This window comes from Halobacillus sp. ABR2_026 (assembly GCF_056158545.1).
Map to the genome: position 1 here is coordinate 288358 of NZ_JBSWTM010000001.1, position 57133 is coordinate 345490.

Sequence of the window (57133 nt, forward strand, 5' to 3'; positions counted from 1 at the left end):
TTTGAAAGCCAGTGTGGATCAGGGTGCTGAGATTCTGACAGGCGGGGAGGCTGACGGCAGTGTGATGCAGCCGACGGTGCTGACAGGCGTCCGTAGCGAGATGCCGATTGCAAATAATGAGGTGTTTGGACCTGTAGCTTCAGTCATCAAGGTTACCTCAGAACAAGAAGCGATCGAAACAGCGAACAACTCTCCTTATGGATTGAGTGGTTCTGTCTTTACCCGTGATGTCCATCGTGGGGTCGAAGTGGCCAAGCGTGTAGACACGGGGATGATTCATATCAATGATCAGTCGGTCAATGATGAAGCCCACGTCGCGTTCGGCGGTGAAAAGGAATCCGGTCTCGGTCGTTTCGGCGGAGAGTGGGCCATTGATAAGTTCACGACCGTTAAGTGGATCGGGGTCATGAATGGTTATCGCGAATACCCATTTTAACTCTAGCATCTTAAAAATATAAGGCTCTGTTAAAGTTTAGTGTTGATATTACTGCAAAAATGAGGAACTTCCAATTTTATGGGAGTTCCTCATTTTTATAGTTGGCTTATTCAACGAAAGCTCCCGTTTGTGGAAGACTCAGCTTCGAGATGTTTGTGGGGGAGTTAGGGGCTGCGGGGGATGACTCGCTTTCCGCGGAAGCGCGGTGGGCCTCCTCAGGCTTACGCCTTGCGGGGTCTCACCCAGCACTCTTTTCCCGCAGGAGTCTCGCCATCCCCCTCCGCCCGTTGGCTATATCAGGGTCTCGAAGCCCCTTCATGAATCATCAGCTATTCTAGTTGGTGAGAGGATAAGGTTCATACGCCCAAACCGAGGGGCTCGAACCCGGAAAGCTTGATACATAGCGTTTTATGCTTACAACAACCGGGGTAATGGAAGACCATCCAACGTTGGTAAAGGGGTTCGTTTCTCGCATGATCGAATGGGGTGGTTGGGAAGCTGCGAGACTCCCGTGGGAGAAAGGAGATCGGCGAGATCCCGCAGGGCGATAAGCCCGAGGAAGCTCGGCACTCCCCCACAGGAAAGCGAGTAGCTTCCCAGCCACCCCTGGCACTCAACACAATAACGAACCCCGAACCCTCTCGAAATCAAGTCTTCAACAATCCTGCCATTTAGTGAAAGACTCCGTTTCGAAATAATAATCCAACAAGATTCAATGGTTACATCGTGAAAGTAGATCATCTAGAGGTTTCGATACTTAGAAATAAATTCTCTTTTACCCTCCTATCATTTATGGTCACTTCCATCCGTTGATGCAAATATCAATACTGAACTTTAACAGAGCCAAATATAAAAAGCAGAAGCTCACATGTGCTTCTGCTTTTTATATGGGAAAAATTTCCATCAATATTTCTCCACTTCCCATTTAGGACCGGTCTGTATGAAGAGATTTAATTTGTCCGCGTATTTCAATGCTTCTTTTTTTTCAAGAAAGACCCTGTCCCGACGATCAATCGGGTCTTTAAGTATTTCTACCAGGCGGTCATCTTTTCTTACAAGCGCATACACCTTAACCCCTCCCGAGTAGTTCATGTAGAATATTTGTATAAGATAATTAAAATACATTTCTATGGCGGATTCAATATTTATTTTTTAAAAAAATCTCCAACAAGCAGACACTATTCGACAATTAAACCACATGATTTAAAAACTCTTCATTTAAATAGGACAAACCTTCCGAGGTGGCAGGTTTGTCCTTCTGATTACAATTGCTGTTTGAAGTCTTTGAAACGTTTTACAGCTTCACGCAGTTTTTCTTCAGAATTATTCAGTCCTATCCGGACGTACCCTTCTCCGGATTGACCGAAGCCAATGCCAGGTGCTACGAACAGCCCTGTAGACTCTAGCAAGTCATCGGCGAACCCTTGGGAAGTATAGCCTTCCGGCACTTGGAGCCAGGCGAAGAAAGAACCTTGGCAGGGCGCTACATGGTAACCAGCTTCTTCTAAGCCATTTACGAGGAGATCGCGTCTTTGTTCATAGGTTTCAGATAGCTCAGCAACACATTCCTGCGAACTCAACAAGGCTGTGGCTGAAGCTTTCTGAAGTCCGCCAAACAGGCTGCAGAAGTAGTGGTCCTGGATGACCTCGATGGCTTGAATGACGCTTGGGTTGCCGACGACGAATGCTACGCGCCAGCCGGCCATGTTGTAAGTCTTGGACATGGTATACACTTCCACACCGACGTTTTTAGCTCCTTCAAACTGCATGAAGCTTAGCGGTTTGTTCCCATCAAAGCCTATAGCTCCGTAGGCGAAATCGTGGACGACACAGACATCGTTTTGTTCTGCTTCTTTAATTGTTTCCTCGAAAAAGTCAGCATCAGCCATCGCGCCTGTCGGGTTATTCGGATAGTTTAGGAACATGAGCTTTGCTTTTTCCCAACTTTCGGTATCAATTTCACGGTAGTCAGGCAGGAACCCGTTCTTTTCCCTTAATGGCATCGACTTCATTTCTGCACCGACCATCTCGATCCCAGACCAGTAATCCGGGTAGCCAGGGTCAGGCACCAGCGCGACGTCCCCGGGATCAAGGAAGCATTGACACAGCTCGACAAGACCGGTTTTGCTTCCAGGCATGATGGCCACTTCTGTTTCCGGATCGATGTCTACATCATATTCCCGTTTATAAAATTCAGCGATTGCTTCTTTGAAGAATTCGTACCCATGGAAGGGGGGGTACTTATGGTATGCGGGATTCTCGGCCGCTTCTTGAAGCGATTGTACAATATGGGATGGCGTAGGTTGATCAGGGTTGCCCTGGCCAAGGTTCAGGGTATCATACCCTCTTTCTATATACAGATTCAACTTATCGATCATCGTTGCGAAAAATTGGTCCGGCAAACGCTGGACAGCTTTTGATGTTGGAAATTGCTTCATGCTCTTCACCTCGGAATAATTTTGTGAAAACTCGTACAAATGGATAATATCGTTAGTTTAACACGAGATAAGTTTGAGGGGGAACCATTTAGGCAAAGAATAAGAGAATAGATTGAACGTTAAAGGAGAGATTGGGATGGATTTCGTTATTATTGGAGGAGACGCAGCCGGAATGAGCGCAGCGATGCAGATCATCAGGAATAGTGAAGGTCATACTGTTACGGTTTTCGAACAAGGAGGAATCACTTCCTATGGACAATGCGGGCTCCCGTATGTGTTAAGTGGTGATGTCCAGTCTACAGAAGACCTGATCGCCCGGAACCCTGAAACCTTCCGGGAAAAGTACGGCATTGATGTCCGGACGTTTCACAAAGTAACGGAAGTGGATTGCGATCATAAAGTCGTGTACGGAAAAGATGATCAGGGAAACGCTTTTGAAAAGAATTATGATCGATTGCTTGTGGCATCAGGGGCCTCTCCTGTCATACCCCCTTGGAAAGGGAGCGACCTTAAAGGAATCTACACGCTAAAGACCATTCCTGATATTGAAGAAATAATGGATGCTGCTACGGAGAAAACGGAACACGTCACCATTATCGGGGGCGGCTATATCGGCCTTGAGATGGCGGAAAGCTTCGTTTCGACAGGCAGGAAGGTCCGATTAATCGACCGGGGAAGTCAATTAGCGAAGATCTTTGACGAAGATATGGGAGAGCTCGTCCATAGGGAAGCGGAACAGAATGGTTTAGAGCTCCACCTTGGCGAATCCGTGGAAGGTTTCAAAGGGGAAGGTCATGTGCAGTCAGTCGTTACCGATAAAGGAGAATACCCGACAGATATAGTACTTGCGGCGGTAGGTGTGTCTCCAAACACAAACTTTATGAAAGGTACCGGGGTGTACAAAGGGGTGAAAGATGCTATCGCCGTCAATGCGTACATGGAAACAAGCATCCTCGACATCTATGCGGCCGGGGATTGTTCGACTCAGTATCATCGCATCAAAAAGAAAGATGATTACATTCCACTCGGAACACATGCGAATAAGCAGGGACAAATTGCCGGGTTGAATATGATTGATCACCGAAGGGCATTCCGAGGGGTCGTAGGGACGTCCATTCTGAAATTCTTTGAATTGACACTTGCCCGTACCGGACTATCGGAGCGGGAAGCACAAAATGAAAAGCTGCCGTACAAAAAGATTACGATTGAATCCACTCACGCCGCCGGTTACTATTCCAAAGAAGATCCATTAACATTGAAAATCATCTATCATGAAGAAACGAGGAAGCTGCTTGGGGCACAAATCATCGGTGGGCAGGGAGCTGACAAAAGGATCGACGTTTTAGCGACTGCACTTTTTCATGACATGACCATCGATGAGCTGGAAGACTTGGATCTTGCGTATGCACCTCCTTACAATAGTGTTTGGGACCCCGTTCAGCAAGCAGGACGCAAAGCAGACTGATTCGTGTAGGTCTGTCTCCATGTATGGTAGGATAGGAATGAAGCACCATACAGGAGGATTCATGCTGTGAACACAGATTTATATAAAAAGGCGGAATCATTCATCCGTCAATACTACCAGGAGAAGGGTCTTTCCGGAATCGATGACCGACTCGATCTTATGAAAGAGGAAATTCATCGCACCGGCACTTATACCCACACGTACGAGGAACTTGAATTTGGCGCTAAAGTCGCTTGGCGGAACAGCAACCGTTGCATCGGGCGTCTTTTTTGGAACAGCCTGAAAGTGTTTGATGCCAGGGATGTTGAATCAGAAGAGGGTATGCGTGATGCACTTTTCAACCACTTGGAATACGCAACGAATGAAGGACGTATTCGTTCCACGATCACCATTTTTAAACCCGAAACTTCGGATCAAGGCGTCAGGGTATGGAATCATCAATTGATCCGATACGCCGGCTACGAAGAGCACGGGGGGATTACGGGAGATCCAGCTTCGGTTTCGTTTACGAAAGAGTGTGAAAAGCTGGGATGGGAAGGAGAAGGGACGGCATTTGATCTCCTTCCTCTCGTGGTCGAGATGGACGGACGCGAGCCTCAATGGTTTGATCTGCCTTCAGATAAGGTTATGGAAGTCGCCCTTCGTCATCCCGACTACGATTGGTTTAAGGATTTACGTTTGAGGTGGTATGCTGTTCCGATCATTTCGGATATGCGTCTTGAAATAGGCGGGGTGAATTATACGGCAGCTCCGTTCAATGGCTTTTATATGGAGACAGAAATCGGGGCACGAAATCTTGCTGATGAATTCCGGTATGACCTTCTTCCCGTTGTGGCAGAAGCGATGGGACTTGATACAAAGCGGAACTCATCCTTGTGGAAGGACCGCGCCTTAATCGAATTGAATCAGGCGGTGCTCCATTCTTACCAAACAGATGGAGTCACTCTCGTCGACCATCATACGGCTGCTCAACAGTTCCGCCAGTTCGAGAAAAAAGAACATTCATGCGGACGTGAGGTGACAGGAGATTGGACGTGGCTGATTCCGCCTGTATCGCCTGCAACCACCCATATCTTCCATTCCGCTTACGAAAACCGAATGGACACGCCCAATTATTTTTATCAGACTGCTGCCTATGAAAAAAATCCTTCCGACTGAATCGGAAGGATTTTTTTGATATTTATTCGTACAAGTCGGGTCTCCGGTCCTGAAAAATAGGGATTTGCTCTCGGATGGATTCTACAGCCGTGAAGTCGACTTCCGCATAGATGATTTCTTCATCAAAGCCGCCTTCTGCCAGGATATTCCCCCAAGGATCAACGACAATGGAATGGCCTCCGAATACATTGTTTTCATCCGCACCTACTCGGTTACAAGCGATGACGAAGCACTGATTCTCAATTGCCCGGCTGATCAATAGATTCCGCCAATGCTCGACTCTCGGTTTCGGCCACTCCGCCACGACGAATAATCCGCGTGAGCCATCCAGCATATGGGTTCGCATCCACTCAGGGAAGCGGATGTCATAACAGATGACACCGGCCGCCGGAACGTCTCTGAGCATGAAATTCCCTTTTTGATTGCCAGAGTTCAAGAACTTTTCTTCATTCATTAAGCGGAACAAGTGTGCTTTCCGGTAGTGGAGGAGTCGCTCACCATCTGAATTATAAGCGACAAAGGTGTTATAATAATTGCCGTTTTCTTCTTCAGCGATGGAACCAGCGATGGTGACCCCGTGTTTTTTTGATAATGAAAGTAACAGTTGATGGGTGGGTCCATCGATAGGTTCTGCAATTTCATCGAAACGGGAGAGGTCATAGCCTGTCGTCCATAATTCAGGAAGCAGGATGACTTCACTTCCTTTCGAAGCGGCTTCTTCTATTTTTACTTTTGCCTGTTTGCGGTTTTCTTCAGGATTTCCGAAGATAATGTCCATCTGAATGATGGCTACGTTTGTTGTCATCCTATCACCTCTTTTTTTATTAGTGTATCAAACAATTCTGACGTTTCCCTAGTGTTTTTATAATTTAGGGGTGGTAAAGGTAGACTTTGACTGGAATACACCGTTTGAATGAGAACGAACCACCCATGCTACAATATACTTAATGTCAAATGAGATCGTGCTGGATCAGGGAAGAGAATACCTTTTGCTTCATTGCATTGAGAAACACGGATAAGGAAGTGGATATATGTTTGAATTGTTCCTCCCGATGCTTGAGAGGCTCGGAATCATTGTTACGGTAGCGTTCATCATTACACGTTTCCGTTTCTTCAGGGAATTGATCGATCAAAAAGCTTTGGACCAGAAACAACGGTATATGGCTATCGTTTTTTTCGGATTGTTCGGGATCATTGGTACATATACTGGCATCACTTATGATACGAGTTCCCTTGATTATGGGCGTTGGGCTTATAATCTTGTGGAATCAGAAGCGCTCGCGAATTCCAGAGTCATCGGAATCGTAGCCGCAGGTCTATTCGGGGGATATAGAATTGGAATAGGAGCTGGCATCATTGCGGGGGTCCACCGTTTTTCTCTCGGAGGATTCACGGGACTTGCCTGTGGGATATCTGCTGTAGTGGCCGGTGTCATCGCCGGTTATTTTCATAAAAAAGAAGAACCATTGAAACTGAAGACCGCTCTATTGGTCGGAGGGCTTGCAGAGACGGTACAGATGGGAATCATCCTGCTCATCTCTGAACCCTTTAGTCGAGCCTGGTCCCTAGTTCAGGAAATAGGGGCACCGATGATTGTCGCCAATGGACTGGGGTCGGCGTTGTTTCTACTGATTATCCGGAATGTTCTTCATGAAGAAGAAAAGGTCGGTGCTCTTCAGGCTCAAAAGGCTTTGAAATTGGCTGAATCCACGGTTGCCCACTTGCGGAAAGGGCTGACAAGACATTCAGCCGAAAAAGCCTGCCACATTATTTTTAATGAAGTGCAGGTGAGTGCTATTTCTATGACGGATAAAGAAATCATACTCGCCCATGTGGGACAGGCTGATGATCATCATAAAGCTGGGGAGCCGATTCAGACAGATGCTACTCGAGAAGTCATCGAAACGGGGGAGCGGGTCGTGGTCCGTTATGAAGAAATCCAATGCCAGCATCCTGATTGTCCGCTGGGGGCAGCCGTCATAGTTCCTTTGAAGAAACGGGACGAAGTGGTAGGTACATTAAAGTTTTATGTAAGATCCCAAAAAGAAATTTCGAATGTCCTGCTGGAGTTGATTCAGGGACTGAGTGCCCTTCTTAGTCAGCAGCTGGAACTGGCCGATGCGGAAAAGGCAGAGGAACTGGCTCGTGAAGCAGAAGTGAAAGCCCTTCAGGCTCAGGTCAATCCACATTTTTTATTCAATTCGTTAAATGTCATTGTGTCATTAACCCGCTCTGAACCGGATCGTGCGAGAAAATTACTGATCGCTCTTTCGAGGTTTTTCAGGCAGAACCTTAACTCCACAACAAAGACATGGACTTCTTTGAAAGAAGAACTGAAGCACGTAAGATCTTATCTCCTCATTGAAGAAACGAGGTTCGTTGACCGACTGCATGTCCGCTATGATATCGAGGAAGAGGCTTTGTCGGCTAAAGTCGCTCCTTTGACCCTTCAGCCTCTCGTTGAGAACAGCATTAAGCATGGGATTAAAGACCAGGAAGGCGGGGCGGAAATTACGATTCGTATCCAGAAAGATAATTCCACCGTCATAGTAAGCATCCTGGACAACGGAAGAGGGATTGAACCGGAAAGGTTGCGCACGCTAGGAGAACAAACGGTATCATCGGAAAAAGGCACGGGTTTTGCTTTATATAACGTCAACAAACGTTTGGAATTCATGTATGGAAAGAATGCAAAGCTTCAAATTGAAAGTGAACAAGAGAAAGGGACATCCATATCTTTTGCGGTCCCTTTTGATGAAAAGGAGACAGAATCATGAACGGAAAAATCACGGTGCTCATCGTTGACGATGAACGCTTCAGTCGGGAAGAGCTGCGGTTTTTATTGGAATCTTACCCCCTGATTGAAATCGTAGGAGAAGCAGGTTCCGGCGATGAAGCTGTCATGCAGACGCTAAAGCTTCAGCCGGATGTGCTCTTTCTTGATGTGGAAATGCCGAAAATGGATGGGATGGCCGTTGCTAAGGCCGTACAGGAGCTGAAGAAAGTTCCGGAAATTGTGTTCGCGACAGCCTATCCAGATTTCGCTGTTGAAGCTTTCCGCCAAAAAGCGGTCGATTATCTTCTCAAACCATTTGATGAAGAGCAATTGAGTGAAACGGTGGAGAGGATTGAGAAAATCATGGAGCCTTCTCAGGAAAAGACGGGGCAGCCTCCTTCCAAATTTGCCGTCGAAGTGGAAGACGTGATTGAATACCTGGATCCTTCAGAAATTATGTATGTACACAGGGAGGACCGGGTCACGAAGATTGTCGGAAAGCAAAGAGTTTATGAAACGAAAGATGCGCTGAAAGATGTCGAGCAGCGGTTGCATGGGTTCTCCTTTTTCAGAATTCATAAAAGTTATCTTGTCAACCTGGATTACGTGCACCGGCTCAGCCCTTGGTTCAATGGTGCTTATCAACTGGAGCTGAAGGGGACAGAGGAAAAACTTTCGGTGAGCAGGAACTATGTGAAAGAATTACGCAGGAAATTGGAATTGTAAGGAGACATTGTCTTTCAGTGGTCATTTTCGACATTTTGATCATTGTTTTTGACATGTTGAACAGCAATCCCTCCTTTGAAAGCGTTCTCTTGTTATCTTATATGTAAGCGATTACAGATAGCGTGAAAAGGAGGAAACCATATGATTACTTTTTTAGTGAGTATTGCACTTTTAATTGTCGGTTATTTTACTTATGGTAAATATGTTGAGAAAACATTCGGAGTTAATACAGGACGCGAGACTCCTGCGTACTCTCATGGGGATGGTGTCGATTATCTGCCGATGGGAGAAAAAAAGAATGCCTTGATTCAGCTTTTGAACATCGCAGGTGTAGGGCCGATCTTTGGTCCAATCCTCGGGGCTTTATATGGACCTGTCGCTTTTCTATGGATTGTGTTAGGAGCCATCTTTGCTGGTGCCGTCCATGATTATCTGACAGGGATGATTTCCATTAGGAACAGAGGCGCCCATCTGCCGGAACTTGCAGGTAAGTTTTTAGGGAAAGTCATGAAGCACGTTGTTAATGCGTTTGCTATACTTCTGCTCATTCTCGTCGGGACGGTGTTCGTGACAGCACCCGCGGATTTGCTGCACAATATGACAAGCAGCTGGCTTTCACTTCCTATCATCTTGCTGGTGATTTTCGCTTATTACCTTTTAGCGACCATGCTCCCGATTGATAAAATCATTGGACGCTTTTATCCAATCTTCGGTGCTCTTCTTCTGATTAGTGCTCTAGGAGTCGGGGTATCACTCGTTGTAACCGGGGCACCTATTCCTGAGTTGTCCTTTACGAACATGCATCCTGATAACGCACCGATCTTTCCGTTGTTGTTCCTGACAATCTCGTGTGGGGCACTGTCCGGTTTTCATGCCACTCAGACACCGATCATTTCAAGAACGACACAAAGAGAAAAGCAAGGTCGTCGTATTTTCTACGGAATGATGATTGCAGAAGGGGTCATCGCCATGATTTGGGCAGCTGCTGCTATGAGTTTGTTCAACGGCTCAGCCGGGTTGAATGAAGTTCTGGCAAGTGGTGGTCCAGCAGCTGTTGTTAGTGAAGTGTCCGTTGCTATGCTCGGCGCAGTCGGGGGAACACTTGCTGTTCTTGGTGTCATTATCCTTCCGATCACTTCCGGAGATACAGCTTTCCGAAGTGCACGTATGATTATCGCCGATTATATTAAGATTCCTCAAAAGAAAATCATGAGCCGTGTATGGATTGCTCTACCTATGTTCGTCATTTCCTTCGCTTTGACACGAATTGATTTCACCTTATTATGGAGATATTTCTCCTGGGCGAATCAGTCAACAGCCGTCATTGCGCTTTGGGTCGGGGCCATGTACTTGTTCCTTTCCCGTAAGAATTATTTCATTGCAGCTATTCCGGCTACTTTCATGACGATGGCGACATTCACCTATATCCTGAACGCACCGATCGGCTTAGGGTTGAGTCTGAATGTTTCGTACATCGTGGCTGGAATCGGGACAGTAATTGTCGTCACTGCCTTCTTCATCGCCGCCCGCCGTGGATTGCAGAAGAACATCCCTTTAGAAGAAGATTTAAAACAAATTGCTTAAAAAATGGATCGGTTAACCGTTTAGTGTTGATATGTGTAAAAAAGAGGAACTTCCAATTTCAGGGGAGTTCCTCTTTATCTATTGGTCTTCTTTAACGGATGTCTTAAATGAAGGAAGCTTCGTTAGGAATGAAGGTCGAGTGTCTGGACGATGGAGCAAGACGATTTTTTTCCAGCGCCAACGTAAGTGGTCTCCGGTTTTTGGTTCTAATCCTTACCTGTAGGAGTTTCCGGAATGTTTTTATTGGAGTTGTAAGGGTATCCTTTATAGGGAAAGGAGAGATAATTTTGGAACAGGAAATTCAAGAGAAAAAAGGAACATTTTATATAGGAGAAGAAGAATCACCGGATGCCCATCTTCTATTTGAAGAAAACGGAAATACAATGGTCATTACCAGTACTTTCGTTGCCCCTGCTGAACGTGAGAAGGGACTTGGCGGAGAATTGATCGATTACGCCGTAAATTACGCGAGAAAACATAAATTGAAAATCGACCCTGTCTGCTCTTTCGCAAGGAAAGTGATGGAAGATACACCGGAATACCAAGTGGTGTTGAAAGCTTAGGGGGTGTAGTTTTTAATGGTGAAGGTAAGGGAACCCGAGGAACAAGACTTGATGCATTTTACTAGATACAGCATCGATTTTTTGCACGCCACAGCTTCTGAACGTAAAAACAGTGAAGAATTGAAGGAACGGAAATACTGGGCGGCGGATCAGTTCCTGGCAAAAAATCCGAAGCAGAAGCTTCTGGTCGCGGATATGGATGGAAGAATGATCGGTTATGTTTTAGGAGTCATAGAGGCCCATGGGGAAGAAGATAGATATGGAATTGTAAGTGAGGTATTCGTGGATGAGTTTTATCGACGGGAAGGGGTAGGCGCTGCACTCTGCCGCGCATTAGTAGGCTGGATGCATGAACAGGAAGCGGATAAAGTTCAGCTAAGTCTACGTCCTCATCTGAATGGAGGGAGTGAATTCTTTCGTAAGATCGGGTTCCTTCCCGTTAGTACCCTCTTTGAATACCATCAGAGAAGAGATGAACGTTTGTAGAGAGGAGAACAGGTATGAAAAAGGCGATGCTGATCGTGAACCCTTCTTCAGGGAAAGAGGAAGCGGTCGATCACGTAGAGAAGATTGAAGGAATTCTTAAAGAAAAAGGATATGAAGTGAATGTTGCTCAAACCGAAAAAGAGCTCGATGCCACGAAGTATTGCCGTGATGCTTGCCGGGATGAGTTCGAGGTCGTCGTTTCTATGGGCGGAGATGGAACTCTGCATGAGACGATCAATGGAATGGTGGATGAAAGTCACCGTCCATTGCTGGGGATCATCCCGCTTGGAACGGTCAATGACTTTGCAAGAGCCTTGGATATTCCTTTGAAAGTGGAGGAAGCCATCGACGTTCTCCGTTCAGACCAGACCAAACCTGTGGATATAGGAAAATATAACGACGAGTACTTCGTCAATATTGTAGCTGCTGGAGCTCTTGCTGAGGCGACTTACGATGTGACGCCCGAACAAAAAACTAAATTCGGGCCACTGGCTTATATGATGGAGGGCATGAAAACCCTCACTCAGAACAGCAGTTACCCCATTCGTATCGAATACGACGATAAAGCATGGGAAGGGGAATCGTTCTTATTCCTCGCAGCCTTGACCAATTCAGCTGGAGGATTTGAGAAACTTTCCCCCGAAGCGAAAGTGAATGACGGGAAAATTCATGGATACATCGTACCTAAAGTAAATATGATTCGTCTTGCTTCCATCGTCACTGCTATTCTCAGAGGCGGTTTGAAAGAGGAGAAGGATGTAGAATACTTTAAAGCGGACCACATCCGGATTTCATCCAAGGAAAACTTGGTGACGAATGTCGATGGAGAAGAAGGGGATGCTTTACCTGTAGAATTGTCTGTTCTTCCCTCCCACATATCTGTCATTGTAAAATAGGGAAAAGCTGTTTAGGAGCAGCTTTTTTAGTTCTTTTTAGAAATGAATGAGGTGCAGCTATGAAAAAGCCGGATATTGAAGATTACCTTCAGGAGGGGGTTTACGGAAGCAGAGAGACGAAACCTGGAGAGAGAAAGCTTTACCTCGGAACGTTGAGGGAGCGGATCGTCATCGCTTTGACTAAGGGCGAATTGATGCAGCAGCATGGAACGGGTGATTTAGCAGAACATATGAAGCAGCATGAAGATGCCACCCTGCTCTTGAATGGAGAAGTGAGCTATCGTTTTTTATCTCCTTATATGGATATAGCTGAAGAAAACGGAATCCATCATTCCATCATCTCCAATCAGGAGAGTGAGTCACAGTACGGAGCAGTACTTACCTTGGATTATGCAATTGAAAAAGAGCATATAAGGATTGAAAACGAAGAAAAAGAAGAAGTACAGGTTTCGGGAGGATTCAAAAGTTTTTTTAAATCACTCTTTGGGGCCAAAAAATAAAAAGGCTGCGGCATATCCGCAGCCTTTTTTACACGTCCTTTGAAAAAATATCCATTTTTTATTTGTATTGATTCAAAAATCTTGCCAGTCCGACGATAATAATAGCAAAAGAAAAAAGAATCATTGCAATATAACCGGCGTAGAACAAGAATTGATCGAAAAAGTTCCCAGCGGTGTCACCGATACTGTAAAGCGCATACCCCGCAAGAAGGGCAGCTAGGAATTGAAACACACGGTTGTTGAAATCCATCTTTATTCCACCTCCTTTGTACTTCCAATATATGATGTACAAACGTGGAATATTTAGATTTTTAAATATTATTTTGGCAGCCTGTCCATAGAAAGAGCGGGGTTTGTCTGATTTTCCTTCTTTTTCTCGCAATATGAGGAGCATGAAGGGGAAGAACGGATGTCGCATCTTCCGTGAAACCCGCGAATTTGTCTGTTTTCCGAGCTAAAGCAAATGTGTTTTCTTGTTAATGAATGCCTAACATTTGGGTGAGAGATGAAAAGCTTAAAAAACTCTTCCGAAAATAGGAGTTTTATATTTATCGAGGGCTATGTGAAGGCGGGGTAAAAAAAGAACCTCCTTTTGAATGGGCAAAAGGAGGTGGATGGTACTTGCCTTTTCATTGAAGGGAGACAGACCATGAAATCTACAGTTTATTTTTCCTGGCGGGGAAAAATAATAGGGTGATTCGAGAGAAACAAAAGAGAGTACATCAAGAAAGAAATGATTACAAATATAAAGAAACATATGCTTAGCCGTGGACAACCAGCACGGCAGCACGTGCACGATTTAGTATCTCTTTTGCTAATTCTTATTGTACCACCTTTTCATGGGGTGCTGCTTTGGGAAAAAAATGTCCGAAAATCATCACTCAATGGTGGTTTTAAGAAAAGTTTTTCTCAAGTTTTTACTACTATTGGTAAAATGTAAAATATATTCAAAGGGTTGATTGTCCAAAAACCTCGAATCTTGTACACTTGATTTATCAAACATATGGAGTGGAGTATATGGATGTGAGTAGAATCCAACTAATGATTCAAATGCAGGCCATGTCTATGTTAGGAAATCGACAGTCGAATAGTTACTCTGGCGGTATGCAGGATATGACGTTTCAACGTTTCTTAAGTGCTGCGATGGAGCAGTCTTTCTCTGAACAGGTGTCAGTTCCAGAGAATACGGCCTTTTACACAGGAAGCAGCTTCATGCCTCAGTCAACTCCCGTTGCTGTGCCACAGGTCAGAAAAACGGTAGCTGTTCCGGAGGTTACTGGAGGGGATTCAGATTTGGATCCGCTGATCCAGAAAGCTGCAGAACGCTACGGAGTCGACGAAGCGTTGATTCGGTCTGTCGTCAAGGCAGAGTCAAACTTTGATGCCGGGGTGGTGAGTCACGCTGGAGCTCAAGGATTGATGCAGCTCATGCCGTCTACCGCAAAAGGACTCGGTGTATCTGATCCTTTTGATCCTGAACAGAACTTGATGGGCGGGACCAAATATTTAAGGCAGATGCTCGATCGCTACGATGGGGATAAACAATTAGCGCTGGCTGCTTATAATGCCGGGCCTGGGAATGTAGATCGGTACAATGGCGTTCCCCCTTTCAGGGAAACCCAGAATTACATAACCAAAATACTTGGTTGAATAGAAAAAAACGGAGGTCATTCCTGACCTCCGTTTTTTGGATGAGGAAGCACGTTCGTTTCCCCTGGTTCTTATTTATCAGGCTCAAGTTCCCTGCTCATCTGCATGTACTGGTTGAATACGATGGTCATTTCCTTTAGACGGTTGCGGACATCTTCATCGATTAGCTCACCCTGCGTGGAAAAATGATTGGTATGAGTGTATACGTAATTTGGAGTGACCATACACCGGAAATAATTCAAAATCGGTTTCAGCTGGTTTTCTACAACTAGATGGTGCTGAAGAGTTCCTCCGTTTGCGACGATGGAAACCGGTTTATAACGCATGGAAAGTGGAGAAACAGCATCAAAGACGTTCTTCAATGTTCCTGGAATCGACCCCTGAAACACAGGGGTCGCAATGACATACGCATCGGCTTCTTCGATTTCATTGATTAATCGCTTCATATCGTCATTATATTCTTCAGCGGGGCGACCATCTACGAATTGCAGCTCGTAATTTTCAAGATCCACAATTTTCGTTGTATGATCGGTCGGCAGCTGTTGTATATATTTTTCAATTTCACTAAGGAGCGTCCGGGTCTTTCTCCCGACAATCGTTCCGTTCAATAGTAGGATCTTCATGACAACTTTCTCCCCTTCACTTTTCTTGAGCTATGTTATCGTATGCAGAATTTCGTAAAATGGGCTATGTATGCAGCTGATGGTAGTATATGTCGATATCGTCGAGTTATCGTCAGGAATTTCTGCGGGTTTGGATATGCTCAAAGTTTCGCCCGTCCTTACGGTCAGGTGTGACGGTGTCCGGGACGACCGCACATGTACCGCTTGCTGTCTTTTCTTTTTATGGTAAAGTATACGTCTTATTTAAGCAATTGTGAGCATTCACTCTGCTTGATGTCGAAGAAAGATGGGTATAGTATGAAGAGGAGGGAAGAGGATGGTCCGTTTATGGCGAAGGATTAAGTTTCTTTTCAATGTTAGAAAATCGGTACCTTTTCTGGTGCAGTTTTTTAAATCAAACCATGTAAGCGCAAAGAAAAAATGGTTTTCGGTCGCGCTTTTACTGGCTTACCTTATGTTTCCATGGGACATCATCCCGGATTTCCTCGTATTTCTCGGTCTTGTCGATGATTTAGCTGTTTTCACTTACATTATGCAATGGATGGTGAAGATGGCTCCTGCAGAATTGAAGCAGGAGTTTCGTGTCTATGATGAATAGAGAGGTTTAAACAACGGCAGGATGAGGAATGAGAACGTTGTGGATTCTATTATTAGTCAAGGAGTGATGAATAATGAGTAATGTTATGTTTACAGCACATGCAACAGCACAAGGTGGACGTAATGGTCACGTTAAATCAGATGATGGTTTGATTGATTTGAACCTTTCCATGCCTGGTGAAGGTGATGAAAAAGGATCGAATCCGGAACAACTATTTGCTGCTGGTTATTCCGCCTGCTACGATGGGGCTCTGAACCTGGTTGCAAGTAAACAGAAAAAAGATATCGAATCTGAAATCACTGCTGACGTCAGTCTTTTAAAAGATGAATCAGATAATGGGTTTAAAGTAGGCGTTGTTCTGAATGTGAAAGTGAAAGGTGTTTCACAGGAAGAAGCGGAATCCCTAGCGGAAGAAGCACACAAAGTATGTCCATACTCTAAAGCGACCAGCGGGAACATTGACGTTGAAATCAACGCAAGCGCTGTATAAAAAAGATCGTTATCATCCCTGGTGGAGTTTCCACCAGGGATTTTTATTTTGCAGTAGGAGAAAATAGGGGCGGATGATCGTAGATGGATTCATTTCGTTACCAGCAAGCCTGGCAACTATGGTATTTTATAGTCGGAGGGGTGAAAAAGATGAAGATCACCGACCAAGCAAGAGATTTGTTGAATCAAATTTTAGAAGATGAAGACGCGGGATGTCTGCGCTTGTTTTTTGCAGGATACGGATGCGGGGAACCGGATATCGGGATGACCATTGGAGAACCGGAGGGCGATGATGAACTTCACCAAATCAATTCTATTCCCGTAGCCATAGACGCAAGAATTGTTCATATGACGGAGAATTTGACCATTCAAGGCAAGCAGACGATGGAAGGTCCGAAATTCCAGTTGACCGGACTTCCGGCAAGGGATTGTTAAGTTCGATCACCCACGTTTCTGTGGGTTTATTTTTATTGGAAATTATTAAAAGAAATGATGAAGAAAACTATTCAAGAGCTACTTAGAAAAGAGAGGATTGCTGTACACCATGATGGCATCAGGACACCAGGTTGTTGGATTCACTTTCGGTGTAGGGGCTATGACGTTGCTTCCCACCTTTGAATGGATGCCTGCTCAACCACTTCAAACGATATTGTTTTTTGTATTTGTATTATTCGGTTCCCTTCTCCCGGATATCGATACGCCTACTTCTACTCTCGGAAATAAATTCTGGCGGGGGCTTATGACATTATTCACCTTAGCCTTCCTCTGTTACCTGTTTGTTCCGGAGTATCTCGATACCTACAGGGACCAACTTAAAATATTCGTCATGCTTCTACTTCCCATTTTGATTATGATCCGCGGACATAGAAAGATGACTCATTCTGTTTTATTCGTGGGAGTCCTTATCGGGTATGGCATCGTTCTTGAGCAAGCATTGGCTATTCCGCGCATGTATATCGGGGGCTTAATCATCGGGGTCATCTCCCATCTGTTCGGTGACTACATAACAAAACAAGGGATTCCGCTGGCTTATCCCTTTTCGAAGAAATACTTACAGTTTATCTTTACCTTCCGCACAGGCTCCAACAGTGAGCGACTGATCGTGTACAGTCTGCTCCTATGGAACGTATGGTATCTCACCTCAAACATTTTCTGACACTACATTCATGTAGTGTCTTTTTTTGGATAGGCTCTGTTAACGTTTAGTGTTGAAATTACTGCAAAAAAGGAACTTACAATTTATATTTGGCTTATTCAGCTAAAGCTCCCGTTTGTGGAAGACTCAGTTTCGAGATGTTTGTGTGATTCTAGGGGGCTCCGGGAAAAGGTTCGCTTTCCATGGGGCGGGCGGTGAGCCTCCTCAGGCTACGCCTTCCGGGGTCTCACCTGTCCCACACGTCCCATAGGAGTCTCACCGTTTCCCTCCGCCCCCTTTACCTTATAAGTGTCTCGAAACCACTTTGAAAAGGGTGAGCTTGAATGGTTGAGGTTCGAACATCTGTATGGATTCGTAAGATTCCAATTCTTCTCCCCTAGGCGGGCAGATCGTGCGTAGTATCAAGCATTTGCGTATGCTAAACGTTAATAGGGTAGAGATGATATCATTCCCTTCTCTTACCCATACAAGCTGATTTTTCAAGTAGTGGTTTCGAGAGACTTATATGGCAAAGGGGCGGAGGGGAATGGCGAGACTCCTATCTTAAGTGTGCAGGCGCCTCGTTCAGCGGCGTATGGACTGGACTGAGCTGGAGGAGATAAAGGAAACACGAAGAACGAAGAGATTCGATGTTGACTTATCGTACAGAAGCGAGGGAAGTCTCACTTGCCGCTAGGCGCAGAAACCGGATATCTACGAGGAAGAGAGTGCTTGGTGAGACCCCGCAGGACGTAGTCCGAGGAGGCTCACCGCGCTCCCGCGGAAAGCGAGCTATTCCACGCAGCCCCATCCACTCAAAAAACATCTCGAAATCAAGTCTTCAACAATCCTGCCATTTAGCGAAAGGCTCCGTTTCGAAATCATAATCCAACAAGATTCAATGGTTACATCGTGAAAGGAGATCATCTAGAGGTTTCGATACTTAGAAATAAATTCTCTTTTACCATCCTATCATTTATGGTCACTTCCATCTGTTGATGCAAATATCAACACTGACCTTTAACAGATCCTTTGGATAATTTCAGGTGGAGAATGATTTCTCCCGAAAGTACGGAAAGATTAACCGGTTTATGTAATAGAGGTTTTCTATGAAAACTAAAGGTAAAAATATCCAGTTGTATTTCAAATTCTTTAAATAGTGTATAGACATATTTTCGAAAATTCAATAAACTAAAAATAAAGACCGATTTGGGAGGGAAAGTGTCATGACAGACTACCAACTGATTGAACCGAGCCCATTGCGGAAATTACAAATGAGCCGCACTTCCTCTTTATATCTCGTATACTTGGAATTTCTGAAAAAGTATCCGAGAAGAGATGCTGTCCTACATACGAAGGATCATATTCTCTCCCATTTCCCAACCTCCATAGACGAGCAGATTGTAAGTATGGAATTTTTCTATATGAACGATTTTTTTGAAGAGCTTACTGTGATTATTTCTTCTCCATACATCCATGAAGAGGCGAAGTACCTCTATCGAATCATCCTTGCTCAAACCACTAGTGAAAAGGTTACGAGCCATTTGGACGTTTTGAAAGAGCTTCAATTTTCACACCCATCTCTGCAATGCCTGCATTTATTCACCCTCATATACTCCTATCAGGATTTGAAGATATTTACGGCTTTAGATAAGTATCTGGATGAATGCGACCGGGCCTTGCAGAAGGTTGATGAACCTTTGATGTATTATTATTTGAATCAGCGCTATCAAGAGCTGCTATTCTATCACTATTGGAAAACAAACAACTCCATCCTTGCCAGTCGCTATGCTTACAAGATGATCAACACAGAAATTTCTCCAAGAAGAAAGAGCCGGATGCATCATGACCTGGCCCTCTGTCAGCTTTTTAATGGTTATGAATCTTCTATAGAATCGTTGCAAAAGTCGATGGAAATCGCTGAGAAGCATGGGCAGATACGATTTTTGGACATGGCCAGAAACCATACGCTTCCGTTCATATCCGCTTTCCACCTTCAAACCGAAGGAGTTTCGACCACAGACCCAGTAGAACAAGCCCACCTTGCGTTAGCAAGAGGGGAGTATGAAACCACTCAGCAGCTTCTGGGTCCTCTTCCATCCTTAACTCCCTTTCAAGAGAGTTATTTAGGACTTGCGACTGGCGACAGAGAGATGTTGAGGAACTCTTATCTGCGTTTCATCCATGAACAAGGGGACTACTTTTTTGCTCAAGTTCCTTTGACTTATTTAAAGAGAATAGATAAATAACAGGAGGTCTATTTGTATGAGAAGGTTCATGATCACTTTATTCGCTTTTCTAGTTCTACTCGTCGCTGGAACATGGGAATTGGAAGGGACGGCACTCACTTATGATGACCCTGGGGATGGAGGGTACTGGAGTATTGAAGACCCAGAGGTTTAAAAACTCTGTGAACGTTTAGTGTGGATATATTCAGTAAAAAGAGGAACTTCAAAGATTTGAAGTTCCTCTTTTTAATTGGGTTTTTCAGTTCCGTATTTTTGTTATTCTTTCTTCTTAGTAGATCTCTGTGGCAGGGGCTCTTTTCGAATCATCTTCGTAAAGGCATAAACGAACAAGATGATGATGACTGTAAATGGCAGAGCAGAAACGAGAGAAGCCGTCTGCAGTGCGTCCAGCCCTCCAGCTACAAGGAGTACACCAGCAATCGCTGCCATCAGGACTCCCCAGATAACTTTAATGGCGAGAGCAGGGGTTAAACTGCCGTTCGTCGTCATACTGGCCAAGATATAAGTGGCAGAATCTGCAGAGGTAATCAGGAATGTCGCAATCAGCAGAATAGACAGGAATGAAAGAATTCCGGTGAGCGGCAGGTATTCATAGGCTTCAAATAAGGCTACTGTCACGTCGTTATTCACGGCTTCAGCAATTTGTGTCCCATTGTTCAAATCACTGTTTAACGCCGTTCCTCCGAATACAGCAATCCATAAACAAGCAATCAGCGGGGGTACCACAAGGACGCCGAATATGAATTCTCTAATGGTTCGGCCGCGGGAAACACGGGCCACGAAAGCTCCGACAAAGGGCGACCATGCAATAACCCACGCCCAGTAGAAAATCGTCCATTCACGGAGCCAAGTTCCTCCCTCATATGGAGTCAACCTGAGACTGTACCCGACGAAGTTGGTAATATAATCACCCAGACCTAAGGTGAAGCTGTTTAGGATGAAAACAGTAGGTCCTGCAAAAAAGACGAACAAAAGCAAAAGCAGGCATAAGGCCAGATTCAGGTTACTCAGCCACTTGATGCCTTTTTCCAGTCCTGTACTGGAGGAAGTTAAGTATAAGATAAGAAGGACACCGGTGATGACAAGCTGGAACGTTGTGCTATTCGGTATCCCGAAAACAGCATTCAATCCTCCATTCATCTGAAGGATGCCAAGTCCCAGGGAAGTCGCGATTCCCATTACAGTCGCTATAACCGCCAAGGAGTCAATGGTGTATTTTACAGGTTTTGACTTTCCGAGCACGGGTTCAAGTGCAGTTGATACAAGACCGTTTTTATCTTTCCTGAACTGTAGAAAACCGATAAGCAGTCCCACAATGGCGAAAACGGACCATTGGTTAATTCCCCAGTGGAAGAAAGAATATCCCATAGCGACTCGTGCAGCATCTTCGGTCTGAGCTTCCATGTCCGGGAACGGCGTTTCAAAATAGTGACTCATCGGTTCAGCCACTCCCCAGAAAACAAGTCCCACTCCGAATCCAGCGGAGAAAAGCATTCCAATCCATGTGAAAAATGGGAATTCAGGCTTGGAATCCGGGGGACCGATTTTAATTTTTCCATATTTGCTTAATCCCAAGGCCGCTAGAAAAATAACGAAGCCGAAAACGGATATAAGATAAAACCAGCCGAAATTGATCGTGGTGAATTCGAATAAGGATCCGGCGACTGTACCGAAACCTTCAGGGTTGACCGCTCCTACGATGACAAGGACCGTGATGACTGTAGCGGAGATGATGAGTACAGGGTTTTTGAGTTGATCTTTCATCGTGGACTCCTTTCATGAATCATGAGATGAACATGAATTTTATAATCGATTAGATTATTCCCTATAATTTCCTATGAAAAACATATCTCTTTTACTCATATGATACACATCCTGTTATGGAAAGCCTGAGCGTATGAAAAAATTCTAGATTCGGGTGGTCGATCCGGCGGAGGTTTTCTTTTTGCAGGCGATCTCCGTACGAGATTGGCTATACTTAACGTATATGGATCGTCCCTTCGTGTTAAGGACGAAGAAAGGTAACGACTGATCATAAAGGATGAATGTCTATGTTTGAAAAGTGTGAGGAAATCTCCCGGTGGTTGAGTGCTTTTGATCGTCCGTGGATGTTTGCTGGAGGCTGGGCCTTGGATCTTCATATAGGAGAAGAGACAAGGCACCATGACGATGTGGAGGTGGTCATCTTTCGGGAAGACCAACGAAAGCTCTATCGATTCTTGTACGCCTGGGATCTGCAAATTGTTGAAAGAGGAAGTGACCGGCGATGGGAGGGAGAGAGGCTTGAACAGCCGATTCATGAAATTCATGCTTTTTCTCAGGAAGGTGATCTCCTGGAAATTTTTCTTCATGATAAAAAAGGAGAGCACTGGCATTACAGGAGAGACCCGGGCATTACTTATGATAGTAATCATATGCAACTGCGATCGGAACAAGGGTATCCGTACTTAAATCCTGAGATTGTTCTTCTTTATAAATCTGAAGACACGAGAAAGAAGGATGACCAAGACTTTCTTCATGTATTCCCTTATTTGAACGAACACCGAAAAGAGTGGTTAAAGCAAGGACTAATGCACCATCAGCCAAACCATCCTTGGCTGGAGCGTTTGCTTTATTAAGGTTCATCGTCTTAAATTCACGTGAAAATATAGCCTTGGAAGCAGCTGTTTTCAAGGCTGTATTCATGTAGAAAAAACTCGAGACCTTGTTTATTTTTTCTCCTTTTGGGTATTCGATATACATACATCGAATGACCTATCCCCTGAACATCTCCCCGTATCGAAAATACGCACAGTTTCGGAAAGGAGTTAAACATGAAGAAAGTTACATCCGTTTTTTGGGTTACATTAGCCATTGCATTATTTTCAGTCGTTTGGGGCGCTGTTGCTCCGAAGAACCTAGAAAGCATCACCGGTAGTATCCAGTCTTATATCTCTGTCCATTTCGGGTGGTATTACCTGCTGATTGTCACCGGGTTTGTCATTTTCTGTCTTTATATGATCTTCAGTCCATATGGGAAAATGAAGCTTGGAAAGGCCGACGATACCCCTGATTATAATTACGCTACGTGGTTCGCCATGCTCTTCAGCGCAGGGATGGGGATCGGTCTCGTTTTCTGGGGGGCAGCTGAACCGATTTATTTCTATGCGAACAATGCCCCTACAGCCGAAACGGGAACCGCAGCCGCTTTGAATGAGTCCATGCGTTTTGTATATTTCCACTGGGGTGTACACGCCTGGGGAATTTATGCAATCGTTGCTTTGGTACTTGCCTATTTCAAGTTCCGGCGAGGGGCCCCGGCATTGATCAGTTCGACACTTGAGCCTTTGTTTGGTGACGCTATGAAAGGTCCTTGGGGGAAGTTCGTTGACATTATCGCTGTGTTCGCAACGATTGTCGGTGTAGCAACTACCCTCGGTTTCGGTGCAGCACAGATTAATGGTGGGTTGACATTCTTAACACCATTAGAGGATTCATTTCTCATTCAACTCGTCATTATTGGAATCGTGACGGTATTGTTCATGATTTCCGCTTATACGGGTTTGAGCAAAGGAATCCGTTATTTGAGTAATACGAATATGATTTTAGCAATCGCCCTGCTTGCCATTATGTTGGTCGTAGGCCCCACATTATTCATTATGAACATGTTTACGGATACGATTGGAGCTTACTTACAGAACCTCCCATCCATGAGTTTCCGTCTTGCCCCGAATAGTGAGGAAAACCGGACGTGGATCAATAACTGGACGGTTTTCTATTGGGCCTGGTGGATCGCCTGGTCCCCATTTGTCGGTATATTCATTGCCCGTGTATCCAAAGGGCGTACGGTCCGCGAGTTCTTATCAGGCGTCCTGCTCGTTCCGTCTGCCGTAGGATTCCTTTGGTTTTCCACCTTTGGATCTTCAGCCATTCAGGTCCAGCAGGACGAAGGAGGACTTTCTGACTTAGCGACAGAGCAGGTCATGTTTGGTACTTTTGACAATTACCCGATGGGACTGATTCTGTCCATCATTGCTATGGTATTGATCGGAACGTTCTTTATTACATCTGCAGACTCTGCAACTTTCGTCCTTGGGATGCAGACGACGAACGGGTCATTAACGCCACCGACGATGGTCAAGTTCGTCTGGGGGATTATCCAGTCTTCCATGGCGGCTGTCCTCTTGTATTCCGGAGGTTTACAGGCCTTGCAGAATGCCCTCATATCAGCCGCCTTTCCGTTCTCTTTCATTATGATTCTGATGGTCGTATCTTTATATAAAGCCATCCGAGCAGATAAAATCGCGCTAGATCGAGGGAAGAATAAAGAGGAGAAGAACTCAGCTTAATGATCATGAAAGGACTTTCGCTAAGGAAGCGGAAGTTCTTTCTTTATGCATCTTAAAACTAAGAGAAGGCGGGTTCCCTCTTGCCTTTTACTCTAAAGGATCAATCCAATGGGGGTTTTCCACTCTTTGTATTTTCTTTTAAGAAAATGTATCATAAATTCTTAGAGGAATCTGATAGAATAAAAAGGAAATAGGGTTAGATAGATAAAGGAGCCAGAGATATGTGGGAATGGAGAAATATTTATCGTGGTATGTTGATGGGGGCGAGTGACGTCGTTCCAGGTGTGAGTGGAGGGACGATCGCTGTCGTTCTCGGTATTTATGATCGCCTGATTGAAGCCATCAACGGCTTTTTTAGTAAGGAGTGGAAGAGGCACTTGAAGTTTCTGCTGCCGCTGGGCATCGGAGTCGTCATTGCTATCGGTTTGATGGCCAATTTGATTGAATGGTTATTCGAACACTATCCGGGACCGACGCAGTTTTTCTTCCTTGGACTTATTATCGGGGTGCTTCCATATTTAACGCATAAAGCTGATGTGAAACACAACTTTAAAGCGAAGCATTACCTGTTATTATTGATTGGCACCGCATTGGTCGCTTCGATGGCCTTTTTCCAGACGACAGAGTCTGATCCGATGCAGAATTTAACGTTTGCCGGATATGTCCTATTGTTTTTCTCCGGTTGGATCGCAAGCAGTGCTATGATCCTTCCTGGCATTAGTGGTTCATTCATCCTGTTGATTATCGGTGTATATACAACGGTGACATCAGGAATTTCCGACTTTCGGATTGATATTATCGCTGTCGTGGGGGCTGGCATCGTATGCGGCATAGTAGTCATGAGTAAGATTGTGAAGTTCTTCCTTGAGAACTATACGTCTGGAACTTTCGGGGTCATTATAGGCCTTGTCATCGGTTCTGTATTTGTCATTTTTCCAGGGGTGCCTGGATCCGCAATCATGATGATCGTCAGTATCGCTGCCTTCCTTGGAGGATTGCTTGCAGCATGGTTGTTGGGAAGAGTGGAATATAAGTGAGCCTGATGAAAGACAAATCCACCCATTTTGGGTATGATAGGAAGTAGCTATTGATAAAGGAGATTGAGTTTGATGGAAACCATTCATACAACGGATAAATTCAATGAAACGATCGCAAGCGACCGGCCGGTCATTGTGAAATTCGAAGCGGACTGGTGCCCGGATTGCCGTCGCATGGATATGTTTATTGGAGACATTCTTGAGGAGTATAACGGGTACGATTGGTATAATGTCAATCGTGATGAACTGCCGGCGATCGCTGAGAAGTATGAAGTGATGGGGATTCCAAGTATTCTGATTTTCAAAGATGGAAATAAGAAGGCCCACCTTCATAGTGCGAATGCGAAAACTCCTGAAGAAGTAGAGGAGTTTCTACAGGCAAGTCTTTAAGAACCACGTCCACATGGTCCTGCCATGTGGGCGTTTTCTGTAAGGAGGTGCTCTTTTGTCGAAAAGGTTATTACTTGTTGGGGCCGGTCATGCTCACCTTGAGGTTCTGAACCAGTTGAGTAAGGAGTCCTGGAGGCAGATCGATGTCTGCATGATTACACCTTCCCCGTACCAGTATTATTCCGGAATGTTTTCCGGATACACAGAGGGTCTTTATTCAGAAGAGGATATCAGGGTGGACATCCGCAAATTAGCGCAATCTGCCAACGTCCATTGGATTCCGAAAAAAGCAGCATACATACGACCACAACAGAAAAAGGTCGTCTGTGATGATGGATCTGTCTATCCTTTTGATGTTGTCAGTTTTGACATTGGATCGAAAAGTCTTCCTTCCTCTTTTGAAGACACCCCTGCCCGAACCATCAAGCCTAATTATGAGTTCACGGAACAGATCAGGACGTTGAGGGAAACCACGAAGCCGTTGATTGTTGGAGGCGGGGCAGCAGGGACTGAGCTTGCGATGTCCATTCAGTCGTATAAAGATAAATATGAAATCCCTGGACAGGTACGATTGATCACGTCTGAAGGGATCCTGGCAGAAGAACCGAAATGGATCTCGGCCAGGCTAGAGAAGCTGTTAGAGAAAAAAGGGGTGCGCATGTGGCAGAATGAGCGGGTGGAAGAGGTTTTCGACGAATTTGTAAAGACGGATCATGGCAACCGTGTCCGCCATACAGGTGTCTTATGGCTCGGAGGTGCGCTGGGTGATCCAATCTTCGAAAAGTCTTCGCTTGCTATTGATGAGCGTGCTTTCGCTCTTGTCCGGTCGACGCTCCAGTTCCGTGATTATGATTTCATGTTTGGTGCAGGAGACTGCGTTACCATGGTCGATCATCCTCACCTGCCAAAGAGCGGGGTGTATGCCGTGAAACAGGGTCCGGTCCTTTGGGAAAACCTGAGAAACTATCTTTCCGGTCAACCTTTGGAAAGCTATACTCCACAGAAGAACGCACTCTATATTTTATCAACAGGTGGGAAGAAAGGGTTTCTCGTTTATGGACCACTCAGTTCACATAATAAAAAGGCGTGGCAGTTGAAGAACAAGATCGATCGGGAGTTCATGGAAAAGTATCAATAAAAAGAGTCTTTGAAAGTGTCTGAAAGGGACACTTCAAAGACTCTTTTTTGTTCCTGTCTAACGGTTGATTGGGGCTGCAATTAAATATTCAGCCAATTTCTTACTTTATTACGGAAGAAATAAGTAGTGACGAGCAGAAGGGTGAACACACTGAAAGCGACAAAAATCAATGTGCGATCTCCGCTTGCCAGACTAGTTCCAACAAGGCTGTAGGCAAACGTTCCTGGTAACATGCCGATCACCGTCGCCAGGACGAAGGGAAGAAATTTCACTCTGGTCACCCCGGCGAGGTAGCTGAGGATGTCGAATCCGACGAGGGGGATGAGTCTCAGGATGAAGACATATAGAAATCCCTGGCCCTGCATCCGTTCGTAAATGTTTTCTGCCCACTTTGACTGGTGGAATTTGACCACGGAATCCCCGAAGAATCTTCCCATGATATACCCCGTCACCCCAGCCCCTGTGGCACCGATGACAATGTAAAGCATTCCCGGCCAAATTCCATAGGCGAAAGCTGCAGCAAGGGATAAGACAGAAGTAGGGAATACAACGATGGGGCCGATGGCATACAATCCCATAAAGATAAGGGGGCCGATCGCACCGAATGATAAGATATAGGTCCGGATATTATCAGCGTTTACGTCAAAGCGGGAGCGGATATACCAGGCGATTGTAATGAAAACAGCCAGGAAAAGAATCGTACGTACAATATCTTTCTTCATAAACGCCCCTCGCGATCCCGGAAGTTCTGAATGGATCCGGATGGGATCATCAGTCGTACGTCACTTGAATCCGGCGTGGTTTGAATAGGCAGGGAAATCTTCTTATTCAGTGTTTTTACGTAGAGATGGGCAATCGGTCTTCCATGTTGATATGTGATGTGCTCTACTACCGCATCAAAGCAGACAGCATCTTCCGGTACATCCGGCTCGTCCATTCGGATGTCTTTCAGCGGAGCGAACTCGTCATCGTTCAGAATAAGGTGTCCTCCTAAAAAGGAAGCGACTTTTAAATTAGCTGGATTGGCGTGAAGTGCTTCTGCCGTTCCGATTTGTTGAAACGTCCCGGACTCGAAAACGGCGATTCGATCCCCCATGATCATCGCTTCTTCCATATCATGCGTAACGAAAACGGCCGTAGTTTCCCGGGCGACGAGAAAATCCCTCACCCAATATCTTAGGTCCTGCCTTAAGGATGGGTCGAGGCTGCTGAACGGCTCGTCGAATAAAATGACTTCCGGTTCAGTCGCCATCGCGCGGGCAAGGGCAGCCCGCTGCTGCTGTCCTCCTGATATTTCAGAAGGGAAATGATTTTGATAACGACTCATTCCGATCGCATCCAGTAATGTGTCGATCTTTTCCTTTGAATACTTTTTCGAGACCTTTGCTCCGTATGCGATATTTTCTTTAACCGTCATATGGGGAAACAAAAGCGGTTGCTGGAAAACCAGACTGATGTTACGTCGGTTCGCTTTCTGGGTGGTGATGTCTTTGCCATTCATGATCATTTCACCCCCAGACGGCTTCTCAAGACCTGCGAGAGATGCGAAGCAATGTTGTTTTTCCACTGCCTGAAGGACCGACGATGCTGAGGATTTCTCCTTTTTCCAAATGGAAAGAAAGGTCATCCAAAACGGTATCTTGGTCAAAGGTTTTTGTCATTCGTTTTAATTCCAACTTAGTTTGTTTCATCGATGATTCCTCCATGGCAATCGAGAATAAGGGAGAAACATCATCAGAGCTTCAATGATGATGTACATAAGTACAGGTACCAGAGCAAACCAGAGAGAGAAAACGGCCATGGTGGACGTATTAGCATTTTCGAGAAAAGGAAAAAAGACAAGTGGTAAAGTCAAGACTCTTCCGCCTCCGATAATGGCCGTGATCGCATATTGGCTGAGGCTGATAACCATCGTTAAAAAAGTGAGACTCCGAATCGCGGGCCTCAATAATGGCAGCTCAATGGTGAAAATCTGCGTCCAAAAACCTGCACCCAGAATATGGGGTTGTTCCATCATCGCTTTTCCGATTTGCTGGTAGCTGTTATGAAAAATTTTAATGCTGTACGGTACTGTAGGGACTAGATGGATAATCATGACCCCCCAGATCGTATCAGCAAGCCCGATTCTGATCATAAAAAGATGCAGCCCCATTGCGATGGCGAGGGAAGGGATCAGAATCGGAGTCAGAAGCAAGGCTTCCAACCAGGCTTTTCCGCTGGAAGTATGAGAAGTTAATGCTTTTCCTGTAAACAAACCGACCATAACATTGATGCCCCAGACGACAAATCCAATGCCAAGGGAAGTGATCGTCGCTTCCCATAGTTGTGGGTTCTGAAAAAGGGCCGCATACCCCTGCCATCCCCAAGCAATGGCTTTCCCGGACGCAATACGCCACGGACTACTCAAGCTTTGTAGAATGAAGAGGGTGAGGGGAGTGACGAATAAGGTCAGGGTGAAGAAATAAAAGAATACTTTTCTGCCTATCATTGCCGGTCCCCCCTCATCGCTCTCCATCTGGGTCTGTTCAAGCTGTAATAGCCGATCAAGGTCAAGGCCAATAAAAAGATGCTCATCAGAACCATCGTGGCAAAGGCCAAAGGCCGATCATCCCATGAGCTTCCATAGAACCATTCATAGCTTAGAACAGAAACCATCTCAGGAAACGTAGTACCGATAAGAGCAGGCACCTCATATGCTCCCAGTGTGAAAGAGAAGATGATTAAAAATGATTCCACTAGAACAGGAAAGAGGTGTGGCAGATCGACCGCGGTGAAACGGTGCCACGCATTTCCTCCCAAGTTGTCGACGAGCGAATAATACTCAGGACGTATGGTTGCGTACACAGGAAAAAGCAGCAAAATAACCAAGGGGATCTCTTTCCATACATAGGTGATGATGATGCCGATCCCATGTAAGTCCCTCGTCCATACCGGAAATCCTGACGTCTCTTCCAGCCAGCCCCAGGAAGTCAAAACCTGAGCGATCCATCCTGTTTCAGAAAGGAGGAGAATGACCAAGTACCCCCAGACGAAGTGTGGAAACAGCATGGGAATCCAAACCGTTAACCTGGGAGGTAGGGAATGAAGCAATGGGTGGAAAGCCTTTGTTAGGGCAAGTCCGCCAAGTATGGATAAAATGGTCGCGATTCCAGCTGTCCGTATACTGAAGAGGAAGGATGATAAGAACCGCTCCTTTTCTAATACTTCTTTGTAATAGAGGAGGCTTCCATCCCCAAGGCTTTGGCGTACGGCATCGATGAATCCATAAAAAGGAATCAACAGGAAAACGAGGGCTGGTAGAAAGAGAAGGATTGCTTTATGGTTGAACAACTTCATTGAACCACTGTTCCTTCATCCAATCGACATAAGCAGCTTCTGATTCTGGAAGGAAACTTTCTTCAAGTTGTGAAGGTGGTAGAACACTCTCTCCGCGTTCAACCGCTTCAAAGGCTTGCTTCATGTCCTCTGGTAATTTTTCCAGGCTGATCGTTGTGTTCTCTCCCCAATATCCCGGCTTATACTTTTCAAGCTGAGCTTCCGGGGATAAAAGGAAGTTGATGGCTGCTAGGGCGCCGGGTTGATTCGGACTGTTGTAAGGAATAGAGAGAAAATGAGTGTTCCCAATAGATCCGGGTTCCATGACGAAAGACCGTGTAGAATCAGGAAACACTCCTTCTTCGATGAGCGATTCAGCACGTGATTCGTTATAACCCATCGTCATCCAAACTTCCCCTTCGCTGTATAAACGGTCAAGTTCTGTCAGACTGTTAGGGTAATGTTCTCCTGAGCGCCATAGATCGCCCTTTATATCGTTCAGATAGTCCCATGTACGTCCAGCCACCGAACGGATCTGCTCTTCATCAAATGCTTCTTCATAAATTTCAGAAGGTTGATCGGCCTTTGCATAGAGCACATGCCTCAAAAAGGCGTTCCCTGTAAAGTCTTCTGCCCGTGGATAGGTGAACTTCCCGGGGTTCTCACTCACCCATGATTTCAGCTCTTCAAAAGTGGAAGGAGGCTTATTCACTTTTTCACGATCGTAATGAAAGACAAATTGGACTTTACCCCATGGGGCTTCCATACCTTCTACCTTTGTTCCGAAATCTGTTTGGAAGGCGGGGGCATCTGTTTCGTAATACTTCTTGAAATTCGGCAGGACATCTGTAAAAGAGCCCATCAACAGTTCATTCTCTTTCGCATTTTTGAAGTTTTCACCATTGATCCAGATGAGATCAATCGAACCGTCTCTTTTGCCCGCTTGTTTTTCTGTTTGTAACTTTTGTAAGATTTCCTGCGTGTTGAGGGGGACGCGTTTTAGCGTCATATCATATTGGTCTTTCAGTTTAGGAGTAACGTATTCATCAATATAAGCATTGATGCCTTCATCGCCCCCCCACATGTATAGGCGAACTTCTGTACCGTCCGCTTCTGTTTCAATTTCTTCCCAGGAAGCTTCCGTCCAGTCCTTCTTATCGGCGGACTCCCCGCAGGCCGTGAGGAACAGAAGTGTGAGAAGTAAGATTGCAACAACTTTTTTCAAATAGGATCCCCCCTGTGGTGATCATTGTATAGGTTTAGCATAAATCCCTCTGTCACTTATCATACAAACAATCCAGACAGAAAAAAACTAATACTTCTTTTGTAATGCGTAAAGGCGTCAATGTTCGGGTATGAGGACGGAAGAGGAGGGGTGAAAGATGATTTATGAACATTTCGCTAAACCTGAGGGATTTGTAGGGAAGCTTGCCGGGTTGTTCATGGAAAAAGAAAATCAGGAATTGAATGACTGGACGTTGTCTTTCCTGAATATTCAAAAGGGAGACCATGTGCTGGAGATCGGCTTCGGGTCAGGAGATGCCTTGAGGAAGGCTGGGGCTATGAAACCACAAGTTTTATATGGGATCGATCCATCAGAAGCAATGGTCGACATGGTATTGAAGAAATTCTCTCAGGAAAAACATCCTGAACAAGTCGGTATCTTTCAGGGGGAAGCGGGTCAACTTCTCCATTTTCACCATTCGCTGGATAAAGTCTACGCAGTCAATAATGTCACCTTTTGGGAAAATCCCATAGAAGTCCTTTCTCACCTTGAGGGGCTGCTAACGGAAAACGGTAGAATCGCCCTGACGATTGTGTCCCACGAAAAAGAAGCGACGGACGACACCACGGAAGTTCTGGGAGGGCAAATGCAGAATCTCCTTATAAAAGCAGGATTCAAACACGTACGCACCCATTTTAAGCCGGAACGACCGAACGCAGCCGTTTGTGTGACGGGCATGAAAAAGGATGTGGTACGATAATGGAAAAGGAGGCATCTGTATGAATTTGAAAAAAGAAGAAAGAGAATACATGGTGGACCAGGTCAAAGAGTATTTCGAAATGGAACGTGGAGAGGTCATCGGTGATCTCGCTGCGGAGCAGTTTGTACATAAATTAGCGGAAGAAATGGGGCCGTTCTTCTATAACAAAGGGGTGGAGGATGCCAGGGGAATGGTGGAGCAGAAGGTGATGAATCTTGATGAAGATCTTCGCTCTCTTGAGCAGCCCGCAGGAAAACCGACACGCCGATAAAAACTTACACCGCTCCCTTAAGCGGAAGCGGTGTAAGTTTCTTCATTATCATCATCTGTTTCCATATAGTTGTCTAACGTTGTTTGTTCTATTTCCTGATTCCATTCAAAGTGCTCCAACTGTTCATTCAAATCAGCGACCATTTCTTCAAGTCGGTCCGTTTCTTTGATCATCTGCTGGAAGGCTTGTTGCTGTTCGACGGTAGAAGCGGAGATTTCTTCCGTACCTGCCGCTGTTTCTTCTACGATACTGCTAACGTTTTCGATGGATACGTTGACAGTGGTGCTTTTTTCTTTGGATTCATCCAGGCCGCTTACGAGTGCTTCCAGTTGTTCATCAATCGATTTAACTTGAGCGCTTATTTTTTCAAAAGCGGTTTTGGAAGTATCCACCGACTGATTCTGCCTGTTGGATATTTGGATGGTCTCCTGCATTTCCCGTTCAATGACTTGTACGCCGTCCCGGATCTGCATCACCATCTCCGTGATGTTTCCGGTAGCTGCCGTAGATTGGTCGGCTAGTTTGCGCACTTCTTCTGCCACGACAGCAAACCCTTTTCCGTGTTCTCCTGCCCTTGCCGCTTCAATCGCTGCATTTAAAGCGAGCAAATTTGTCTGTTCGGCAATATCATTTACCAGTTTGACCGTTGACTCAATTTGATCGGTATATTGGATGAAATGATTGACGGATGTTTCTACATTCGTAATCGATGCAGCACTCCGGTCCATGAGGGCCCGCTGCTCGGTGATGCTTGTCTGTCCTTCATCCACATAGGTAAGGGCGAGCTGACTGGCTTCTCTCGAGGACTGTCCTTGTTCACGGTTCAATTCAAACCCTTGATGAAGGTCGTCCATGAGATTGGCTACGTCCTGAACATCTTCTGAGATGGATTGACTTCCTTGCGCGAGTTCATCTGTGGAATTCGCTACCTGGCTTGATATTTCAGAAAGACCTCCCATTTCGTTATGAAGGCGGGAGCTGAAATCCTGGACATTCTTACCGATGTGATGAACAGAATGGACGGTACCCTCTAAGTTATCGACCATGGTTCGGAATGAGCGCTTCAATTGTCCAATCTCATCCTTTTCTCTATCCTTCACTTCAATTGATGTTTTCAAATTCCCATCTGCCACTTCAGAGGCTTTTTTGGCAAGGTCGCGAAGAGGGCGTGCGATATGCTTCGTCAATCTCATCGTCGATAGAATGCTGGATACGACAAGGACGCCGGCAGCGATGATTGTGAACCAAATTAGTTGTTGAATCGTTTGCTTTTGAGCTGTCATTTGACCGTTGTACCATGATTGTGCTTCCTGCTGGAGCATGAAAATATCGTTGACAATGCCTCCGGTGCGGGCTGCCTGACGCTGAACTTCATTGATATCGCTGCTCTCTAATGCAGTGGAAGCAAGTTCTGTCCAATCTGTAAATTTAGATTGAGCCTGGCTGTACCATCTTTCCTGGCTGTCTGTGACAATCTGCGGTTCTATTTCACTGAAGGTACTGTTGGTTTGTTCTATCATAAGTTCCGCTTCACTTCGCGCGGCTTCGGAAGGGTTGTAACCATAAGTGGTCAAGGCTTGTTCCACACTGACGAGCTGCCCGTGCAATTCTTTTCCTTCGAGAAGAATTTGTACATCCTGGTTGGAAGATCGCTGCAGGTCCATCATCTGGAAGACGATGAAACCGATAAGAACCAGACATAAAAGCAATGGAATTAACGTCATTGTGTATAATCTTTTTCCGATCGTCATAACATTTCCTCCTTATTGTGTTGTCGCTTCATCTAAGACTTTCTGTTCTTCCGGCGTTAATTGGATCAAGCGGATCGGAGAAAGCCCGACACCATTTTCCTGGATTCCGAGATTCTGAGTACCTCCATCCAGTTCTTCTCCTTCACTCAATCGTTTCATGACGTCAAAAAGGGCGACATTCACGTTTTTCAACATGGAAGTGACGACCGCTTCTTCTGCGACGAAAAATTGGTCACTATCCACACCAAATGCGTGAATCCCTTGATTCTGCGCTTCTTTAAGCACACCGATTCCTGTGAATCCTGCGGCTGGAAATACGAAATCAGCACCTTCTGCCACCATGCTTTCCGTCATGGTTGCCCCTTGCTCATCATCATCAAAAGTACCTGCGTATTGGGAGAGGACTTCAGCGTCTGGATTAGCAGCTTTCACTCCGGCCTTATATCCTTCCTCAAAACGTTCAACGACAGGGATCTTTTCCCCGCCTATAAATCCAACTTTTCCTGACTCTGTTTTCATCCCGGCAATAAGGCCGATCAAATAACTTCCTTCATCTTCCTTGAAAGTGATGGAGGTGACATTTTCAAGCTCCGAGACAGCATCAATCATCACGAATGCCTGGTCGGGGTTTTCTTTAGCGAGCGCTTCAATGGCTTCCTGTGAATTATAGCCAAGACCGATGATGACATCGTGGTCCTGGTCCAGAAGTTCTTTGGCATTCTTTTCGTAATCTTGATCGAACGGTTCGCGGTAATCGAAAGTGATGCCCAATTCGTCACGGGCTTGTTCGAGTCCTTGAAAAGCAGAATCACTGAAAGAATCATCCCCAAGCCCACTGTCTGTGACGATGAGACCCGCACTGACTGATTCTTCTGTATCCGCTTTCGTTTCATTACTCGCACATCCTACTAATCCTGCAAGAAAGGATAGGAGTACGAGGGGTATGTAGAGACGTTGCACATTAACCACTCCTTGTTATGATGTCTGACATCTATAAATATCGGCATGAAGCAGGACATTTTAAATAGGACGTAAGAATTAAACCAATTATTTCCTTTGTCGTGTTGATAGACTTTGTTAAGTGTTTTCCTATTCGTACAATGTGTCCGTAATGATACACACAAGCCATCACAAAACCTGCGTTAGGAGAAGTTCTTTTTTATTGGCGCTCTGTTAAAGTTTAGTGTCACTATTTCCAACAAAAAACCACGATGACCTTAGGTCATCGTGGTGGTCGTGTAGCTTAGTTGGAATGCATCTGCGAGGAGTTCGTAGGATCGCAAACGATCTTCGAAGGGGGTGACAATCGTGTTGACAATCACTTCTTCAACATGATAACTCTCAGCCAATTGTTCAATTTCTTCTTTGACTTTTCCGATAGATCCAACAATCATCCGATTGCGGTTATCCTGAATTCGTTCTTCTTCGTACATGGTATACGAGTGGTTCAGCGCTTCTTCAGGTGTAGGGAAATGCGTCCGTTTCCCGCCTTTTTCGATTTGTAACAAAGCAAGATCAAGGCTTGCCGCCAAGTATTCGGCATGTTCGTCCGTTTCCGCACAAACGACAAAGACGGATACATTACCCGCCGGTTGATTCTGCTGCAAAGAGGGCGTGAAATAGTCATGGTATCTGTCCATTGCCCGGATGCCTCCCCGTCCATTAATGAAGTGGGCAAAAGAGTACGAAACACCTAAGTCGGCGGCCAGGCGTGCACTGGTACCGCTTGAACCCAGCATCCAAACGGGCGGCGCCGTTTCTCCTTTCGGGGTAGCGTAAATATCCATACCCTGCGGGTCATGCCCATGCAAGTAGGCGATCAGTTCTTCTACCTGAGATGGATAGTCCTCAATGCTCGGCACTTTTCCTTTATTCAAGGCTAAATTCACATTAGGCATACCACCTGGTGCGCGGCCGACTCCCAGATCGATACGATTGGGGTGAAGGGTTTCCAACACCCGAAACGACTCGGCGATTTTATAGGAGCTGTAGTGAGGGAGGAGTACACCGCCGGTTCCGATCCGGATGTTTTTCGTGTGAGCGGCCAGATGGGCAGCGAGTATTTCTGGTGCAGAACCAGCAAGGCTCGTCGTACTGTGATGCTCAGATACCCAGAAGCGGTGGAACCCGAGTTTGTCGGTCCATTTTGCCAGTTCAGTCGTCTGTTGTAAGGCTTCAGTTGGGTCTGTCCCGGTTAAAATAGGGGATTGATCCAATATACTTAATTTCATGTTCACACCCCTTTATGTCCTTCGTAGTTTATGTAACTACTATCGTCCCATTAGAATAAGAGAGATGCAAATATAAAACCGTTCTTTTCCTTCTTTTCTCTTAAGTCATCTGCCCCGTATTCCATTGATAGATAGGAGAGGCTGGATATAAAAAAACAGGCCTTCGTCGGAAGACGGGCCTGTTTTTCTTTTATCTAGAGAGAGATGCCTAATAATCCATAGTTCAAGATGGATCGACGTTCCATCTTGAACATTTCGCGTACCCTTAAATCGTCCATATGAAGAGGGGTGAAAAAGACGGCTCCGTTTCTGAACTCATCTTTCGGCTCCACAGCCAGCCACTCTCCATTTTCAAGTCCAGAGATGATTTCTATGAGTCCTCCATCTTCCAAACCTGTTTCAACCTCTCTGCGCTCAACGATCCCTTCTTCGTTCATCACCCAGGCAAACAGGTTTTCTTCTGTCTCCAAAGCTTCCTCTAGGGCAGTGACTGCACCGAGAGACTCATCGGTGATGATTTTTAAATCAGCATGGTATCCTGCGAGCAGCTCCTCTGAAGGGTTTTCCAGAGAAACGCTGAAGGGATACCGGCTGGATCGATCAACGTCAACTGCTTCAGGGAAATCATCTACAGAAGATAATGTACCTGTCGCTTCATATTCTAATTCGGGTACAAAAATGTCGACGGTCATCTCCTGTTCCACTCTTTTGCGTTCGTTTTCCGGAAGGGTCCCTTCTAATACAAGGTTCGTAGATTCTAATGTAAGGAGAGGTGCTTCAAGATTTTCGGATACTTCTGTAACTGTACCTGAAAAGGCACTCGTGACTGTGATACGGTCGCCTTCACCCTGAAGCTGGTCTAATTGGTCCTCCACCATTTGGAGCTGAGCCTGTTGTTTGGCAAGCTCCGCTTCCTGCTCAGCGATTTTCTCTTCCTTCATATATTCCGTTTCAACATAAGAAGGGGGAGAGGCATCGCTTGAACTGGAATTGTTATTGAAGGGGTTCGAGTCATTATCCGTTTCCGGTGGATCGGGAACGTTGTAGCTTTCAAGCTCATCAATATAGTCTTCAATAGCGTCGACTTCACCCTCGAACCTGCTTATTTCTGACTGAAGGCGGGCTTCCTCCTGGTAGTAATTCATTACATCATATGTATAGAGGTCGTCTCCTTCGTTGACGGAATCTCCTTCCTCTACAAGGAATTCATGGAACGATCCAACGTCTTGATTAAAATAGACAGGTTCCGATTCTTCTGAAGTGAACACGGCTTTCGTGTCTAATTTTTCAAATAAGTCATAAGTGATGGTTTTAGACCATTCATTGACATAAGTTTTGCGATCCACTTGTTCTCCTTCATCAAGAAAGATGAGGAAAGCATTGGTCGCAATGAAGGCGATGATCAATAATCCTAGGATTCGGCCTTTGAGATTGATTTTTTTCATAGAACTTTCCACCTGCTGCTTTCTTATCTGATTAAATAAAGGAGATACAAATCGAATTTAGCCAGGGCGGCTGTACCTGCCCACAGCAACATGTGCCAAAACACCACGCCGACCCAAATCCAGCCGATTTTCGTCTTGGACAGCCAGGAAATACACTTCACCTGGTACCAGATGATGAACAACTGGAAGATGGATATCGCTCCGCACGTGTAGATCACCCAATCTACACTCGTGAAATAGGAGGCGATCACGCCGAAGGAGAAGGGGGAGACGTACCAGTCGATGCCTGCATAGACCATTAAGGGAATCCATGTGATTCTTTCAATGAGCATGACAAGCAGGACATTCATTTGTAGAATAAAAAGCTTTTTATAGGACACATTGTTGAACAACCAGAAAAAGAAAGATGAAATGAAAAGAGTGAACAAAAATAAAAGGACCGCAAAAGCGACACGTCCGAGGATGAACCACGCTTTCCTCATTTCAAATGCCACTCTATTCAATTCAGCCATATTCGCGGAAATGGCGTCTGTGCCGAGACCGACCCAAGCGGCCCAGCCATATGTAACAATCGTCAAACCTAATAAGAAGAATAATAGATTCCAAACGTTTTTAAGCCGTTCTGCTTCATTCAATTTGAACAAATGATCTTCACGGCGTGTGAACAGCTTTATCAAATGAATCGAGTATGTCATGTGTTCCATCCTTTGGTTATAGAAATAAAACTCTCTGTCTTATTCTAACGGAAATTGTCAGTTGTTGCTATAATTACCTTGTAAACTATTTGGTAAAAGTTAGGAGCGGTACGTTATGAACTACCGTCACTGAATCTAAGCAAAAAAAAACGGTGTCCTTAGACACCGTGAAGTAAGAATCAACTTTGAGAAGGAGCCGCTTCATAAGGCGGGTCCTCATTCTTGGATTTGAAAAATAGAGAGCGGTCTTTATAAAGGAAGACCATAGAAAGGATGAAAGCAAATAAGTCGGAAAGCGGAAACGCAAGCCATACCCCTGTCACTCCGAAAAAGTTAGGGAGGATCAGGACAAGTGGAATCAGGAACAAAACCTGGCGGGCCATCGACAGGACCAGAGCCGGTTTAGCCATGCCCAGAGCCTGGTAAAGACCACCACTCACGACTTGTGCGCCGATGAGGATGGAAAGGGCGAACATAATCCGAATGGCGAATGATCCTGTTTCAATCGTCGCTTTATCTCCTGTGAAGATATTCATCAGTCCTTCAGGGAACGCCATCATCAAGATGAATATACCGGCAGATATGAATGTAACAACCTTCAATCCGAGCAGAACGGTTTCTTTCAGACGATCATAGTTTTGGGCGCCATAATTGTACCCAATGATCGGCTGCATCCCTTGAAGAACACCAATCATCGGCATGATGGTGAACATCGCCAGTTTTTGGACAATTCCGAAGACCCCAACTTCAAATTCACCACCGAATTTGATCAGCATCAGGTTGATGGCAATCATCATCCCGCTTCCGGAAACTTGACGGATGAACGCCGGCATTCCGATCGTTAATACTTCACGGATAACGGTCCATTGTGGCATCAAGTAGGAGGCTTTGACCGTGAGGGACGATTTCCCTTTTAAAAAGTAATTCAATACGACGATACTGACGGTTGCTTGAGAGATGACGGTCGCAACAGAAGCTCCCTGAACTCCCATATCCAGCCCGAAAATGAAGATCGGATCAAGGATAATATTCAGGACCGCGGGGATGATCATCGTCATCATCGCAAATTTGGAGTTCCCTTCAGAGCGGATGATGCTGTTCGTCGTAAAAGCGAAGGAAAAGAAAAATGAACCGAGCATAATCGGGAACAAGTAGTCTGTAGCATACGGCATAATATTCTCCGTAGCACCGAACACCTTCAGTAAAGGTTCAAGGAAAGTAAAAGCACCGATAAATCCGAAACTTGAGACGACGACAATGGTAAACAGTATATTTCCGAAAACCTGGTTGGCTTCTTCCGGCTTGTTTTCACCTAGACGTCTGGAAATGACGGAAGCTCCACCGATTCCGACAGCCGCTGCAATCGCCATGATGATCATCATTACCGGAAATCCGATGCTGACACCGGAAACACCTAAAATACCGACTCCGCGGGCTATGAACAGGGTATCCACCACATTGTAAAGCGCCATGACGAACATACCGATCATTGCTGGCACGGATAGGTTCGTTAATAATTTCGGTATCGGCTGTGTACCTAACCGCTGACTTTGTTGTTTCATTATTCTTCGCTCCTTGATGTTTTTGGTTTCAGGTTCTGCTGCATTTTCTTGAGCCAGGAAACCATCACCTGCTGTTCTTCTATCGACAGTCCTTCAGTAGCTTCATCTTCTATATCCTTAATGATGGACTTAATCGTAGCATGCAGCTCTAATCCTTTATCTGTAAGGTTGATCAATTTTGTACGTTTATCTTTCTGACAGGACCTTTTCACGATCCGCTCATGTTTCAAAAGTGTTTCAATCAACCCATTCATAGATGAAGCCTTAATGTGGAGTTGTTTTTGTAAGTCCGTCTGGGATTGTTCCCCTTCTTTGGCAAGAAAATAAATGACCTTTGCTTGAGAGTGGGTCAGCCCGAATTCCCTCAGCCTTTGGTTATATATATTCAATAAAAAGTGTGACACCATATTTATGTTGTAACCTAAATATTGATCAAAATTTCGTTCCATATTTATTTAGCCCCCTAAACAAATTTAAGTATAATACGTCTTTGCTCTGAAGTAAACGAAAGTATCTCATTTGCAGCCTGTTTATGACAAATAGGTGAACAACCTATCATAGCTGCAGGCTTTAGACACTCCTACACGTCCGTATGGGTGGCTTTTATAGTAAAATAAAGGAAAAGGAGGGGGCAGAATGCTGGTCGCAATGAAAGCTTATCCGAAGTCATTTTTTGGAGGCATCTTGTTTACCTTTGTTATCCTCTGTTCGAATATTTTCGTTCAAAAAGTACAAGTCGTGGGAAAGGTAACGCCTGTGCTGGTGTTCGCGACTGTGACCGACATCCTCCTCGTGCTGCCGGCCGTCTTATTCTTATTTGTTCTCCGTAGAAAACCGACTTTGTCATTGCTTGCTCCGTTATGGCTCTTAGGGGCGGGGATAGTCCATTGGCTGGTTCCCCCTTATGCGAAAGAACATTTGATGTTCATGAATATTTCTTTGGTGGTCGTTGAAGGGAGCTTTCTTCTCTTAGAAGCTGTTCTTATCGTAATCTTCATTAAATATATAAAGACGTGGCAGAGGCACTTCACGTCTACTCTCCACACCCATCCGCATCTACTATCGAGAATTTATGAAGCCAATCACCATACATTTAAAGATTATCCTGAAATTGAGAAGGTCATAGGCATTTTATCCACCGATCTCTCGGCCATCCGTTATGCTCTTCTCCCTTCGCTCGACCGGGTGAAGAAGGGGAAGCACACATTCAGTTATCATAAAAAGAGTGAATACTCAGGTGTCTTCTTCATGCTTGTCCACGCGATGCTGATTGAAATCATCGCTGTCCACGTCATGCTTATGCAGTACAGTCACATGGCCGCCTGGATCGCGACCATTCTTGACATTTACGCGCTCGTCTTTCTAATTGCCGATTATCAGGCGATTCGCAAAAGCCCTGTTGTAATACATAACCATCAGCTTCATTTACAAAAAGGCCTCCGTTTTCATATCACCGTGCCCCTGAAGATGGTGAAGGAAATCCGACCATTTGAGGGAGGGGGACTTCCGGAAGATGGCCGGTACTTCAATTTGACGCTTGGTGGACTGGAGAAACACCTGCCTCAGTTTGAAATCAAGCTTAATGAAGAGGTCAAAGGCCGCGGCTTACTCGGCAGGAAACGAACAGTGAGCCGGATTTTTGTGACCGTTGATGAGCCTGAACGGTTTTTACAAGAACTCCATGATGTTGGGATATAAAGGGGTTGGAAAGGATTTGATCGATTCTGTTTTAGTAGAAGACCCCTGAATGGACGAGACATGGCAGGATAAGGGGAAGAATCCTTTTCCCTCCCGACATATGAAGCAAGCGGATGTATGCAGAATGAGACAAACCATCCATCATTTTATCCAAGCTTTTGAAGCTCCATTGGTTTCAAAGGTGAACATTTAGTCAATTATGATAAGTGGAAGGAAGGGATTCTATGCCTCGTTATCAAACTGGAATCTTCATCTATAATGGTAATAAAAATGAAGCAGAAGCAGAGCAGGCACTTCGGCAAGTGCTTCCGGTTTTAAGTAAAGAAGTGAAAGAATTAAAAGTAATTCAAACTTTATCCTTAGACGATTTATATGAGACCTGCCGGTACTACGGCCCAGAGGTAGAGGTCCTTTTCGTGTTTGGTGGTGACGGAACGCTGCACGAGGTTGTCAACTGTCTCGCTCCGTTGGAAAGACGTCCGGTGATCGGAGTGCTTCCAGGAGGAACATGTAACGACTTCAGCCGGGTACTGGATACACCGCAGCGTCTGGACCAGGCGGCTGCATCTGTGGTCGATGGAGAAGAAGTTTCGGTCGATGCAGGGAAGACAGAAGACGACTATTTCATCAATTTCTGGGGAATCGGGCTGGTTACACAGACATCTTTTAACATCGATGAAAATCAAAAAAGCCGATTCGGTGTGCTCAGTTACTTTATGAGTGCTCTGAAAACGATGAATCAAGCTGACCCTTTTCATTTTAAAATGAAGGTCGATGATGAAGAAATTGACGGGGAAGCGGTGATGATCCTCGTCTTGAATGGACAATTTTTAGGAACCCGTCGCATTCCGGTGCCGACGATCGATCTACAGGATGGGAAGTTGGATATTCTCGTCGTTAAAAATTCCAACCTCACTTTGTTCAGAGAGCTTATGACAATGGGGAAAGCGCAATCGGGAGAGAGTGATTTCCAGGAGCTTTCTCACTATCAGGCTGAAAAAGTGACCATTGATGTCGAGCGCCAACAGGATGTTGACATGGATGGGGAGATCAAAGGGAAGACTCCGGAGAAACTGGAAGTGCTGCCGGGCCACTTCACTTTCCTGGCGGCTGGACCTAATGCATTACGGTTTATAGACAGCCCTTAATGTTATTTTGCGTAAAAAGGGTGGTTTGACAGTTAGATTTTGTTAAACTTATACTATCTTTATCTATTGAAAAGGATGGGCGAACGTGATGAACGAACAAGAATTGTACCGCAAGAAAAAACAAGATCCATCGTTGAAGCTGTTTGTCGTATTGACAAAAGCCCAGCGCACGATCGCGGATTTGGTGAAGGACGATATCCAAAGATATGAATTGAACCCGACTGAATTCGGTGTCCTGGAGCTTTTATATCATGAGGGGGATCAGCCCCTCCAGAAAATCGGTGAGAAAATTCTGCTTGCCAGCGGCAGTATCACCTACGTCGTAGACAAGCTGGAAAAGAAAGAATATATCAATCGAGTTCCGTGTCCCAATGACCGGCGCATCACATATGCGTCCATTACAGAAAAAGGGCGGGACTTGCTGCATGGTATTTTCCCTGATCACTGGAAAGAAATCGAATCGATCATGGGTGGTCTGACAGATGAAGAAAAGCAGGAGGCCATCGATCTATTGAAGAAGCTTGGAAAGTACGCGGATACTAAAAAATAGTAGCGAATTTTCTGACGATCCGGTATAATGGGAGTAATTCTAAAGACAAAGGAGGGTATGGAGATGTTACAGATGCACGTGCTTGACTATCAAATCAACTATGTACGCCGTGCGATTATTCACAATTCAGCTGTCAACGGGACACGTATGTCCAAAATGGCATTTGAATAGTGGAGAAGTGTAGCGTCTCATACCTGATTATTTTGCAGATAAAAGTCAGAGGTGACGAGACCTCTGGCTTTTTTTGTGTTTTTTATAAAGTCTTTAGGAGGACGATGATTATGATTATTACATTGAAGAATTTATATAAGATTGTTGGCGGGGAAGTTTTGTTCGAATCTTTAAATATGGAAATCAAGCCGGGACAGCGTGTTGGGTTGGTCGGCCGTAATGGAAGCGGGAAGTCGACCCTTTTCCGGATCATCACTAGAGAAGAACCTTTGGATGGTGGTGATTTATTCATACAGAAAGGTGCGGCTGTCGGCTATTTGAAGCAGATCCCGACGGATTGGGCGGGATCTGGAAGAGAGTACTTGCAAGAAGCCTTTACTGAGCTTGTTGGGCTGGCTGAACAAATGAAAGAATTAGAGATGGAAATGATAGAACCTGAGAAAATGGAAAAAGCCGTTGCTGCTTATGGAGAAATCCAGGAGCGTTTCACCCAGCGAGGCGGATACGAAATGGAGGCTGCCATCAAGCAGGTGGCAAATGGGTTGAAGATTCATCATCTGTTGGATCAACCGTTCCAAAGCCTGAGCGGTGGTGAGAAGACCAAACTCGGACTTGGGAAACTGTTATTGGAAGAGCCCGACGTGCTGCTTCTTGATGAACCAACGAACCACTTGGATCTTCAGGCCATCGAATGGCTCGAGGACTACCTGCAGTCTTATGATGGAACGATCTGTGTCATATCCCATGATCGTTCGTTCCTTGACCATGTCGTTACAGATATCATGGACCTGGAATCAGGAGAAATTGATACGTATAAAGGGAATTACACCGCTTTTGAAAAGCAAAAGGAAGAAAAGCTGCTGGCTGAGTTTCATCAATACGAAGAACAGCAGAAGAAGATTAAGAAAATGAAAGAAGCGATCAGGCGTCTTAGACAATGGGCGAATGAAGCGACTCCACCCAACCCTAAGCTTTTCAAGAAAGCGAAAAGTATGGAAAAGGCGCTTGAACGGATGGAGAAGATGGAACGGCCGGTGATCGATCCGAAAAAAATGAACCTTTCTCTTGAGGCAGATGGACGGACAGGGAAAGATGTGTTCACCGTGGAAGGTCTTGAGAAGACGTATGGCGGAGAGAGGATATTGAAAAGCATCAACCTCCATGTCCGTTACCAGGATCGTCTGGCCATTGTCGGGGCGAACGGGAGTGGGAAATCGACCCTCTTGAAACTATTATTGGAAAAAGAACAGCCGACCGCGGGGACGATTAAACAGGCGCCTTCGATTAAAGTGGGGTACCTTCCTCAAAATCCTCTTCAGGAAGCCGATCGTGATCAAAGGATGATCGATCATTTCAGAGACCATATCCGGGTGACAGAGGGAGAGGCGCGCCACAGGCTGGCAGGGTTCATGTTTTATGGCTATGACGTCTTCCGGAAAATCCGCCACTTGAGCGGTGGGGAACAGATGCGGTTGAAATTGGCGATCTTTATGCACCAGGATATTCAAGTGCTCATTTTGGACGAACCGACGAACCATTTGGATGTAGAGTCCCAGGAAGTGCTGGAGGAGGCCCTTAAACAATTTAAAGGGACGGTCATTGGAGTTTCCCATGACAGGCATTTCCTTGATCAATGCTTTACGCATACCGCCTATCTTGTTGACGGCAGGATCCATCGGTTTATGGGTTCGTATGAAGAAACGAAACGCCATTGGTATGAGAAGCTGGAAGCAGTAGAAGAACACGACAAACAGACATCGAAACGTGCCCAACCGAAAAAGGCAGAGGTTCCTATGGAAGGAGCTCCGGTTAACTGGGAAAAGGAAATCAACCGGGTCGAACAGGAAATCTCCAACATCGACCATCAGATGCAGAACGATGGAGATGTGAAAGAATTAATGGATCTTCAGCAAGAGAAAAATGAGTTGGAGATTGAATTGGAGACGCTTTATGAGAATTGGATGGAAGCTCAGTAATGTTTGAAAAAGCGGGAACCCATAGGAGGGTTCCCGCTTTTTTTATTGTGAACTACAGGATAGATACATGTTTGGACGAGTCCCCTTTATTCTCGCGGTAATAATCGATCAGAACATCGGTATAGGAGAATAAATCGGGACAGAAAATGCCGGAAGCCGCCAAATCTTTTTCGGCCTCCCGGTTGTCGTAGTCCGCAGAGTAATGGAAATAATCCATGGCCTGTCTTTGTATCCCAAGTCCTCTCCGAAGGGAGGGGAGACGTAATGAGTGCCTTGCGATGCTGACAGGCAGGAGGAAGCGGGGTTGTTTATTACAATAAATGCTGCTGAAATGCTCATAAATTTCTTTAGCGGTATAAGGGTCTGAATCTGTGAGATGATACGTCTGCCCCGCACTTTCTTTATGGTGAGCCAGATGAACGGTGGCTTCCATCACGAAATCCTGAGGGACAAGGTTTACCCGTGCGTCCCCTTTTCCGAAATAAGGGAGGACTGGGAGACTTCTCAAGCTTTCTAACAAATTCAATATGAAATACGGGCCATCAAATTTAGCAGTGGCTCCTGACTTCGTATGTCCGACCACGATGCCTGGGCGGATGATGGTTGTTGGGATCCGGCTGGATTGTTGCTGGACGAGGACTTCCGCTTCGTATTTAGTGTATTCATAATGGTTTTTAAACCCCTGGGCGTGGGAAAGCTCTGTTTCGTGAATGTTCCCTTCGCGTTTTCCTGAAACATAGGCGGTGCTGAAGTATACATAACGTTCTAAGTTCGGGCAATCTGAAACCCAGTGGTTCATCTCTCTCGTCCCTTTCACATTCACTTTCCACGCAGGGGAAAGCGGCACAGCCAGGTCGTAAAGAGCAGCCAGGTGAAAGGCGTGTGTGACTTCTGTTGTCACTTGTCTGCTACGTTCGATGGAAAGGCCCAATCGTTCTTTCGTAATATCGCCTGGTATAAGTTCGATCTTTTCTGTATCCACATTTGTATCAGTTATCCAGGAGTCCACTTGCTTTTGAGCGTCCCTCTCAAGCCCCGGAAGGTGAAGGAGGTAGACCTTTTTTATGGGGTGTTCTTTGTTGAAGAGCTCTTTGACTAGTGAGGATGCCAAATATCCAGGAAACCCTGTAAAAAAATAAGTATTAAGCATATCCATATCGCCTCCGTGGTTACTGTTTTTCTTTTATTTTTCGTTATGGGCCGGTTAGTTTCCTTCTTTTACCTTTTTCCTGTTTATGGTCATTATTGAGGGGGAAAGAGTGTCTTATCACCTTCTTTATAATCGCCTAGTAATAATAAATGAACAGAATTGGTACAAAAAATAGGTGTATTTTAATGAGAAAATCGTTTTAGGTGAGGGGAAAGCGGGTAAAGAGTTTTAGACAGAATTGGAAAAGACACAAGGAGGGGGAGCTTTGGGTAACCCGGAAGTTGTCGTGTACACGAGTCGGAACTGTCACTATTGTGAGAAAGTGCTTGGAACATTGGAAGATTGGAATGTAGATTTTGATGAGCGGAATGTTTCAGAGAATCGTGAGTATTTTAAAGAATTACAGAGGAAGAATATATACGGGACACCCGCTGTATTTATAGATGGAGAAAAGATTCTCGGTTATCAAGAACGTAAAATGAAGCAGAAGCTGGGCATAAAAGAGAATCCTCAATATGCTATGACAGACTCCATGCGTTTTTCTTAAGGGTTTCGACAAGTGATTCTCATCACTTGTTTTTTTCTTTTTTTTAGCTCTTGGAAGTTTTGTGAATGGGGAGGAAGTTTCTCTCCCTGACCTTCGGAAGCCATTGGACTTACACTTTACAAGGAATTATTAAATGAGAAGGGTCAAGGGGCAACGACATCGTTTCACTTTTTCCCATGCTTTTTCATAGGCTGAAGTATCCTACGTTAAAGGTGGAACAATCATGTACCCATACAATCCTTACTATTACTACAACAATAGCTTGTACCGGTATCCTGCCAACTTTCCTTATGATCAGTCCAATCAGGTGAATTACCAGCATATGTATAACAACCAGGGGAATAACTGGGGTTATAACCCTTACGCCCAGACGATGTATGGTTTTCAGAACCCGTATGTGAATAGTTACGACTATACAGGTTATACTGAGACTGGGAATGTAGATGCAAACGCGAATGCATCATTAAACGTCGGTGATATGTCCAAGGGAGTCATGAGTTATTTTCAAAAAGAAGACGGACAGTTCGACTTTGACAAAATGATGTCCACCACCGGTCAAGTTATGAAAACCGTGAAGGATGTCAGTCCTATCGTTAAAGGGATCGGAACGTTCGTGAAAGGCATCAAGTAAACCGCGCGCTATTCATTTAGCGCGCATTTTCTTTAATAAATCGTTCCCCTTACAGGGATGAGGGGGCCTTTTTTATCATCATATCATGAACAGGTTGGAGGCTTAGGAACATGAGTATCGGGTGTTTATGTATTCACGGGTACACAGGAAGCCCGGATGAAGTCCAGCCCCTCGTCGATTTTCTGGAAGCTCGGACGGATTGGGAAATCGTCAATCCGACACTTCCTGGCCACGGGGAGGATTTGGATCTTGAAGGGCACTATTATCAAGAATGGATTGCAACGGCAGAGCTCGCTTTGCTTGACCTCATGAAACGACATAGCAGAATCTACATCATCGGCTTTTCGATGGGTGGAATGATCGCTGCTTATTTGACAGCTAAGTACCACCTGGACCGGCTGGTTCTTCTGTCAGCGGCAGGGAAGTATGTCAGCCTTCCGCAGATGTGCAAAGATATACTGGCCATGGTCGCCGATGCCTGGAACGGAGTACTTGCAGACAATGAGCTTTTTGTCAGATATCAGAAGAAGCTAACGGATACGTATCTCTTTTCCACCTTTGAATTTATGAAGTGTGTCCAGTTTACACGCCCGTATTTGCAGCACGTCACGTGTCCGGTGTTGATCATTCAGGGGGAATTGGACGGTATGGTACCGAAGACGGCTGCTCTATATTTGGAAGAAGAAATTCCGTCTGAAGAAAAGGAAGTCATTTTTTTGAAAAAGTCGAAGCATTTAATTTGTCATGGGGATGACAGCGATGAATTATTTGATGAAGTGATGGATTTTGTGAGTCAACCATAGGGGGAAGGGAATCGGATGACGAATAAAGGTGGACAACCCATTCAGACCTCTTTTTATTATGGATGGGTTGTTGTGGCGATTGCTGGTTTGGGTGTGTTCTTTTCAGGGCCCGGCCAAACCTATTCTGTATCTATTTTTATTGATTATTACATAGAGAATTTTGAGTATTCGAGATCGGCAGTTTCCGGTATTTATTCAGCGGCAACGCTCCTTGCGGGGATTACATTGTTCATGATGGGGCGATTGATCGATCGTTTCGGCCAACGAGCTATGATGGTTGCCGTCGGGTTATGTCTGGCTTTTGCCCTCGTGTGGAATGCCTTTTTGCTCGGGCCGATCATGATGTTTTTTGGATTCTTCATGATCCGTCTGTTTGGCCAAGGATCGATGACGCTGATTCCAAATACTCTTGTTCCGCAATGGTTCATTAGAAAACGGGGAAGAGCATTGAGTGTTATGGCGATCGGTGGTTTTGCAAGCTCTGCTCTGCTCCCGCCTTTGAACACATGGATGATTGAATCGTTTGGATGGAGAATGACGTGGGGATTATGGGGGGGAGCGTTATTGGTTCTGTTCGTCCCTTTGGCCTTTGTCTTCGTTCGAAACAAGCCGGAACAGGTTGGAGAAGTCCCTGACGGTAATCCGAAGCCGGTTAAAGGGGGGCCCGGAAAGAATCCTAACGTTGATGTGAATGAAAAGAGCTGGACGTTAAAAGAAGCGATGGCAACCCGGGCGTTTTGGTTCATTCTCTTTTGTGTGATCGTACCTGCCCTCGTGAACACGGCGGTAACCTTTCATATCGTCTCCATTATGGATTTGCGAGGCCTTGATACAGGGGTCGCTGCCATGGTCCTCACGCTGATGGCGGTTATCGGGTTTCCTATTACGTTCGTGAGTGGCTACTTGGTCGATCGGTTCAAAGTTCATTACATTTTGGCCATTACATTTTTTGGACATATTTTCACGCTCCTCCTTCTGCTGTTTACTGATTCATGGTGGATGGCCGTAGGTTTTGGAGTGTTCTGGGGATTTGTGAATGGCTTTGAGCGAATCGTATTGAATATCGTCTGGCCGAATTACTTCGGGCGTGAACACCTTGGCAGTATCAAAGGACTTGCCCAGACCGTCATGGTCGTCGGTTCAGCGTTAGGGCCGCTGCCATTCGGTCTGTTTTATGATTGGCTCGGGGGTTATCAGGAAGTCATTCTTCTAACCCTCCTGTTTCCTGTAACAGCGGGTATTCTTGCAATGTTATCGCCACAGCCGGATTATGACGCGTATCATGCATAAAAAACGTCAGAGGAATTTTTCCTCTGACGTTTTTGGAGTTGCTAAAGTTCGGCCATTGGACTTGTTCAACGAAAGCTCCCGCTCGTTGATCGATCCGTTTCGAGGTGATAAGTATCATTAGCAAGCTTTATTAAAGTTCAATCTTTAAAGAAGGCGATGACAAGGCCGCCTTCTCCAGCGTAGGTTGAAATGAGCGGCCCTGTTTCCATGAAGAGAGAGTCTTTGAAGTTGTACCGTTCTTTGATCGTATTTAACACCTTCTTCCCTCGCTCTTCATCATTGCAATGGGACATCGCAATGACACGGTCTTCCAGGTTAGAGGCATATTCTCCGATCTGTTCTACGAAGCGACGGATCGATTTCTTGTTGCCGCGTACTTTTTCCGTCACCTCCACCGATCCTTCATCTTCACTTGCTTTCATGAGAAGCTTGATGTTCAGTGTCTTAGCAAGAGCCCCTTTCACTTTGTCGAGGCGCCCGCCTTTGATGACATTTTCAAGCGTCTTCAAAATGAAAAGAGTCGTCGTTTTTTCGATCCGCTCCTCCATATGGGAAACGAGCTGTTCAAAGTCATAGCCTTCGTCTATGCGGGCGGTCGCTTCATTTACAAGTAAAGCAATGCCGCAGGAAGCCGTCTTCGTATTCAGGACAGCGATTTTACGGTCTGGTTCCTCCTGTAGAAGCATGTCCCTCCCCATTACCGCACTTTCATACGTGCTGCTCAATCCCTGGGTTAAGGCGAGAACAAGGATTTCATCCTCTGCCTCTACATTTTTATAGGTTTCATAGAAGTCATTTGGACTTGGAGAAGAGGAACGCGGCAGTTCTTCCGACTGCCTCAGTTTTTCATAAAAGGTAGGCAGATCGATCGTTTTGCCTGTTTTGTATTGTTCGTCTCCGAAGTGTAAGTTTAGAGGGACATATTGGATGTTGTGTTCTTCCATCATTCCCGGGGCCAAATCTCCGCCCCCGTCTATGATCAGTTGTATTGCCATTCTTTCACCTGCTCTCTTAGATTCTTCGTACTTCTAGGGGAATCCCCGTATCTATACAATAGTATATCAAACTTCTCGTTTTATCTGCGTTCCGGGGCATGGGTGAATTTCGGTTTCACCTTTTTCATCGTACTCAGGATGAACATCATCAATCCGAAGATCACAATTGATCCACCGAGCCACTGCGTCCATGTGATCCCTTCATTTAGAATCCAATAAGCTAAAATAGATGCGCCAACCGGTTCGACAAGGACAGCCATTGATATAGTGGAAGTGCTGAGCCACTTCAATGTCCAATTGAAAAGTGTATGACCGAAAAAAGTCGGAATGATGGCGAGTCCAAGGAATACCAGCCATTGATCTTCATTATACCCGGTAAATGAATAACCGAGCGCCATATTATAGAGAAGAAGGGTGAGTGCTGCCATTCCATAGGCGATGAACGTATACGTCATGATGGACTGTCTCTTGCGGAGATTTTGACCAAGCAGGAAATATCCGGTCACGGTGACTGCTCCTAAAAGGGCCAGAATATCACCGAACAATGCCATTCCGCTGATCTGGAAGTCCCCCCAACCGATGATTACGCTCCCTGTCAACGTGATCGCTAGACTGAAGATGGCACCGACGGTAAACCGTTCTTTGAAAAAGAGATAGGTGCCTGTAAAAGCGAAAATCGGCTGAAGGGAAACAAGAACGACGGAACTTGCGACTGTCGTGTAATTCAATGATTCAAACCACAGGATGAAGTGGAAAGCTAAAAATATTCCTGAAAAAACGGCGAGGATCCAATCTTTCTTTTTTGTTTGTTTGATTTCATCAAAATGTTTCCATAATACATAAGGAGCCATAATTCCGACGGCAAGCACCAGCCGGTAAAAAGCTATCATCGCTGCTGGCACATCCCCTGCGAGTTTGACGAAAATGGCAGACGTTGATATGGAAAGGACACCGATGAACAAAACAATATATGGTTGCACTGGAGGCTTTTCCAAGTGAGCCCTCCTCTGGTAAACGTCAGTTTTTACTCATTTTATCATTATTACGTTTGAAAAGCATAGCTGAAATGTGTAGAATTAACTATGTTATATGTGTTATGATGAATGAATCTATCAGGCAGATACCAGAGAAGCCTCTCCCGTTTCCTGTGGCAGAAGGCTTTTTTTACATGTATATAGGTAGAAGATTTAACAATAAAGGAGTATGAAATTACTGTGACAACATTTCAATCACTAGGATTATCAAAACCAATCCTAAAATCATTAGACATCATGGGTTTTGAAGAAACAACACCCATTCAAGCGCAAACGATCCCTCTAGGACTAGAAGGGAAAGATGTGATTGGTCAAGCTCAGACAGGTACAGGGAAGACGGCTGCATTCGGTATTCCGATGCTCGAAAAAATCAACAAACAAGTGAAAGCTGTCCAAGGACTTGTCATCGCCCCGACAAGGGAACTGGCTATTCAAGTAGCAGAAGAATTGAACCGTTTAGGTAAAGGAAAAGGAGTCCGTGTCCTTCCGATCTACGGTGGGTCAAACATGGAGCGCCAAATCCGCGCCCTGAAAAACAATCACATCGTCGTAGCAACACCAGGACGTCTTCTTGACCACATCCGTCGTAAAACGATTAAGCTGCAGGATGTTCACACAGCTGTTCTTGATGAAGCAGATGAAATGCTGAACATGGGCTTCATCGATGATATCCGTGATATTTTGAAAGCATTGCCGGAAGAGCGTCAAACATTGCTGTTCTCTGCAACGATGCCTAAAGAAATCCGTGATATCGCGACGACCTTGATGAACAACCCGGAAGAGGTCAAAGTGAAAGCAAAGGAAATGACAGTGGAGAACATTGAACAGTACTTCGTTGAAATTCCTGAAAAACACAAGTTCGATACGTTATCCCGTCTGTTGGACATTCACGATCCTGCTCTTGCGATCGTCTTCGGTCGTACGAAGCGTCGTGTCGATGAAGTAGCGGATGGTCTGCAGGCTCGTGGATTCAGCGCTGAAGGGATTCACGGAGATCTTACACAAGGAAAGCGTATGTCCACATTGAATAAATTCAAACGCGGACGCATTGAAATCCTTGTTGCGACAGATGTTGCTGCACGTGGACTGGACATTTCTGATGTCTCTCACGTGTACAACTTCGACATCCCTCAGGATCCGGAAAGCTATGTCCACCGTATTGGACGTACAGGCCGTGCCGGTCGTAAAGGGAAGTCCATTTCCTTTGTTACACCACGTGAAAAAGATCAGCTTCATTTGATCGAGAAGATCACGAAGAAGAAAGTGGAACGGTTGAAAGTTCCTTCTTCTGAAGAAGCTGCACGTGGTCAGCAGAAAGTTGCCGTTGAAAAATTGGCAGAGACGATTACGAACAACAACCTTAACAATTACAAGCAGGCAGCTAATGAGTTGCTTGAGCAGCATGATTCTGCAGATTTAGTAGCTGCAGCTCTGAAGATGATGACGAAAGAGCGCAGTGAAGTCCCTGTTCGTTTGTCTCATGTTCAACCAATCAGTGTGAAGACTGCTCAGCGTGATAAGAATAAGAAAAAAGGTGGCTACCGCAAAGGCGGCAACCGCAACTTCAACAATAAAAACAAATCCCGTAACCGTAACTTCAACGGTAAAGGCGGCAGCAAACGCGGAAACTATCAAAATAAAGGCCGCAGCTAAAATAAGCCTATAATAAGGTCAGTCCTCCACCGGAGGGCTGGCCTTTTTGCGTGTAGAAAAACGCATTTCATATAAAAAAACTCCACCCCGGAGGGTGAAGTGATTAGATTCGATTGATGAGCGCGAACAACGCAAGGAAAATGATGATGCCCCATAAAATGTATTTTCCGGGTGATTTCCCGCCATACTTCCTTTTCTTCCAACGGTTAGGGTTGAAAGAAATGTCGTCGTTATCGGAACGGGAATGACGGGCGCGTACCTGCCACAAAGAAAAACGCTGGGCATTTTTCAAAATCACGGGGGCAAGCGCGAAACCTCCAATCAGACCGAATAAGTGGGCGGTAATATTAATGTTTGGCTGGACGAACGTCATGAATAAACCGATGGCAAAGATGGCGAGAATGATTTGGGAATTCGCTGCATCAATAAGGTGCTTGCGGTTCATGACCATGTATAAGTAAACGCCGAATATACCGAAAATGGCCCCGGAAGCACCGAGGTGCCAGTAATACCCGTCAGGATTGACAAGGAAGGTACCGAGGTTCCCGATGAACCCGGCGGTTATATACAAAATGACGAACTTCACTTTTCCCAACATCTGTTCAAGGGCTGGACCGAACAAAACAAGGGAAAAGGAGTTGAACAAAGCATGGGTGAAATCCCCGTGCAGGAAGATCGGAGTGATGAGGCGCCAGTATTCTCCGTTCAAAATGAGGACATTCATACCGGTTCCCCACTCTTTCAAATCCACTGCAAATCCTAGCTGAAGAAAATCCATCAACAGCCAGAGGGCGAAATGAAGCCCGACGAGAAATGAAACAATTGGGTAAAAACGTATAAATTCTTTGAAACTTTCGGTTCGTACAAACATAACCTGGTCTCCTTTATATGTTCAAGATAGCAAGAAGGTCGTTGGAGGAGGTCCTCCAACTCCTTGATGTGCAAAGTTTGTTCCTTTTGCATCCAGGGTTCTTGGGAATTTTTAAAACTTCCTATTTCTAATGTAATCCTCAGAACTTCCTCGTATTCTTTTTTACAAGGAAAAGATTCGGGTATACTGTTCATAGATTGAAATGAAAAGGAAGATGAATCGTGATCAAAGGCATCGGTGTGGATATTATTGAATTGGATCGTATTAAACAAAGTATAAAGCGAAAGGATCGCTTTGTTCAAAGGATATTGACTGAGCGGGAGATTCTCCGCTATCAAACACTGAATGAGAGAAGGAAAGTGGAATATCTAGCTGGACGTTTTGCTGCCAAAGAAGCTTATGCCAAAGCATCTGGAACGGGAATTGGGCGTCTCAGCTTTCAGGACATCGAAATTTTATCAGACGAGGGAACAGGAGCGCCGGTCATCCGGGCGAAGGGTTATCATCACTATCAGGCGTGGGTCTCCATCAGCCATAGCTCGGAGTATGCCATTGCACAGGTGGTTTTGGAAGAGTACTAGAGAGGGAAGGGAGGGAAGACATAATTACATAGGTTGTCTCATAACATTGTAATGCGGGTAGGAGGGAACGAATTGGATATTGTTACCGCACAGGAAATGTACGGACGAGATCGGGTGGCTATCGAAGCTGCCGGATTAGATGGGAAAATGCTGATGGAGAATGCCGGGAGAGCAGTTGCGTATGACCTGCTCCGGCACATTCAAAAAGAGCATAGAATTGTCGTCCTGATTGGTGCAGGGAATAATGGCGGGGATGGGTTCGTCATCGCCCGGACGTTGTTGAACCTTGGATACGACGTTGAGGCGCTGCAGGTCGTTCCGGATACAAAGATCTCTGGAGATGCAGAAGCGCACAAGAGGATATTCCAAGCTTCTGGTCACCCGTACAGACTATTGAAGAGTTCGGAAGACTTGAATACTTCTCTGAGTCGTGCCCATGTATGCATCGATGCGATGCTGGGGATCGGAGTGAAAGGTCGGCTGAAAGAGCCTTATATGAGTGTTATTCGTCTCTGTAATGATAAGGCTATGCTTAGACTTGCTGTGGACCTGCCTACAGGTGTGCCGGCTGATGAAGGGGAAGAGGTGGACGAGGCTTTTCAAGCTCATTACACTTCCATTATTGAAGCTCCGAAGCAGAGTGTATTTCTTCAGCATACCAGTCCTTATTACGGGGAATGGGCGGTTGTCGAGATCGGACTGCCTGTTCAAAAGCTTCCGGATCATCGGAGGAAGACATGGCAGGAAGTCGACGTACAACAGACCCTGCCTCCCCGGGGTACCCATTCCCATAAAGGCACCCATGGGAAAGGGCTGGTCATCGGGGGTTCAAAATGGATGCCCGGCTCTGTAGCCATGACGGCGAAAGCCGCTCTGCGTAGTGGAGCAGGATTGATATCCATAGCCACTGATCCCGAAGCAGTCCCTTCGGTCTCAGCCTTTGTTCAGGAAGCGACGTTCGTTGAAAGGGAGAGGGAAGAGCGAATACCAGATGTGAAAGTTTACGACGGAATCGCTCTTGGTATGGGGTTCGGCAGAGGAGATTGGCAGAGAGAGGTTGTGCGTTCGATCGTCAGTGAAAGATCAACACCTTTGTTGATCGATGCCGATGGATTGTATCTGCTCGATGATGATCTCACAAGGTTGAAGGGGAGGATGGCTGCGACTGTCTTGACCCCTCACCCGGGAGAGTTCGCTCATCTGACCGGTCGTTCTGTTGCAGAGGTATTGTCTGCTCCTTTCGCCCTTTCGAAAGCGTTCGCTGAACAGTACGGGGTCTATCTCGTTTTGAAAGGTCCTTCAACCATCATTACAGCTCCTTCGGGTGAACAACGTGTAGATGTTTCCGGAAATGCCGGTCTTGCTAAAGGTGGTAGTGGTGACGTTCTCTCCGGTGTTCTGCTCAGCATGATGATGCAGACGGAGAACGTGATGGATGCCTTAAGTAATGGCTGCTACATTCACGGGGCAACCGCTGATCTGCTCGTTCAGGACAGACATTCCGAGGTTGACCTACTCGCCTCTGACGTCATTGAAGGGTTATCCCGGACGTTCCGTACATTGACCTTTTGATCCATAACATACGTTCCCTTTGTCCTTAAGTAGAGACAAAGGAGTTGAGTCTTATGCAAAGACGTTTTCTGATCCTGTTGTTCAGCCTGTTCGTCTTAGGTGCATTGACAGCTTGTGGCTCACAATCGAAAGAAGATGTCGTCAAGAAGCTGGAAAAACAGTCCGAAGAAATGGCTGGTTATAAGACCGAAGCGAATATGAAGATGCGCACAGGGAAAGAAGAGCAGAAGTATAACATTCAAGTGTGGCATAAGAAGGATGATTTCTACCGCGTGAAACTTCAGAATGATCAGGATGAAAAGGGAAGCCAGATCATTTTGAAGAATGACAGTGGTGTATATGTTTTGACGCCAGCGTTAAATAAGAGTTTCAAGTTTCAGAGTGAATGGCCTCAAAATACGAGTCAGCCTTACCTCTATGCTTCCCTCTTGAATGACATCAAAGCGGATCCGGATGCAGAGTTCAACGCTTCCGAAAACTACTTTGTGTTCAAGACGAAGACCAATTACCAAAACAACAAGACTCTTCCGTTCCAGGAAATCT

General features: G+C 45.4%; 59 protein-coding genes (2 of these 59 running past the window's edge). 36 read left to right on the forward strand and 23 right to left on the reverse strand.

Going from position 1 to position 57133, the window contains the following annotated elements; translation table 11 throughout:
• Nucleotides 1–436 carry the 3' end of an aldehyde dehydrogenase family protein gene (locus tag ACXADE_RS01560; RefSeq protein WP_474978769.1) on the forward strand. Its footprint begins 1019 nt before the window's first position, so 436 of the gene's 1455 nt are visible here — the last part of the coding sequence; its start codon lies off the left edge, out of view; its stop codon occupies nt 434–436.
• A gap of 903 nt (nt 437–1339) precedes the next feature.
• Here the strand turns inward: ACXADE_RS01560 and ACXADE_RS01565 are convergent.
• Nucleotides 1340–1504 carry a hypothetical protein gene (locus ACXADE_RS01565; protein ID WP_474978770.1) on the reverse strand — a complete coding sequence of 55 codons (165 nt, stop codon included), beginning with the start codon at nt 1502–1504 and terminating at the stop codon, nt 1340–1342.
• A gap of 194 nt (nt 1505–1698) precedes the next feature.
• Nucleotides 1699–2874 carry an aminotransferase class I/II-fold pyridoxal phosphate-dependent enzyme gene (locus ACXADE_RS01570; RefSeq protein WP_474978771.1) on the reverse strand — a complete coding sequence of 392 codons (1176 nt, stop codon included), beginning with the start codon at nt 2872–2874 and terminating at the stop codon, nt 1699–1701.
• Between the two features lie 136 nt (nt 2875–3010).
• On the opposite strand from ACXADE_RS01570, the gene ACXADE_RS01575 reads away from it, so the two are divergent.
• Nucleotides 3011–4339, forward strand: a complete 1329-nt coding sequence (locus tag ACXADE_RS01575; RefSeq protein WP_474978772.1) for an FAD-dependent oxidoreductase — start codon at nt 3011–3013, stop codon at nt 4337–4339.
• A gap of 66 nt (nt 4340–4405) precedes the next feature.
• A complete protein-coding gene (locus ACXADE_RS01580; protein ID WP_474978773.1) occupies nt 4406–5497 on the forward strand; it encodes a nitric oxide synthase oxygenase in 1092 nt (363 codons plus the stop codon).
• A 22-nt stretch (nt 5498–5519) separates the two neighbouring features.
• On the opposite strand, the gene ACXADE_RS01585 is transcribed toward ACXADE_RS01580, so the two are convergent.
• Nucleotides 5520–6302, reverse strand: a complete 783-nt coding sequence (locus tag ACXADE_RS01585; protein ID WP_474978775.1) for a carbon-nitrogen family hydrolase — start codon at nt 6300–6302, stop codon at nt 5520–5522.
• Between the two features lie 226 nt (nt 6303–6528).
• On the opposite strand from ACXADE_RS01585, the gene ACXADE_RS01590 reads away from it, so the two are divergent.
• The 7 genes from ACXADE_RS01590 to ACXADE_RS01620 all read left to right on the forward strand — a co-directional run bounded on the left by ACXADE_RS01590 (nt 6529) and on the right by ACXADE_RS01620 (nt 13028).
• Entirely contained in the window at nt 6529–8274 is a 1746-nt protein-coding gene (locus ACXADE_RS01590) for a LytS/YhcK type 5TM receptor domain-containing protein (RefSeq protein WP_474978776.1), read from the forward strand.
• The gene (locus tag ACXADE_RS01595; RefSeq protein WP_474978777.1) at nt 8271–8999 is read left to right on the forward strand and encodes a LytR/AlgR family response regulator transcription factor; all 729 of its coding nucleotides are present in this window, start codon (nt 8271–8273) and stop codon (nt 8997–8999) included. Before ACXADE_RS01590 ends, ACXADE_RS01595 begins: the two co-directional genes overlap by 4 nt.
• A 141-nt stretch (nt 9000–9140) precedes the next feature.
• Nucleotides 9141–10583 carry a carbon starvation CstA family protein gene (locus ACXADE_RS01600; RefSeq protein ID WP_474978778.1) on the forward strand — a complete coding sequence of 481 codons (1443 nt, stop codon included), beginning with the start codon at nt 9141–9143 and terminating at the stop codon, nt 10581–10583.
• A 287-nt stretch (nt 10584–10870) separates the two neighbouring features.
• Complete coding sequence (locus ACXADE_RS01605) at nt 10871–11146, forward strand: GNAT family N-acetyltransferase (RefSeq protein ID WP_474978779.1); 276 nt, start codon at nt 10871–10873, stop codon at nt 11144–11146.
• A gap of 15 nt (nt 11147–11161) precedes the next feature.
• Nucleotides 11162–11632: an N-acetyltransferase family protein gene (locus ACXADE_RS01610; protein ID WP_474978780.1), complete on the forward strand. Its 471-nt coding sequence runs from the start codon at nt 11162–11164 to the stop codon at nt 11630–11632.
• Nucleotides 11633–11646: 14 nt separating this feature from the next.
• Nucleotides 11647–12528: a diacylglycerol/lipid kinase family protein gene (locus tag ACXADE_RS01615; RefSeq protein WP_474978781.1), complete on the forward strand. Its 882-nt coding sequence runs from the start codon at nt 11647–11649 to the stop codon at nt 12526–12528.
• A gap of 59 nt (nt 12529–12587) precedes the next feature.
• Entirely contained in the window at nt 12588–13028 is a 441-nt protein-coding gene (locus ACXADE_RS01620; protein ID WP_474978782.1) for a YueI family protein, read from the forward strand.
• Nucleotides 13029–13086: 58 nt separating this feature from the next.
• Here the strand turns inward: ACXADE_RS01620 and ACXADE_RS01625 are convergent, their stop codons facing one another.
• Nucleotides 13087–13278, reverse strand: coding sequence for a hypothetical protein (locus ACXADE_RS01625; protein ID WP_474978783.1), 192 nt, complete (start codon nt 13276–13278; stop codon nt 13087–13089).
• A gap of 767 nt (nt 13279–14045) precedes the next feature.
• Here ACXADE_RS01625 and ACXADE_RS01630 point away from each other — a divergent pair.
• Nucleotides 14046–14678, forward strand: a complete 633-nt coding sequence (locus ACXADE_RS01630) for a lytic transglycosylase domain-containing protein (protein WP_474978784.1) — start codon at nt 14046–14048, stop codon at nt 14676–14678.
• A gap of 71 nt (nt 14679–14749) precedes the next feature.
• Here ACXADE_RS01630 and ACXADE_RS01635 read toward each other — a convergent pair whose 3' ends face one another.
• Nucleotides 14750–15301, reverse strand: a complete 552-nt coding sequence (locus ACXADE_RS01635; RefSeq protein ID WP_474978785.1) for an NADPH-dependent FMN reductase — start codon at nt 15299–15301, stop codon at nt 14750–14752.
• A 316-nt stretch (nt 15302–15617) separates the two neighbouring features.
• Between ACXADE_RS01635 and ACXADE_RS01640 the strand changes: the two genes are divergently transcribed.
• The 6 genes from ACXADE_RS01640 to ACXADE_RS01665 all read left to right on the forward strand — a co-directional run bounded on the left by ACXADE_RS01640 (nt 15618) and on the right by ACXADE_RS01665 (nt 19926).
• A complete protein-coding gene (locus tag ACXADE_RS01640) occupies nt 15618–15899 on the forward strand; it encodes a YkvA family protein (RefSeq protein ID WP_474978786.1) in 282 nt (93 codons plus the stop codon).
• 73 nt (nt 15900–15972) lie between these two features.
• Entirely contained in the window at nt 15973–16389 is a 417-nt protein-coding gene (locus tag ACXADE_RS01645; protein WP_115825158.1) for an organic hydroperoxide resistance protein, read from the forward strand.
• Between the two features lie 83 nt (nt 16390–16472).
• A complete protein-coding gene (locus tag ACXADE_RS01650) occupies nt 16473–16823 on the forward strand; it encodes an iron-sulfur cluster assembly accessory protein (RefSeq protein ID WP_474978787.1) in 351 nt (116 codons plus the stop codon).
• 109 nt (nt 16824–16932) lie between these two features.
• Nucleotides 16933–17544, forward strand: coding sequence for a metal-dependent hydrolase (locus ACXADE_RS01655; protein WP_474978788.1), 612 nt, complete (start codon nt 16933–16935; stop codon nt 17542–17544).
• Between the two features lie 1205 nt (nt 17545–18749).
• Entirely contained in the window at nt 18750–19772 is a 1023-nt protein-coding gene (locus ACXADE_RS01660; protein ID WP_474978789.1) for an AimR family lysis-lysogeny pheromone receptor, read from the forward strand.
• Between the two features lie 16 nt (nt 19773–19788).
• Complete coding sequence (locus ACXADE_RS01665) at nt 19789–19926, forward strand: hypothetical protein (RefSeq protein ID WP_474978790.1); 138 nt, start codon at nt 19789–19791, stop codon at nt 19924–19926.
• A 101-nt stretch (nt 19927–20027) separates the two neighbouring features.
• On the opposite strand, the gene ACXADE_RS01670 is transcribed toward ACXADE_RS01665, so the two are convergent.
• Nucleotides 20028–21536 (reverse strand): BCCT family transporter, encoded by a 1509-nt coding sequence (locus tag ACXADE_RS01670; RefSeq protein ID WP_474978791.1) that lies wholly within the window; start codon nt 21534–21536, stop codon nt 20028–20030.
• 287 nt (nt 21537–21823) lie between these two features.
• Here ACXADE_RS01670 and ACXADE_RS01675 point away from each other — a divergent pair, with 287 nt between their 5' ends.
• From ACXADE_RS01675 to ACXADE_RS01695, 5 genes are all read left to right on the forward strand, one after another.
• Entirely contained in the window at nt 21824–22390 is a 567-nt protein-coding gene (locus ACXADE_RS01675) for a nucleotidyltransferase domain-containing protein (protein WP_474978792.1), read from the forward strand.
• A 195-nt stretch (nt 22391–22585) separates the two neighbouring features.
• Nucleotides 22586–24100 carry a glycine betaine uptake BCCT transporter gene (locus ACXADE_RS01680; RefSeq protein WP_474978793.1) on the forward strand — a complete coding sequence of 505 codons (1515 nt, stop codon included), beginning with the start codon at nt 22586–22588 and terminating at the stop codon, nt 24098–24100.
• Nucleotides 24101–24321: 221 nt separating this feature from the next.
• Nucleotides 24322–25137 (forward strand): DUF368 domain-containing protein, encoded by an 816-nt coding sequence (locus ACXADE_RS01685; RefSeq protein WP_474978794.1) that lies wholly within the window; start codon nt 24322–24324, stop codon nt 25135–25137.
• 72 nt (nt 25138–25209) lie between these two features.
• Nucleotides 25210–25527, forward strand: a complete 318-nt coding sequence (locus ACXADE_RS01690; protein WP_474978795.1) for a thioredoxin family protein — start codon at nt 25210–25212, stop codon at nt 25525–25527.
• A 55-nt stretch (nt 25528–25582) separates the two neighbouring features.
• Nucleotides 25583–26665, forward strand: a complete 1083-nt coding sequence (locus tag ACXADE_RS01695; protein WP_474978796.1) for an FAD-dependent oxidoreductase — start codon at nt 25583–25585, stop codon at nt 26663–26665.
• An 80-nt stretch (nt 26666–26745) separates the two neighbouring features.
• Here the strand turns inward: ACXADE_RS01695 and ACXADE_RS01700 are convergent, their stop codons facing one another.
• From ACXADE_RS01700 to ACXADE_RS01725, 6 genes are read right to left on the reverse strand one after another with little or no spacing between them, the layout of a single operon-like run.
• Nucleotides 26746–27387: a TVP38/TMEM64 family protein gene (locus ACXADE_RS01700; protein WP_474978797.1), complete on the reverse strand. Its 642-nt coding sequence runs from the start codon at nt 27385–27387 to the stop codon at nt 26746–26748.
• Nucleotides 27384–28166 carry an ABC transporter ATP-binding protein gene (locus tag ACXADE_RS01705; protein ID WP_474978798.1) on the reverse strand — a complete coding sequence of 261 codons (783 nt, stop codon included), beginning with the start codon at nt 28164–28166 and terminating at the stop codon, nt 27384–27386. The genes ACXADE_RS01700 and ACXADE_RS01705 overlap by 4 nt, the downstream gene beginning before the upstream one ends.
• 25 nt (nt 28167–28191) lie before the next feature.
• Complete coding sequence (locus tag ACXADE_RS01710; RefSeq protein ID WP_474978799.1) at nt 28192–28356, reverse strand: ATP-binding cassette domain-containing protein; 165 nt, start codon at nt 28354–28356, stop codon at nt 28192–28194.
• Nucleotides 28353–29153 (reverse strand): ABC transporter permease, encoded by an 801-nt coding sequence (locus ACXADE_RS01715; RefSeq protein WP_474978800.1) that lies wholly within the window; start codon nt 29151–29153, stop codon nt 28353–28355. Before ACXADE_RS01715 ends, ACXADE_RS01710 begins: the two co-directional genes overlap by 4 nt.
• The gene (locus ACXADE_RS01720; protein WP_474978801.1) at nt 29150–30001 is read right to left on the reverse strand and encodes an ABC transporter permease; all 852 of its coding nucleotides are present in this window, start codon (nt 29999–30001) and stop codon (nt 29150–29152) included. The genes ACXADE_RS01715 and ACXADE_RS01720 overlap by 4 nt, the downstream gene beginning before the upstream one ends.
• Nucleotides 29982–31205 carry an ABC transporter substrate-binding protein gene (locus ACXADE_RS01725; protein WP_474978802.1) on the reverse strand — a complete coding sequence of 408 codons (1224 nt, stop codon included), beginning with the start codon at nt 31203–31205 and terminating at the stop codon, nt 29982–29984. The genes ACXADE_RS01720 and ACXADE_RS01725 overlap by 20 nt, the downstream gene beginning before the upstream one ends.
• A 157-nt stretch (nt 31206–31362) precedes the next feature.
• Between ACXADE_RS01725 and ACXADE_RS01730 the strand changes: the two genes are divergently transcribed.
• Nucleotides 31363–31965: a class I SAM-dependent methyltransferase gene (locus tag ACXADE_RS01730; protein ID WP_474978803.1), complete on the forward strand. Its 603-nt coding sequence runs from the start codon at nt 31363–31365 to the stop codon at nt 31963–31965.
• Between the two features lie 19 nt (nt 31966–31984).
• Complete coding sequence (locus ACXADE_RS01735) at nt 31985–32236, forward strand: DUF2164 domain-containing protein (protein WP_474978804.1); 252 nt, start codon at nt 31985–31987, stop codon at nt 32234–32236.
• 17 nt (nt 32237–32253) lie between these two features.
• Here ACXADE_RS01735 and ACXADE_RS01740 read toward each other — a convergent pair whose 3' ends face one another.
• From ACXADE_RS01740 to ACXADE_RS01770, 7 genes are all read right to left on the reverse strand, one after another.
• On the reverse strand, nt 32254–33987 hold the full coding sequence (locus tag ACXADE_RS01740; protein WP_474978805.1) for a methyl-accepting chemotaxis protein: 1734 nt from the start codon (nt 33985–33987) through the stop codon (nt 32254–32256).
• Nucleotides 33988–33999: 12 nt separating this feature from the next.
• Nucleotides 34000–34947 (reverse strand): BMP family lipoprotein, encoded by a 948-nt coding sequence (locus tag ACXADE_RS01745; protein WP_474978806.1) that lies wholly within the window; start codon nt 34945–34947, stop codon nt 34000–34002.
• A 257-nt stretch (nt 34948–35204) separates the two neighbouring features.
• The gene (locus ACXADE_RS01750) at nt 35205–36218 is read right to left on the reverse strand and encodes an LLM class flavin-dependent oxidoreductase (RefSeq protein WP_474978807.1); all 1014 of its coding nucleotides are present in this window, start codon (nt 36216–36218) and stop codon (nt 35205–35207) included.
• Nucleotides 36219–36412: 194 nt separating this feature from the next.
• Nucleotides 36413–37663: an efflux RND transporter periplasmic adaptor subunit gene (locus ACXADE_RS01755; protein ID WP_474978808.1), complete on the reverse strand. Its 1251-nt coding sequence runs from the start codon at nt 37661–37663 to the stop codon at nt 36413–36415.
• A gap of 23 nt (nt 37664–37686) precedes the next feature.
• A complete protein-coding gene (locus ACXADE_RS01760) occupies nt 37687–38358 on the reverse strand; it encodes a hypothetical protein (protein WP_474978809.1) in 672 nt (223 codons plus the stop codon).
• A 179-nt stretch (nt 38359–38537) separates the two neighbouring features.
• Complete coding sequence (locus tag ACXADE_RS01765; RefSeq protein ID WP_474978810.1) at nt 38538–39920, reverse strand: MATE family efflux transporter; 1383 nt, start codon at nt 39918–39920, stop codon at nt 38538–38540.
• Entirely contained in the window at nt 39920–40369 is a 450-nt protein-coding gene (locus ACXADE_RS01770) for a MarR family winged helix-turn-helix transcriptional regulator (RefSeq protein ID WP_474978811.1), read from the reverse strand. Before ACXADE_RS01770 ends, ACXADE_RS01765 begins: the two co-directional genes overlap by 1 nt.
• Nucleotides 40370–40556: 187 nt before the next feature.
• Between ACXADE_RS01770 and ACXADE_RS01775 the strand changes: the two genes are divergently transcribed.
• The 4 genes from ACXADE_RS01775 (at nt 40557) to abc-f (ending at nt 45463) form a co-directional block, all read left to right on the forward strand.
• Nucleotides 40557–41618, forward strand: coding sequence for a hypothetical protein (locus tag ACXADE_RS01775; RefSeq protein ID WP_474978812.1), 1062 nt, complete (start codon nt 40557–40559; stop codon nt 41616–41618).
• Nucleotides 41619–41842: 224 nt separating this feature from the next.
• Entirely contained in the window at nt 41843–42766 is a 924-nt protein-coding gene (locus ACXADE_RS01780) for a YegS/Rv2252/BmrU family lipid kinase (RefSeq protein ID WP_474978813.1), read from the forward strand.
• A gap of 88 nt (nt 42767–42854) precedes the next feature.
• On the forward strand, nt 42855–43316 hold the full coding sequence (locus ACXADE_RS01785; protein WP_474982175.1) for a MarR family winged helix-turn-helix transcriptional regulator: 462 nt from the start codon (nt 42855–42857) through the stop codon (nt 43314–43316).
• A gap of 281 nt (nt 43317–43597) precedes the next feature.
• Nucleotides 43598–45463 (forward strand): ribosomal protection-like ABC-F family protein, encoded by a 1866-nt coding sequence (abc-f, locus tag ACXADE_RS01790; protein ID WP_474978814.1) that lies wholly within the window; start codon nt 43598–43600, stop codon nt 45461–45463.
• Between the two features lie 52 nt (nt 45464–45515).
• On the opposite strand, the gene ACXADE_RS01795 is transcribed toward abc-f, so the two are convergent.
• On the reverse strand, nt 45516–46613 hold the full coding sequence (locus ACXADE_RS01795; protein WP_474978815.1) for an SDR family oxidoreductase: 1098 nt from the start codon (nt 46611–46613) through the stop codon (nt 45516–45518).
• Between the two features lie 265 nt (nt 46614–46878).
• Here ACXADE_RS01795 and ACXADE_RS01800 point away from each other — a divergent pair, with 265 nt between their 5' ends.
• The 4 genes from ACXADE_RS01800 (at nt 46879) to ACXADE_RS01815 (ending at nt 49884) form a co-directional block, all read left to right on the forward strand.
• Nucleotides 46879–47160 (forward strand): glutaredoxin family protein, encoded by a 282-nt coding sequence (locus ACXADE_RS01800; RefSeq protein ID WP_474978816.1) that lies wholly within the window; start codon nt 46879–46881, stop codon nt 47158–47160.
• A gap of 223 nt (nt 47161–47383) precedes the next feature.
• Entirely contained in the window at nt 47384–47791 is a 408-nt protein-coding gene (locus ACXADE_RS01805) for a YppG family protein (protein WP_474978817.1), read from the forward strand.
• A gap of 110 nt (nt 47792–47901) precedes the next feature.
• Entirely contained in the window at nt 47902–48594 is a 693-nt protein-coding gene (locus tag ACXADE_RS01810; RefSeq protein ID WP_474978818.1) for an alpha/beta hydrolase, read from the forward strand.
• Nucleotides 48595–48609: 15 nt separating this feature from the next.
• Nucleotides 48610–49884, forward strand: coding sequence for an MFS transporter (locus ACXADE_RS01815; RefSeq protein ID WP_474978819.1), 1275 nt, complete (start codon nt 48610–48612; stop codon nt 49882–49884).
• 137 nt (nt 49885–50021) lie between these two features.
• Here ACXADE_RS01815 and ACXADE_RS01820 read toward each other — a convergent pair whose 3' ends face one another.
• Nucleotides 50022–50879: a DegV family protein gene (locus tag ACXADE_RS01820; RefSeq protein ID WP_474978820.1), complete on the reverse strand. Its 858-nt coding sequence runs from the start codon at nt 50877–50879 to the stop codon at nt 50022–50024.
• An 80-nt stretch (nt 50880–50959) separates the two neighbouring features.
• The gene (locus ACXADE_RS01825; protein WP_474978821.1) at nt 50960–51874 is read right to left on the reverse strand and encodes a DMT family transporter; all 915 of its coding nucleotides are present in this window, start codon (nt 51872–51874) and stop codon (nt 50960–50962) included.
• A gap of 219 nt (nt 51875–52093) precedes the next feature.
• Between ACXADE_RS01825 and cshA the strand changes: the two genes are divergently transcribed.
• Nucleotides 52094–53566 (forward strand): degradosome RNA helicase CshA, encoded by a 1473-nt coding sequence (gene cshA, locus ACXADE_RS01830; RefSeq protein ID WP_474978822.1) that lies wholly within the window; start codon nt 52094–52096, stop codon nt 53564–53566.
• A gap of 103 nt (nt 53567–53669) precedes the next feature.
• Here the strand turns inward: cshA and ACXADE_RS01835 are convergent, their stop codons facing one another.
• On the reverse strand, nt 53670–54437 hold the full coding sequence (locus ACXADE_RS01835; RefSeq protein WP_474978823.1) for a rhomboid family intramembrane serine protease: 768 nt from the start codon (nt 54435–54437) through the stop codon (nt 53670–53672).
• Between the two features lie 221 nt (nt 54438–54658).
• Here ACXADE_RS01835 and acpS point away from each other — a divergent pair, with 221 nt between their 5' ends.
• The 3 genes from acpS to ACXADE_RS01850 all read left to right on the forward strand — a co-directional run.
• Nucleotides 54659–55018, forward strand: a complete 360-nt coding sequence (acpS, locus tag ACXADE_RS01840; RefSeq protein WP_474978824.1) for a holo-ACP synthase — start codon at nt 54659–54661, stop codon at nt 55016–55018.
• Between the two features lie 72 nt (nt 55019–55090).
• On the forward strand, nt 55091–56590 hold the full coding sequence (locus tag ACXADE_RS01845; protein ID WP_474978825.1) for an NAD(P)H-hydrate dehydratase: 1500 nt from the start codon (nt 55091–55093) through the stop codon (nt 56588–56590).
• A 53-nt stretch (nt 56591–56643) separates the two neighbouring features.
• Nucleotides 56644–57133: the 5' portion of a LolA family protein gene (locus tag ACXADE_RS01850; RefSeq protein ID WP_474978826.1), read on the forward strand. Its footprint extends 533 nt past the window's final position; only the first 490 of its 1023 coding nucleotides appear in the window; the start codon lies at nt 56644–56646; its stop codon lies beyond the right edge, outside the window.

Bases quoted from the DNA above. Each gene is read 5' to 3' on its own strand.
- ACXADE_RS01770 (WP_474978811.1), bottom strand. From the start codon at position 40,369: ATGGAACGAAATTTTGATCAATATTTAGGTTACAACATAAATATGGTG.
- ACXADE_RS01610 (WP_474978780.1), top strand. From the start codon at position 11,162: ATGGTGAAGGTAAGGGAACCCGAGGAACAAGACTTGATGCATTTTACT.
- ACXADE_RS01670 (WP_474978791.1), bottom strand. From the start codon at position 21,536: ATGAAAGATCAACTCAAAAACCCTGTACTCATCATCTCCGCTACAGTC.
- ACXADE_RS01640 (WP_474978786.1), top strand. From the start codon at position 15,618: ATGGTCCGTTTATGGCGAAGGATTAAGTTTCTTTTCAATGTTAGAAAA.
- ACXADE_RS01720 (WP_474978801.1), bottom strand. From the start codon at position 30,001: ATGAAGTTGTTCAACCATAAAGCAATCCTTCTCTTTCTACCAGCCCTC.
- ACXADE_RS01715 (WP_474978800.1), bottom strand. From the start codon at position 29,153: ATGATAGGCAGAAAAGTATTCTTTTATTTCTTCACCCTGACCTTATTC.
- ACXADE_RS01680 (WP_474978793.1), top strand. From the start codon at position 22,586: ATGAAGAAAGTTACATCCGTTTTTTGGGTTACATTAGCCATTGCATTA.
- ACXADE_RS01755 (WP_474978808.1), bottom strand. From the start codon at position 37,663: ATGAAAAAAATCAATCTCAAAGGCCGAATCCTAGGATTATTGATCATC.
- ACXADE_RS01615 (WP_474978781.1), top strand. From the start codon at position 11,647: ATGAAAAAGGCGATGCTGATCGTGAACCCTTCTTCAGGGAAAGAGGAA.
- ACXADE_RS01655 (WP_474978788.1), top strand. From the start codon at position 16,933: ATGATGGCATCAGGACACCAGGTTGTTGGATTCACTTTCGGTGTAGGG.
- ACXADE_RS01595 (WP_474978777.1), top strand. From the start codon at position 8,271: ATGAACGGAAAAATCACGGTGCTCATCGTTGACGATGAACGCTTCAGT.
- ACXADE_RS01625 (WP_474978783.1), bottom strand. From the start codon at position 13,278: ATGGATTTCAACAACCGTGTGTTTCAATTCCTAGCTGCCCTTCTTGCG.
- ACXADE_RS01675 (WP_474978792.1), top strand. From the start codon at position 21,824: ATGTTTGAAAAGTGTGAGGAAATCTCCCGGTGGTTGAGTGCTTTTGAT.
- ACXADE_RS01690 (WP_474978795.1), top strand. From the start codon at position 25,210: ATGGAAACCATTCATACAACGGATAAATTCAATGAAACGATCGCAAGC.
- ACXADE_RS01585 (WP_474978775.1), bottom strand. From the start codon at position 6,302: ATGACAACAAACGTAGCCATCATTCAGATGGACATTATCTTCGGAAAT.
- ACXADE_RS01705 (WP_474978798.1), bottom strand. From the start codon at position 28,166: ATGAATGGCAAAGACATCACCACCCAGAAAGCGAACCGACGTAACATC.
- ACXADE_RS01685 (WP_474978794.1), top strand. From the start codon at position 24,322: ATGTGGGAATGGAGAAATATTTATCGTGGTATGTTGATGGGGGCGAGT.
- abc-f (WP_474978814.1), top strand. From the start codon at position 43,598: ATGATTATTACATTGAAGAATTTATATAAGATTGTTGGCGGGGAAGTT.
- ACXADE_RS01590 (WP_474978776.1), top strand. From the start codon at position 6,529: ATGTTTGAATTGTTCCTCCCGATGCTTGAGAGGCTCGGAATCATTGTT.
- ACXADE_RS01710 (WP_474978799.1), bottom strand. From the start codon at position 28,356: ATGAAACAAACTAAGTTGGAATTAAAACGAATGACAAAAACCTTTGAC.
- ACXADE_RS01805 (WP_474978817.1), top strand. From the start codon at position 47,384: ATGTACCCATACAATCCTTACTATTACTACAACAATAGCTTGTACCGG.
- ACXADE_RS01645 (WP_115825158.1), top strand. From the start codon at position 15,973: ATGAGTAATGTTATGTTTACAGCACATGCAACAGCACAAGGTGGACGT.
- ACXADE_RS01650 (WP_474978787.1), top strand. From the start codon at position 16,473: ATGGATTCATTTCGTTACCAGCAAGCCTGGCAACTATGGTATTTTATA.
- ACXADE_RS01760 (WP_474978809.1), bottom strand. From the start codon at position 38,358: ATGACATACTCGATTCATTTGATAAAGCTGTTCACACGCCGTGAAGAT.
- ACXADE_RS01700 (WP_474978797.1), bottom strand. From the start codon at position 27,387: ATGAAGAAAGATATTGTACGTACGATTCTTTTCCTGGCTGTTTTCATT.
- ACXADE_RS01735 (WP_474978804.1), top strand. From the start codon at position 31,985: ATGAATTTGAAAAAAGAAGAAAGAGAATACATGGTGGACCAGGTCAAA.
- ACXADE_RS01765 (WP_474978810.1), bottom strand. From the start codon at position 39,920: ATGAAACAACAAAGTCAGCGGTTAGGTACACAGCCGATACCGAAATTA.
- ACXADE_RS01570 (WP_474978771.1), bottom strand. From the start codon at position 2,874: ATGAAGCAATTTCCAACATCAAAAGCTGTCCAGCGTTTGCCGGACCAA.
- ACXADE_RS01785 (WP_474982175.1), top strand. From the start codon at position 42,855: ATGAACGAACAAGAATTGTACCGCAAGAAAAAACAAGATCCATCGTTG.
- ACXADE_RS01665 (WP_474978790.1), top strand. From the start codon at position 19,789: ATGAGAAGGTTCATGATCACTTTATTCGCTTTTCTAGTTCTACTCGTC.
- ACXADE_RS01600 (WP_474978778.1), top strand. From the start codon at position 9,141: ATGATTACTTTTTTAGTGAGTATTGCACTTTTAATTGTCGGTTATTTT.
- ACXADE_RS01815 (WP_474978819.1), top strand. From the start codon at position 48,610: ATGACGAATAAAGGTGGACAACCCATTCAGACCTCTTTTTATTATGGA.
- ACXADE_RS01775 (WP_474978812.1), top strand. From the start codon at position 40,557: ATGCTGGTCGCAATGAAAGCTTATCCGAAGTCATTTTTTGGAGGCATC.
- ACXADE_RS01740 (WP_474978805.1), bottom strand. From the start codon at position 33,987: ATGACGATCGGAAAAAGATTATACACAATGACGTTAATTCCATTGCTT.
- ACXADE_RS01630 (WP_474978784.1), top strand. From the start codon at position 14,046: ATGGATGTGAGTAGAATCCAACTAATGATTCAAATGCAGGCCATGTCT.
- ACXADE_RS01750 (WP_474978807.1), bottom strand. From the start codon at position 36,218: ATGAAATTAAGTATATTGGATCAATCCCCTATTTTAACCGGGACAGAC.
- ACXADE_RS01835 (WP_474978823.1), bottom strand. From the start codon at position 54,437: ATGTTTGTACGAACCGAAAGTTTCAAAGAATTTATACGTTTTTACCCA.
- ACXADE_RS01620 (WP_474978782.1), top strand. From the start codon at position 12,588: ATGAAAAAGCCGGATATTGAAGATTACCTTCAGGAGGGGGTTTACGGA.
- ACXADE_RS01780 (WP_474978813.1), top strand. From the start codon at position 41,843: ATGCCTCGTTATCAAACTGGAATCTTCATCTATAATGGTAATAAAAAT.
- ACXADE_RS01795 (WP_474978815.1), bottom strand. From the start codon at position 46,613: ATGCTTAATACTTATTTTTTTACAGGGTTTCCTGGATATTTGGCATCC.
- ACXADE_RS01730 (WP_474978803.1), top strand. From the start codon at position 31,363: ATGATTTATGAACATTTCGCTAAACCTGAGGGATTTGTAGGGAAGCTT.
- ACXADE_RS01660 (WP_474978789.1), top strand. From the start codon at position 18,750: ATGACAGACTACCAACTGATTGAACCGAGCCCATTGCGGAAATTACAA.
- ACXADE_RS01820 (WP_474978820.1), bottom strand. From the start codon at position 50,879: ATGGCAATACAACTGATCATAGACGGGGGCGGAGATTTGGCCCCGGGA.
- ACXADE_RS01635 (WP_474978785.1), bottom strand. From the start codon at position 15,301: ATGAAGATCCTACTATTGAACGGAACGATTGTCGGGAGAAAGACCCGG.
- ACXADE_RS01810 (WP_474978818.1), top strand. From the start codon at position 47,902: ATGAGTATCGGGTGTTTATGTATTCACGGGTACACAGGAAGCCCGGAT.
- ACXADE_RS01575 (WP_474978772.1), top strand. From the start codon at position 3,011: ATGGATTTCGTTATTATTGGAGGAGACGCAGCCGGAATGAGCGCAGCG.